Below are 57,671 nucleotides of genomic sequence, written 5' to 3' on the forward strand. Positions count from 1 at the left end.
AATTCAGTCGCTGTCGATTGCGAACTCCTCTTCGCAGAACATCCTGTCGCTCTTCCGCTAAGACCGGTCGGCACAAGGCTTCCAAGTTTCGCGGCCGGGTCATCCCCGGCCGCGAAATGTTTTAACATAAGGTTAACGAAAATCCTTCTAAGTCTCAGATATTTTTACGCTATTTCCAATTCGAATTTAGCTTTCCTTAACCATCTTGCTGTCATCTAGGCCCATCGAAACGGCGAGTTAACCCTAACAGGAATGGTTAACAGGCATGATGCTGATCGCTGTGGGCCGGCCGAAAATCCGGAATGTCCCTTCTTAAAATCTGCCAACAAGGGGCAAGCAAACTATGACGAGCATCAACACCAATAACGCTGCAATGGCAGCCCTCCAGACTCTCCGTGGCATCAACCAGGGTCTCCAGGAAACCCAGGCCCACGTTTCGTCCGGCTATCGCGTCGGCAAGGCTTCCGACAATGCCGCTTACTGGTCGATCGCAACGACCATGCGTTCGGACAACAAGGCTCTCTCGGCTGTCTCCGACGCTCTCGGTCTCGGCGCCGCCAAAGTTGACACCGCTTACTCCGCCATGGACAGCGCCATCGACGTCGTCGGCAACATCAAGGCTAAGCTCGTTGCCGCCACTGAAAACGGCGTCGACAAGGCCAAGGTCCAGGAAGAAATCACCCAGCTGCAGCAGCAGCTCCTGAGCATTGCTCAGTCAGCCTCCTTCTCGGGCGAAAACTGGGTTGCCGGCGCAAACGGCACCAAGAGCGTCGTTTCCACCTTCGTCCGCGACGCCTCCAACGCCGTTTCGGTCAAGACGACCGACTACGTTCTCTCGAACACCTCCACCGGCAACGTCCTGTTCGGCATGAGCGGCGGCTCGGTCGAAACCTCCACCGGTATCCTTGGCACCTCGTCGGGCGCGACCGGCTCGATCTACGCGATGAGCATCACCACCTTCACCTCCGGCCAGATCCAGACGGCTTTGACCAACGTTGAAGCGGCTCTGAAGGCCATGACCAGCGCCGGTGCAGCTCTCGGATCGCTCTCCAAGCGTATCGACAGTCAGGACGACTTCGTCAACGCGCTCAGCGACTCGATCGACTCCGGTGTCGGCCGCCTCGTCGACGCCAACATGGAAGAAGAATCCTCCAAGCTCAGCGCCCTGCAGACCCAGCAGCAGCTGGCGATCCAGTCGCTGTCGATCGCGAACTCCTCTTCGCAGAACATCCTCACGCTGTTCCGCGGCTAACCCGCAGAAACATCGGCCCGTCGGTCTCCGGCAGGCATCTCGGTATAGAGCCGCGCTCCGATGGAGCGCGGCTTTTCTAATTTCCGTTAACCAATGATTAACCATAATGCTGTCTTCTGCGGTCAACGAGACGGAGAGTTAACCAAATTTAAGAACCGGTTAACAGGCATGAGGCTGCTTCCCGTTCCCGGTAGCTTTCCGGAATGTCCCTTTTTTCCACACGCCAAGGGGCAATCATTTCATGACCAGCATTTTGACGAACGTCGCGGCGATGGCCGCTCTTCAGACACTCCGCGGTATCAACGACAGCCTGGAGACTACGCAGAACCACGTATCGTCGGGTTACCGCGTCGAAAAGGCAGCCGATAACGCCGCCTACTGGTCGATCGCAACGACCATGCGTTCGGACAACAAGGCTCTCGGGGCTGTTTCCGACGCTCTCGGCCTCGGCGCCGCCAAAGTCGACACCGCTTACTCTGCCATGGACAGCGCCATCGACGTCATCAGCGAAATCAAGGCGAAAATCGTCGCCGCGACCGAAAAGGGCGTCGACAAGACCAAGGTCCAGGAAGAAATCAGCCAGCTGCAGCAGCAGCTCCTGAGCATCGCGCAATCGGCTTCCTTCTCCGGTGAAAACTGGGTTGCCGGCGCCGACGGCACCAAGAGCGTCGTTTCCACCTTCGTGCGTGATGGCAATGGCAATGTCTCCGTCAAGACGACGGACTACATCCTGAACTCGAGCTCCACAGGCAACGTCCTCTTCGGCATGACCTCGGCCGGCGTGATCGACACGAGTTCCGGCATCATCGGCACATCATATGGTACGATCGGCTCGATCTACTCGATGGACATCAGCACTTTCGGTTCGGCTGAGATCTCCATGGCTCTGACGTCGATCGAGGCCGGCCTGGAGGCGATGACCAAGGCTGCATCGCAGCTCGGCTCGATTTCCACGCGCATCGATCTGCAGGAAAACTTCGTCGGCGCGCTCAGCGACTCGATCGAATCGGGCGTCGGCCGCCTCGTCGATGCCGACATGGAAGAGGAATCGAGCAAGCTGACGGCGCTGCAAACGCAGCAGCAGCTGGCCATCCAGTCGCTGTCGATTGCCAACTCCAGCGCTCAGAACATCCTCACGCTGTTCCGCAGCTAAATCAGGCGCTGAAGCTGGACCCAATCTTGCGCCGTCGTCTGGCAAGAAGTGAAAAGCATCCCGGACCGCGCCCGAAATGGCGCGGTTCTTTCTTTTATATCAATGGTTTGGTCGACATTGCGATCGCTGTTTCAGGCTCAGTGCTGCGCTCTTGCCCAACAGGTTGGTATCGAGTTAACTTCGCCTCGAGTTGATTTGCTTTTGCGACACGCCGGTAGAAACTCTGCCGGAGGCATGACGCCACTTCAGTCGCCGCCGGCAATCCGGCCTGCCCTTTCACCCCGATTCCGAGACCTGTCGATGACCGTTAACATTACCAACGCGGCCGCGGTGAATGCGCTTGCGGTACTGCGCAGCATCAACAAAGAAGCCAACCAGACCCAGCAGCAAGTGTCCTCGGGATATCGTATCGAGACGGCCGCCGACGATGCGTCCTATTGGTCGGTCGCGACCGTCATGCGCTCGGACAGCACCAATCTCGGAACGATCGGAGATGCGCTCGGTCTCGGCGCTGCCAAGGTGGATGCGACCTACACGGCGATGAACTCGGCGATCGATCTCATAGGCGATATTCGCGCCAAGCTGGTTTCGGCAAGAGAGCCCGGTGCCGACAAGGACAAGATCAACGCCGAGATCAGCGAATACAAAGAGCAGTTGCAGACGATCGTTGAATCGACGTCGTTTGCGGGTGAAAACTGGCTGTTGAACGGCGACTCCGCTGCGCCGCCGACATGGCAGGTGATCTCTGGTTTCGTGCGCGCTCCGACCGGCGAATATCAGGCCCAGACCATCGATTTCCCATCGTCGCAGACCATCCTCATCGACAAGAACAATGCGGGCGGCGGCCTGCTGACCAAGGCGGTCGATGCCAATGCGATCAATAACAGTGGCGCGACGTCGCGCAACTACTACCTTTTGAACGCCAACTCGACCACGCCGGCGACGGGTACGGAAATTGCGATCGACAACAACACGACCGGTGAGCAACTCACCGACATGCTTGACGTCACCGACGCGCTTCTCTCCTCGCTGACGACGACGGCCGCGTCCATCGGCGTGATGAAGACGCGCATCGACGATCAGATCGACTATACCGCCAATTTGGCCGATTCGATCGACAAGAGCGTCGGCGCGCTCGTCGACACCGACATGGACGAGGCTTCGATCCGGCAGAAGGCGATCGAAACCCAGAAGCAGATGGCCGTCGAAGCGATCTCGATCCTCAACACGGCCGCAAGCAAGATCCTGATCCTGTTGGAATAGGGGTGGGCGCGATCACGGGTGGCGGCGGCGCCATTCATCCTCGCGCAAGTTTGACTGCCTAGTTTCCGGGATGAAGGCATCGCCCGAATCTGTGCCGGCGCAAGGTCAGCCCCTTGCCCGTTCCGAAGGGGATGCCGGCGCGCAAGGTCACTTTGAGCGGGGGCGGGCATGCCGCATGCCTCCCGAATGCTGGATGGTTTTTTATGAGCATTACGCTTTCTCGGTATTTGAAGGATTTCGGTGAACCGGAATCGTCAGCACCGATCCTCGACATGAACGATTTCGGCGGCGACGATTTCCCCGAAATGCCGAGCGAACCGGCGATCGACGTCGAGGCGGAGCGCCGCGAAGCCTATGCGGACGGTCATGCCGCAGCGACCGTGGAATTGACCGAGAAATACGAACGCGAGGTGCAGACGCTGGCGGAGGTCCATGCGCGTGAACTCGAGGAACTGAAGCTTCGCTACGAAGTCGAGGCGGCGGCGGTCATTGCGTCCCGCATCCGCGATATAGCCGAAGAAGTCGCTCAGCTGGTCAGCGCCGGCGCCGCCCAGGCCATCGCGCCTGTGATGACGGAAGCGCTTGCGGCCAAGGCTGCCGAAAGCCTCGCCGCCCTGCTGCGTGATGCGATCCTCGAAGGCGCGGCTGGAGCGATCGTCGTCAGGGGCCCGACCCGGCTTTTCGATATATTGAAGGCCGAGCTCGGCGAACATGCCGGCGCGGTTCGCCACTTTGAGACCGACGATATCGATCTTGCCGTTGAAATCGGTGATTCCGTCATCGTCACCCGTATGTCCGCCTGGGCGGCCAGCTTGAAGAAAGTTCTGGAATGAGCGAAGGCGAAAACCACCACCACGGCAAGAACGAGATCATCATCGTCAAGAGACATGGCGGCGGTGATCACGATGGCGCCCATGGCGGTGCGTGGAAAATTGCCTATGCCGACTTCATGACGGCGATGATGGCATTCTTCCTGGTCATGTGGCTGGTCAATGCCGCCAACGAGGAGACCAAGGCCTCGGTCGCGACCTATTTCAATCCGATCAAACTTTCCGACGAAAAGCCGACCGAGAAGGGCCTGAAGAAGCCCGTCGACAATGCCGAGGGTGAGGAGAAGCAGGAGAAGTCGAAACAGAAGGAAGAAGATCCGAACGACGGCAAGGCCGCAGCGGATGGTGACGACCAGACATCGACCTCCGGCGACCAAACCAATTATTCCGAGGCCGATTTCTTCGAAAACCCTTATTCGGTTCTCGCCGAGATCGCCCAGGAGGTCGGCCAGCAGGCCAATGTCAGCGCCAAGGGCGATGGCGGTGCCGCCGATTCCGGCCCGGCCACCGGCGCCGATGGCGGCGAGGCCTATCGTGATCCCTTCGATCCGGATTTTTGGACGAAGCAGATCGAGGTCACGACGGCCGGCAAGCCGTTGCCGCCCGGCAAGAGCGACGACCAGGCGGTCGAGAGCGAGACGACCGAGATCGCCAAGCTTGAGGACGCCAAGCCGATACCGCTGACCACCGATCAGAAGGCCGCCCAGGAGACCAAAGAAACCAAGGAAACCAAAGGCGCGGTCGAGGCCAAGGACGGCAAGACGCCGGGTGGCAAGTCGCCCGAAGACAAGAAGGCCGAAGCTCAGAAGGACGCCGATCTTCAGAAGGACGCGGACAAGAGTGCCGCCGAGGCCGAGCAGCAGCAGAAGGAAGCCGAGCAACTGCAGGCGCAGATCGCCCAGCAGATCGGCGGCGTGGCCGGCAAGCTCGCCGAAGGCCTGACCGTGACGGCGTCCGAAGGTGGATTGCTGGTCAGTATCTCCGACCAGGCCGACGATTCGATGTTCAATATCGGTTCTGCGGTTCCGCGCCAGGAAATGGTGCTCGCCATGGAAAAGATCGGCGCGATCCTGAAGGAGAGGGGTGGTGCGGTTGCCGTCCGCGGCCACACGGACGGTCGCCAGTATAAGGGCGCGCAGAACGAGAACTGGCGGCTTTCCATGGACCGCGCCCAGAGCGCCTACTACATGCTCGTGCGCGGCGGGCTCGACGAGAAACGCATCTCCCAGGTCTCCGGCTTTGCCGACCGTCGGCTGAAGCTGCCGTCTGACCCGTTCAACGCCACCAACCGCCGGATCGAGATTTTGGTGCAGGCGGATCAAGGATAGTCGAATGGCGCGTCGGCAGCATCGCTACGTCGGATTTGTGGCTCTCGGCCTGGCGATGCTTTCGCCGGCCGCAGCCAATGCGCAGGATCCGGACGATCTCGCGCCCTACAAAATGCTGCGGTCGCTGCAATTCGTGCAGGATTCCGTCGTTACCGGCGATCATTCGGCCGGCGAGATGCAGCGCTTCATGCTGGGCACGATCGACACGCGGCTGCGCACCGTCGAACCGTCGATCTTCGACGACGACCGCAATGTCGACGCAGCGCTGATCTACACGATGAGCGGCGGCAATCCGCAGACGCTCGAATATCTGATCGCCCACGACGTCAACGGCTATTTCGACAACCGTGTCACCGACGTGCTGCGCAAATATCTGAGCGGCAAGGGCCTCCTCGTCGCCAAGACGCTGCAGGAGACGGCCAGGGAATATCGCGACAAGAAGATCGGCCCCTACCTTGCGCTGATCGGCGGCAACGTGCTGATCGCGACGAAACCGACAGACGCGCTGGATCTCTACGACCAGGCGCGTCTTGCCGCCCCGGGCACGATCGTCGAGGAGGCGGCGTTGCGCCGCTCACTCGCCATTTGCGTCGACAAGGGGATGCTCGACAGGGGAATGGCCTACTCGCAGCGCTATGTCAGACGCTTCCTGCATTCGCCCTATGCCAGCCAGTTCGCCGATCTTTTCGTCACCCTCGTCGTCGGCCACGATCACGACGTGAAGCCGCAGGATGTCATCGACATTCTGTCCTTCATGGACGCACCGCGCCAGCGCGAGGTCTATCTGCGCATCGCCCGCGCCGCCGCGATATCAGGCAAGCCGGAGCTGGCGCGCATGGCGGTCGGACGCGTGCAGTCGCTTGGCGGCGGCACCGACAATGCTTTCGGTCCGCTCGCGGATTTCTATGGCGGCATGGCCGGCCTTCCCACCGAGGATATCGATCAGGCAGCAAAGAATGTCAGCGGCATCGACGGCAACGCGCTGTCGCGGCGGGATCAGGCGCTGCAGGAGGCGGCGCGATCCGTTGCCGAGCAGATCCTGCGCGCTCCCGACCCGGCAAGCTTGACGCAAGCCTCCAATCCTAACACTGATCATCAAGAAATCACTTCTGAAAAGGCTGCGGCGATAGCCATGCAACCGGGGGCGCCAGGCGCGCTTCCCGAGCCTGTTCCGGGAGGTGTGGCATCGACTGGCCAAAGCCAGGATACCGACCCCTCATTCAACGCATTTGTGACGACCAGTCGATCCAAGCTCGACGAGATCGACGGTCTTCTGGCGCAAGAAGGCAACGAACAATGATGGATATAAGCGTCTCGGGCGGAGCCTCCGGTACGGAGACGGCTGCGGTTGCGAAATCCGCGCGACTGGCCGGAAAAGGTGATGCTGAAGGCCAAAAGAGCGGCTTCTTCGACGCGCTTGCCAAGGCCGGCAGCGATGCCGTCAATGACGAGCCCGACGATGCGCAGCCGGATCAGGGCGTGGCTGCCGATGGCGCCGCCGAGAAAGTGGCGCGGACGATCCGCGGCCGCAGCAGTGCAAAGCCGTTGATCGACCTCGGCGACGCCGCGCTGAAGGCACAGGCCGAGGTGCAGCCGGAAACGATTGCCAGTGTTGAAAAAGCCACGACAAAGCCCGCAAAGGCTGAGGTCAAAATGCCGGCCGATCTCGCCTTCGGCAAGCTCGATCCGAAGGACAGTCCCGCAGATGAGGTCGCTCCGGCAGCCAAGGGTGGCAAACACACCAAGGCCGACGCGCTGGAAACCGATACGGACAAGGTCAGCGACGATGATGACGGCGGCATTTCCGATGTTCTGGGTCTGCTGAAGCAGGAGCCTGCCGACGGGACCGTGACTTTGCCGGCGACCACCGCGCATCACGTCTCCGTCAAGGTCGACGAGGCTGGAGCGGGCGACAAGAAACTCGATGCTATCGAAGCCAAGGCGGGCGGCCATGCGTCCGACGCTCTTGCCGCGGTCAGCGGCAATATCGAGAGCGGCAAGGCGGATGACATCAAGGTCCCCGGATCGGAGACTGCCGAAGCCGCCGATGGCAAGACATTCAGGTTGAGCCGCGCCGATGGCCGCGGCGTGTCGATGGATGTCCACATCGGCACGGATCAGGCCGGGCCGAAAGATGGTTCGAAGAAAGCCGATGTCGAAAACGTTTCGGTGCTCGAATCGCGCCGCTATATCGGCCTGATGCAGAATACGAATTCCGCCGCCGTCACCGCTGCTCTCTCCGGCGATTCCGAATGGGCGCGCGCCATGGAGCCGAGCTCGGCGCTCTCTAACGCGGCGGAATGGACGAGCACCGGCAAGGTGGTCAATACGTTGAAGATCCAGATGAACCCACTCGATCTCGGCCTGGTGACGGCGACCATGCGCTTGTCCGGTGACGCTCTGAACGTCGACCTCAAGGTCGAAACCGGAGCGGCCTATCGTCAAATGAAGGAAGATCACGGCAAGATTCTCGAAGCTCTGCGCAGCCAGGGTTACGCGGTCGAAAACGTCACCATCAGCATGGCGCCGGTCGAGCGTCCCGACGCGGGCAATCAGGGCCAGGCCTCCCAGCAGCAGTCGCTCCCTCAGCAGGGGCAGGGCGGCGAGGCGCGCGATCGCCAAAATCAGACGGCACAGCGGACGGACGGAGGCTTCAATGGCGCAGGCGATACCAGTATTGAAGACGCTCGTTCTGGCGGCAGCAGCAGCACTGGCGGCGTTTACCTCTGAGGCGATCGCCTCCACCGGCGCCTGCGAACGCGAGATCCAGTCGGCAGCGGCCAAATACGGCATCCCGGAAGGCATCCTCTATTCAGTTGGGCTGACGGAGACCGGCCGCAAGGGCTCGCTCTATCCCTACGCCATGAACGTCGAAGGCAAAGCGATCTTTCCACCCTCGGAGCAGGACGCAATGCGGCAGTTCGATGTCGCCCGCAGCAGCGGCGCCAAGCTCATCGACATCGGCTGCATGCAGATCAACCATTACTTTCACGGCGAGAATTTCCGCTCCGCCGAGGAGATGTTCGACCCGCATCGCAACGTGGAGTATGCGGCAAAATTCCTCCGCAATCTGCATGACCGTCACGAGACATGGACGATGGCGGTAGCCAGATACCATGCCGGACCCAACAACAATCCGGCGCAGAAGCAATATGTCTGCCGCGTCATCTCCAATCTCGTTGCCACCGGCTATGGCAAGTGGACTCTCAATGCGAGTAACTTTTGCCGAAATTGATTCAACCAAAGATGGAAGAGGCGTATTGTGACGAAACTGTGTCACAATGTGGCGGGAATCCGGCACGAAACCCGTACGCAAGTCATATTTAACCGACTGTTAACTTTTCCACGAAATTTTGGTGTGTATAATTAGGCATACCCACTAGATATAGATCAAATCGCTACCCAGATCTTAATCAATTATTAGTTTCTGCCATTAACTTTAACGAGTTGTCGCCGATTCGTGCGATTCGTACCCATAGATCATCGAAGTGCCACACTGATTCGGAGGCGGACGAATGATCGTAGTGGTTGATGAGCGTGAGCTCGTGAAAGATGGATACACATCTCTGTTCGGTCGTGAGGGCATTCCCTCCACCGGCTTTGATCCAGCGGAATTTGGCGAGTGGGTACAGACCGCTGCCGATTCCGATATAGCTGCAGTCGAGGCCTTTCTGATCGGCCAGGGCCAGCGCAACTTCGAACTGCCCCGGGCGATCCGGGATCGGTCGATGGCGCCGGTGATTGCGGTCAGCGACCAGCACTCGCTCGAAAACACTCTTGCGCTTTTCGATTGCGGCGTCGACGACGTGGTGCGCAAACCGGTGCATCCCCGCGAGATCCTCGCAAGGGCGGCTGCGATCCGGCGCCGGCTGAAGGCGATCACCAATTACACCGAGATCGGCGGGATCCGCGTCTTCTCGGATGGTCGTGACCCCGAGATCAACGGCGAAGTCTTCGCACTTCCCCGGCGCGAGCGCCGCATCCTCGAATATTTGATCGCCAATCGCGGTCGCCGGGTCACCAAGACCCAGATCTTCAACGCCATCTACGGCATCTTCGATGAAGAGGTCGAGGAGAACGTCGTCGAAAGCCACATCTCGAAGCTGCGCAAGAAGCTGCGCAAGAAGCTCGGTGTCGACCCGGTCGATTCCAAGCGCTTCCTTGGTTACTGCATCGATTGGGCCTGATTTCTCGGCCGGGCGGCGGCGCCCGGCTGAACGTCAATATTGGCCTCGCAGCTCGCATGACAGACAGCTTCACGCAAGGCCCGACAAATACTCTCGTGCATAACAGGTAAAACGAGGTTTTCAGATGAGCATTTTCGGCAGCATGAAGACGGCAGTATCGGGGATGAACGCTCAGGCCAACCGCCTCAGCACCGTCGCCGATAACATCGCCAACGTTAACACCACCGGTTACAAGGCTGTGTCGACGAGCTTCTCGTCGCTGGTTCTGCCTTCCTCGGGCGGCAATTACAATTCCGGCGGTGTTCAGACCTCCGTCCGCCAGGCCGTCTCCGACCAGGGCGATATTTCCTACACCACCTCGACCACCGATCTTGCGATCTCGGGCGACGGCTTCTTCATCGTTCAGGGTCCTGACGGCACCCCGGTTCTGACCCGCGCCGGCGACTTCACCAAGGACGACGAAGGCAACCTCGTCAACGCCGCCGGCTTCATGTTGATGGGCTATTCCTACGACTCCGGCGCTCCCGCCGTCGTCGTCAACGGCTTCGATGGCCTTGTTCCCGTCAATGTCAACCAGGATGGTCTGACCGCGATCGCCTCGACATCAGGCGTCTTCAAGGGCAACCTCGATTCCAACGCCAAGGTCGCTCCGGTTGCTCCTGCGACGCTGCCGAGCGACAACTTGGCCACGACGACGACCGACACCAAGAAGGTCTCGATGGTCGCCTATGACCGTCTCGGCAACAAGGTGATGTACGACTTCTACTTCACGAAGACTTCCGTCGTGACACCGCCGCCGGCGACAGGTACGGCCGCCACCTGGCAGGTTTCGATCTACCGCAACGCTGACGCAGCGGTGGGCGGCACGACCTCCTTCCCATACGCCCCGGGTGGTGCCGCTGCCGCTGTCGGCACGGGAACGCTGACCTTCGACCGCGATGGCAAGATGCTCACGGGCGGCGCCGTTAACATCGCCGATACGGTGACTGGCCAGACGATCGCCATGGATTTCTCCGGTTTCACGCAGCTCGGTGCCGACTTCTCCGGCACCGGTACGCCGAACGGTCAGGCAGCGACCCCGGTCAAGGACGTCACGGTTGATGGCGACGGCATCGTCTATGCGAAATACGAAGACGGCAGCACCAAGCCGCTCTATCGCATTCCGCTGGCCAACGTCGCCAGCCCCGACAAGCTGACGCTGATGAGCGGCAACGTCTATAGCGCCAACGGCCAGTCGGGCGTCACCGTCACCGGCTTCCCGCAGACCAACGGTCTCGGCACGATCAAATCAGGCGCTCTCGAAGGTTCGAACGTCGACCTCGCCGGCGAACTCACCGAGATGATCGAATCGCAGCGCAGCTATACCGCCAATTCCAAGGTGTTCCAGACGGGATCCGACATTATGGACGTTCTCGTCAACCTCAAGAGATAAGCAAGGTACCGGGTAAGCCATGTCGCTCACGTCAGCACTTAATACCGCGCAGAACATATTCAACAATACTGGCACTCAGAGCAGTGTCGTATCGAACAATATCTCGAATGCGGGCAACAAAGATTACGTGCGCCGGCAGGCGATGCTCACCACGTCCTTGAATGGCGCGCAGGTCGTCAAGATCGATCGGGCGCAGGAAGAGGCGCTGCTGCGCCAATACCTGAAGACATCCTCGCAGGACAGTGCCCAGCAGGCATTGCTCGGCGGTCTTGAGGACCTCAAGTCGATTGTGGGTGGCAACGACTACGAAACGTCGCCATCCACCTATCTCGGTGTTTTCCAGCAGAAGCTTCAGGCCTTCCGCACGACGCCGGGCAGCACCGTCGCCGCTCAGGGCGCCATCACCGCCGCGCAGGACGTCGCCAACTCGCTGAACAATGCCTCGCAATCCGTTCAGAACGTCCGCGCCACCGCCGACAAGCAGATCGCCACCGACGTCGATAAGCTGAATACGCTTCTCAGCGACTTCGAGAAGGCCAACAATGCGGTGAAGACCGCCACGGCCTCGGGTGCGGATGCATCCGGCGCCCTCGACGAGCGTGAGAAGGCTCTCAAGCAGATTTCGCAGATCGTCGGCGTCAACGCAACGACGCGCGACAATAACGACATGGTGCTGAGCACGTCTGACGGGACGATCCTCTTCGAGACGATCCCGCGCAAGGTGACGTTCAAGTCTCAGGATGTCTATACCGCGACCATCACCGGCAATTCGGTCTATATCGACGGTGTGGCACTTCCGCGCGGCAGCGGATCGACGACGACGGGGCAGGGAAGCCTTCAGTCTCTCCTCCAGGTGCGTGACGAGATCGCTCCGAACTTCCAGAAGCAGCTCGACGAAGTCGCCCGCGGCCTGGTCTCGCTCTTCAAGGAGCAGAATACGGTAGCCGGCCCGGCCTATGTGCCAGGCCTCTTTACCTGGAGCGGCGGCACGGTTGATACCGGCGCCACCGCGGTTGCCGGCATGGCGGCGACCATCACGGTCAGCAGCCGCGTCATCACCTCGCAAGGCGGCGATCCGATGCGCCTGCGCGATGGTGGCGTCAACGTCACCGGCCTCGTCCTGAACGCGTCAGGCGCCAGCGGTTATACGACTGAACTCGATCGTCTCTATACTGCATTGGGCTCCGACATCGATTTCGACCCAGCGGCGGGGACGCCGGTCGGGTTCGACGCCACGACGGGCATCGATTCGAACGTCAGCATCATGGAATTCGCCACGAATTCGCTTGGCTGGCTCGAACAGTACCGCAGCAATGCCACGACGGCGGCGGAAAACACCTCGGCGGCGCTGTCACGCTCCGACGAAGCCTATTCCAACGAGACGGGCGTCAACCTCGACGAGGAGCTGACGTTGCTCCTCGACATAGAGCAGTCCTACAAGGCGGCGACCAAGATCCTGAACGCCGTTGACGAAATGTTGAAGTCATTGCTGGATATTGCGAGTTAAGCCATGAAGAGCTCATTTATTTCAAGTTCGGCCATTCAGAATGCGATGCGGTTGACGATCCGTCAGGCGCAGAACCAGATGACGAAGGCGACGATGGAAGCGACGACGGGAGTCTATGCCGATATCGGCGTCTCGCTCGGCGGCAACGCCGCCAGGAGCGTGGACTTCAGCCGCGAGGTCGACAGGATAGCCTCGATCAAATCAAGCAACTCGCTTGTCACTGCGCGCATGGAATCCTCGCAGCTCGGCCTTTCCAAGATGAAGGACGTCGGCGACGGCCTTGTTTCGAAGCTGACGGCGCTCCAGGGCAGCCACGATCCCGGTAGCATCACCGTCGCCATCCAGTCGGCGACCAGCGCCCTGTCCACCATGATGGACACGGCCAATACCATGGTAAACGGCGAATATCTGTTCTCGGGCATCAACACCGATGTGCAGCCGCTGACAGACAAGACGGCCGCGACGAGTGCCGCCATCGTCACGCAGTTGAATGCATACGCCGCCGCTCTTGTCCCACCGAAGGCGGTCAAGGATCTGACCGGTGCCGAAATGAGCACCTTCATCACCACGACGGTAGAGCCGATGTTCAGTCAGGCAGCCTGGACCGACCCGACGACCGGTTGGTCGCAGGCGTCGAACCAGAACATGACGAGCCGCATCAGCAACTCCGAAGTGATCGAATCCTCGACCAATGCCAATTCCGAGGGCATGCGTTACTTCGCGCTCGCCTCGGTGATGGCCTCGGCACTGTTGGGACAAGGCCTCAGCAGCGATGCGATGAGCACGGTGTCCAAGCAGGCGATCAGCTACACGGCGAAGGCGACCAGTGGCCTGGTCACCCAGGCAAGCCAGCTCGGTCTTTCCCAAGAGCGCGTCAAGAAGTCGAACGACGCTCTCGACGCTCAATCGAACATCATCAAGAACAAGCTCGTCGATCTCCAGGGCGTCGATCCTTACGAGGCGTCGACCCTCGTCAAGACTTTGGAAACGCAGCTTGAAACGGCTTACACGATCGTCTCGAAGATCCAGCAGTTGAGTCTAGTAAACTACCTTTGATGATCAAAGGCGCGCAATAAAGAAGGATGCATGAATGTATCAGTTCTCATATGCCGAAGTCATGCAGGACTCGGTGGCCGACGCGAAAGAGCGGGAATGGCAGGTTCTTGACCGGTCCATAGACCTGCTGGCGGCGGCGCGCGAAAAGGAAAAATACGGCCGGGAAGCCATTGAAGCCCTGTTTTATACACGCCGGGTCTGGATCAGCTTCATCGAGGATCTCAAACATCCCGACAACCAGCTGGAGATCGGGCTCAGGGCCAACCTCATCTCGATCGCGATCTGGATATTGAAGGAATGCGACAGGATCAGAAAACGTCAGTCTAATAACTACCAGGGCATCATCGACGTTACCACCATCATCAGGGATGGACTTAAATGAAAAGCACACTTCGCATTTCTCTGAAAGCCGGAGAAAGAATCTTCATCAACGGCGCCGTCCTGCGCGTCGACCGTAAGGTCGCGCTGGAATTCCTGAATGATGTGACGTTCCTTCTCGAAAACCACGTCCTCCAGCCGGAGGGCGCCACGACGCCGCTGCGTCAGCTCTATTTCATCGCGCAGATGATCCTCATCAACCCTGAGGGCAAGGACCAGTCGACGGCGTTGTTCCGCAAGTCGATCACCATGCTGCTCTCCTGCTTCAAGAACGAGGAAATCCTCGCCGAACTGAAGCGCATCGATGCGCTGGTCTCGACAGGCCGTGCCTTCGACGCACTCAAGGCGATCCGCGGCCTTTACGCCATCGAAGACAATATCCTCAACAACCACGAAATGCCGCCGACGATGGTCGAGCAGATTCGCAGGGAGATTGCACCATGGCGGTAGATGCAACATCGAACGTGGCCAAAACGAGTTCGACGACCACAACGAACACGGCCCAGACGAAGGCGACGCTGAACTACGACAATTTCCTTCAACTGCTCATCGCGCAGATGAAGAACCAGGATCCGACCGATCCGATGGATGCCAGCGAGCAGATGTCGCAGCTGGCAAGCTTCTCGCAGGTCGAGCAGACGATCCAGACCAACACCAAGCTGGACACACTTCTGGCAAGCTCGAGCCTTACTCAGGCCAGCAGCTATGTCGGCAAATACATGGAAAGCGCCGACGGTAAGGTCAAGGGCACCATCGAATCCGTCAAGGTTTATTCCGACGGAATCATTGCGACAACCACGGCTGGCGGGAATATACTCGTGCAGGCGGGAATCACTATTGCCGACAAGGCGCCGACCACGTCGACCGACACCAGCGATACCTGATACCCACGGCGCCGGTGCGCCGCATAGCTCGGGTGATACCAATCAATGGCGGTCCGGCCAGGGCGGGGCCGCTTCAAGGCGATATGAGGTTGCCTTCGGATGAATGAAGCTGATGCATTGGATCTGTTTCAGGCGGCGATCTGGACCGTCCTGATTGCCGCCGGTCCCGCCGTCATCGCGGCGATGGTGGTGGGTCTCGTCATTGCCTTGATCCAGGCGCTGACTCAGGTGCAGGAAGCGACACTGACCTTCGTGCCGAAGATCGTAGCGGTGCTGATCACCGTCGGGGTCACAGCACCCTTCGTCGGCTCGCAGATCTCGATTTTCACCAATCTGGTCTTCTCGCGCATCCAGTCCGGTTTCTAGAGCAATCCAGTAACAGTGCGCAGCGGTTCTACGCTTCCATGAGAAGCTGAACCGCTCTGAGCCACCTTCGCGCAAGCTTCGCCATTTAACTCTCGATCCGAATTGGGCGGACTGCATGTCCGCCTCCTCTCATGAAGAGACGGAATCGTCATGGCGCAACCACCTGCACTCCCCCTTCCAAAAGTCGCCCCCAACCTGCGCGATGTCGGATTTGCCCTCGGCATCATCGGCATTATCTGCATTCTCTTCCTGCCGATCCCGCCGTTCCTGATCGATATGGGACTGGCCTTCTCGATCGCCTTCTCGGTGCTGATCCTGATGGTCGCGCTGTGGATCCAGAAGCCGCTCGATTTTTCGTCTTTCCCGACCATTCTGCTGATCGCAACGATGACCCGGCTGGCGCTGAACATCGCGACGACACGCGTGATCCTTTCGCATGGCCATGAGGGCCACGATGCCGCAGGCGGCGTCATCGCCGGCTTTGCAAGCCTGGTGATGTCCGGCGACTTCGTCATCGGTCTGATCGTCTTCCTGATCCTCATCACCATCAACTTCATCGTCATCACCAAGGGCGCCACGCGTATCGCCGAAGTCGGCGCACGTTTCACCTTGGATGCCATCCCCGGCAAACAGATGTCGATCGACGCCGATCTCTCGGCCGGTATCATCGACGAGAGGGAAGCGCAGCGCCGGCGCAGGGAACTCGAGGAGGAAAGCTCCTTTTTCGGTGCGATGGACGGTGCGTCGAAATTCGTGCGCGGCGATGCCGTCGCCGGCCTGATCATCACCTGCATCAACATTTTCGGCGGCATCATCATCGGCTATTTCCGCCATGGCATGCCGATCGGCGAAGCCGCTGACGTTTTCGTCAAGCTATCCGTCGGCGACGGCCTCGTCGCACAGATGCCGGCTCTCATCGTCTCGCTCGCCGCCGGCCTTCTCGTCTCCCGCGGCGGGACCACCGGCTCCACCGACCAGGCGGTCGTCAACCAGTTGAGCGGTTATCCGCGTGCGCTTTCCGTCTCGGCGGTGCTGATGTTCATCCTGGCTCTGATGCCGGGTCTGCCGTTTATCCCCTTCGTGGTCCTCGGCGGTCTTCTCGCCTTCGGCGCCTGGTTCATCCCGCGTCAAGTCGAGGCAGAGAACATGCTTCGCCGCGAGCAGGAAGAAAAGAAGGTCGTTCAGAATAAGGAGCTGGAAAAGGATTCGGTCAAGGCGGTGCTGCGCACCTCCGAAATCGAGCTCGCACTCGGCAAGATGGTCTCGACGCGCCTGCTCGGCGCCCACCAGGAGCTTGCCTTCCGCGTCGGCAAGATGCGCAAGAAGTTCGCCACGCAATACGGCTTCGTCGTGCCCGAGATCAAGGTGACCGACGATATCGCCATCGCCGAGAAGTCCTACCAGATCCGCATCCACGGCACGACGGTCGCTTCCAACCTGCTGCGCGTCGGCGAAGTCCTCGTCGTTACCGGTGCTGGCCGCCGGCCGAGCATTCCCGGCGACGAAATCCGCGAGCCCGCATTCGGCATGCCTGCCGTCTCCATCCTCGAAAACTTCGCCGACGATCTGAAACGCGAGGGCTTCCAGCCGATCGACAATGTCTCCGTCGTGCTGACCCATATGAGCGAGGTCATCCGCAACAACCTGCCGCAGCTTCTGTCCTACAAGGACGTCAAGGTACTGATCGATCGCCTCGACCCCGAATACAAGAAGCTCGCCGACGAGATCTGCTCGTCGCACATGTCCTATTCCGGCCTGCAGGCGGTATTGAAGCTGCTGCTTGCCGAACGTGTCTCGATCCGTAACCTGCACCTCATTCTCGAGGCGGTGGCCGAGCTCGCCCCGCATGTCAGGAAGACCGAGCAGATCGTCGAGCATGTCCGTATCCGCATGGCCCAGCAGCTCTGCGGGGACCTCGCCGACAACGGCGTGCTGCGCGTGCTGCGGCTGGGCAGCAAATGGGATCTCGCTTTCCACCAGGCGCTGAAGCGCGACGCCAAGGGCGAGGTGATCGAATTCGACATCGATCCGCGCAGCCTGGAGGAGTTCAGCGAGCAGGCCACCAAAGTTATCCGTGAGTTCATGGATCGCGGCCTGCCATTCGCACTTGTCACGTCGCCGGAAACACGCTCCTATGTGCGCATGATCATCGAGAGGCTGTTCGCCACGCTCCCGGTCCTGTCGCATGTCGAACTGGCCAAGGGCATCGAGATAAAGATTTTGGGCTCTATTTCATGATGACAGACCCGCAAGGGACCGTTCTCGCGCTGTTTCTGGTTTTTTGCCGGATCGGTGGCTGTGTGCTGGCTCTTCCGGGTTTTTCCTCGGCGCGCGTGCCCGCACAGCTGCGCGTCTTCATCGCCGGGGCGCTCTCGATCGCCGTCATGCCGTTGCTCTGGGATACCGTCTATCCGGCCGTTCACACCGGTGCCGGAACCTATATCGGCCTGATCTTCAGCGAATCGCTGATCGGCGTGATGTATGGCATGCTGGCGAGGATCTACACGCTCGGCATGCAGTTCGCCGCCTCGATCACCGCCATGATGGTCGGCTACACCCAGCCGGGCTCCGCCGACGTCATCGAAGACACGCCGGAGACCAGCCTGTCGGCCTTTATCACCTTTGCCGGCATGATGATCCTCTTCATCATGGATTTCCATCACATCGTCTTCCGCGCGCTGATCGATTCCTACACGACCATGCCATTCGGCGGCATGATGCAGATGCGCGCGACACTGATCTCCTTTACCGACACGCTGGAGCAGACCACCTACATCATGCTGCGGCTGTCGAGCCCGTTTTTGATCTACGGCCTGATTTTCAACGTCTCGATCGGTTTCATCAACAAGCTGGCGCCGCAGATCCCGGTCTACTTCATCTCCACGCCCTATCTGCTGATGGGCGGGCTCTTCCTGATCTATTTCTCGATTGCGGCGATGGTCAGCCAGTTCGGCCAGTCCTTCGGCTCAGTCTATATCGGGCGATGAGGCTGTCATGGTCGAAAAGAGCCGCTCCCAAAAGCTCAAGCGACTGCTCTCGGTACAGCGGCATATCGAAAGAATGGCCGAGAACGACCTGGCCGAAACCAGCCGCCAGCGTGTCGAGGTCAATGTGGCGATGGACGACGTCATCCTCGCGCTCGGCTCGATGGACCCCGTCCACCATGCCTTCTCGCAGAATTACGCCGACCGATTCGGCAGGCTCAGCATCAAGGACCAGCAGCTGACCGGCATGCAGCAGATCCACGAGATGCGGCTGGCGCGCGAGCGCGCCAAGGGTGACCGCTTTGAAGAGGGCATGAAGGAAGCACTCGAGGCCGAGCGCCGCGAGGCCGATGACAACGCCGTCTACGATGTCATCGATCAGCAATTCGCAACGCCAGCCTCCAGCAAGCTTCAAAAACCATAGTCGTTACGATCTTAAATTCAGAGGATTGTAACGTGGCTATTTCGCCTCCCAGTGATCTGGTCCTGGACGTTGTCAAAGCTGCCGACCCCATGCAGGTTCAGGCGGCCCAGGAAAAGTTGAAGGCAAATCGTGCGGCCTTTGCCGCAACGAGCCTCGCCGAGAATGGCAAGGGCTTCTCCAACACGGTCGACGTTCTCGATCATGTCGGCCAGAAGAGCGGCCTCGCCAACATCCAGAACCGCACCAAGACCGAGGAAGTTCCGGAAAGCTACCGGAAGTTCGAGGCCATGGTCCTGCAGAATTTCGTCAAGTCCATGCTGCCGAGCGAAAGCGAAGAGGTCTACGGCAAGGGCGCGACCGGCGATATCTGGAAAGGCATGATGGCCGAACAGCTCGGCAACACCATGGCCAAGGGTGACGGCATCGGCATTGCCAAGCAGATGTACAGCGAACTTCTGCGCCGGCAGGAAGGCAAGATCGTCAATGCCTCCACAGACGACGATGACCGCAACACCGCGCTCAGCATGATCGACGACTTCCAGCGCAAGACCTTTGGCACGCCGACCGCCGAAGCCAAGACCGATAGAACAGGATGATCTTAGGCCGGTTGGCCAAAATCCGAATCCCGTTCCAATTAACAGTTGGAGCATGCTGTTGTCCGAAAACCGCGTACGTTTTTGGCATCATGCTCTAAGCGAAGCATAACCGAGGGTACCATGGAAATAATTTCGAACGAATACAGGATCAAATCCGTTCTCGGACGCCTCGAAATGATCATCGACAATGAGAACACCCGGATCGGCAACGACCCGCAGTTCGATCTCAAGGTCTCCAATGCCCATAAGAGCCGCTGCCTCTACGAGCTGTCGACGCTTTTCCGCGACACCGATCCGGCCGAGCTTGCCGCTGCCCATCTCGATCAGCTGCACGGCCTGAAGAAGAAGCTGGTCCTGAATGCCCGTCGCGTGGAGGCGCATCTCGAAGCGGTTCGCGCTGTCGCCGACCTGCTGAAGAACGCAGTTCAGGACGCCGACGCCGACGGCACCTATTCCCAGGAACAATTCGCCGCGCGTGGAAACTGATGATCAAGCTCGTCCTCACCGGTGTCTGGGTTTGCGCCATCACCTTGGCCTCGGTCTATTTCTCGGTGTACCTGGCGACCGCGCCGGCGCCCGCAGCAACAGATTCCAAGCAGAGCGCGCTTGAACTGGTGAAGGGCGAAACGATCACGGTGCCGATCATCGGCAACGGTGCGATCACCGGCTATTTCCTCGGCCGCGTTTCGTTCATGATGAACAAGGACATGCTGAAAGGCGTGACGCTGCCGCTGAGCGAGATGACGACGGACGAGCTTTTCAGCCTGCTGGTCGGCAACAAGATGGTCGATATCGCCCACATCAAATCCTTCGATCCGAAGGCTTTCCGCGAAGAGATCAAGAAGGGCATGAACGAGCGCCTCGGTGGCGAATACGTCGCCGACGTGATGCTGGAGCAGCTCGACTATCTTTCCAAGGAAGAGGTCAAGGAAAGCTCCGCCGGTCAGCCGAAGAAGGTGGGCGCACCGGTCAAGATCGTCGAGACCGCACCGGCTGCCGAAGCACCGGCGCCAGCGGCCCACTAAAGCGCGTCGCGATCTTTCAGATTCGCTCCTCGCGCTCTGGGTATTTGTTTTTTACGCATGTCGTTGTCGCAAAACCGCTGCACACTTTTGCGCGACATGCTTTCGACATCATTCGATCATCAACGACAAACGGCGCCCGAGGGCGCCGTTTGTCGTTGGCGAGCGTGGTTAATAAACCACTTATACGAGCATAGAAATTCAAGGAATTTTCCTAAGGGTTGTTTGAAACCGTCCTGTTATATGAGGTGTCACAGCTTGGCATGCGCCGCTTATCCGGGATCGGAGCGACGCGCCCCGGCGGGACGCGACCGGTCCTTTCGAGACCTCCGGTGCGGAAATATGGGCTTGTTTTCCGGGATGTCGGGCGCATGCAGCACCCTCGGCAGGAGGTAGGAATGAATCTGATTGCAAACTTCGCGGTGCTCGCATCGCGGCGGACGATCTTCGATCTGCCGGTCTGCGATCTCGGCTGGGACGACGCCCTCGTTTTCATCAACGAGCTGGCCTCCATTCCCGTCGGCCAGACCGTGGTTTGCTTCGTCAACGCCCACAACATGCTGACGACGCTACGCGACGATGAATATTATCGGATCATGTCGCACAATCTGGTGCTGCCTGACGGTATCGGTCTCAATATCGCATCGCAGATCGCCCATGGCTCGCCGTTTCCTGCCAATCTGAACGGCACCGATTTCGTGCCGGCCTTCCTGACCTTCATGGAGGCTCCGCGCCGCATCGGTCTCATCGGCGGCAAGCGCTCGGTCGTCGAGGCGGCCGCGGAAAACTTCCGCAAGCACGCGCCCTGGCACGAATTCGTCGTCGTTTCAGACGGTTACTTCGACAAGGTCGATTCCACTGAGGTCATCGAGGAGCTCGAGCACCAGAAGCTCGATATCCTGATCGTCGGCATGGGAACGCCGCTGCAGGAGAAATGGGTTCACAACAATATCCGCGCCGATCATGCGCGCCTGGTGCTGACCGTGGGCGCTCTCTTCGACTTCGTCTCCGGCGCCGTCCCGCGTGCGCCGAAGACCGTGCGGATGATGCGCCTGGAATGGGCCTATCGCCTGCTGCAGGAGCCGGCGCGCCTCTGGCGCCGTTACGTCATCGGCATCCCGGTCTTCCTCTTCCATGTCCTGCGCTACCGCTTCCGCCGGCGCGAAAGGATCCTCAGCCATCCGGAAGAGCACGGCAGCGCACTGCAGCCGCGGGCGGACCGCAAGAAGGCGAGCTGACCTAATAGCGCCGCGTGTCTAACAGGACGCGCGGTTTAGCAATTCTTGCCCGCTGCGGTTAACCATTTCTTTGCCATGAATATTTAGAGTCACTTAATCATCTGCATTCGTGCGGATGAACGAACTCGGCCATCATGTGCATGAGATGTGGCGCAAATGTACGATATCAGGGCCAGAAACAGCTTCCAGGATCGCGCAGCCGCAGGGCCGCGCCCCCATGACGATTCCTATGGGGCGCCCCGGTCAAGCCGGCCTGATATCGCGCCGCCCGAGGCCGAATTGCTGCGCGCCATCGGCCGCGCGCTGGAAGAGCAGCGCGCAAGAGCGGCGAGCACCGCACCGCTGGTCGACCGCATCGAAACCATCCTCGGGAACCGCCTCCGGGCCGCCAACGACGTCGGCCATCCGCTTCTTCAGGAGCCGGCGGGCGATGAAGAGCTGAGCGTTCCGGCCGACCAGCCGATGATCTCACCCGAACCGTTGGCCGCGGTCCGTGAAGAACCCGCCGAGCCCCGGCCGGTAGCGCCGCGGCGTCGGGCGAACGGGATCGGTCTTGCGATGATGGTGGGCGCCGCGACGATCATCGGCGCGGGCTTGCCGGCGCTGATGCCAGCTTCGCCGGCCCTCTACCGTGCCGAGGCGACGCTTTCCGTGAAGGCGGATGCCGCAAGCCGCGCTGCCTTCACCCAGGCCGCGGCGAAAGGGCTGCTGTCGGCGCGGATGGTTGCTTCGACGGTCGCCGCCCTGAAACTCGATCATGATCCCGAATTTGCCGGCGCCAGCGCCAATGCGCTTGGCGTCGCGCTCGATCTGCTCTCGGCGACCGGTGCTGCTGCCGATTCGGCCTCCCGCGCCGAGGCCACTCTGAAACATGCGGTCGAGATACTGCCCGATGCCGCCGCCGGCACGATCCTCGTCAGGGTGACGACCGGCGACAGCGGCAAATCCATGCGCATAGCCGCAAGGCTTGCCGAAGCGGTTTCCGCAGCAGGCGGAGCCGGCGGCAACGTCGAGACCGATACCGCCTTGCGTAAAACCTATGACGAAGTGAAAGCGGAGCTTGCCGCCTTCACCGCGAAGAGCGGCGAGGGCAATGTCAAGGTAGCGATCGATCTTCGCCGCCAGATCGACCGGCTCGATGCCGATCTGAAAGAGGCAGACCAGAATATCCTTGCCGCCAAGGCGCAGGCCGACCGGCTCAAGGCCGCAAAACTTGCCGAAGTGCTCGACGGTTCGTTCCCCTCCGATATGCTTTCGCCGGCGCTACAGGACTGGCGCGACAAATATGCCGTCGCCAAAACGACGCTTGCGCAGCTTTCGGCCGAGCTTGGCCCGCGCCATCCGCGCCTCTTGCAGCAGCAGGCCGAAACGGACGGTCTCAAGGAGAATATGGGCAAGGAGCTTACCCGTCTTGCCCAGACAGCCAACCTCACTGCTAAGGCCGCCGTCAATGCGCGCAAGGGCCTGAACGATCGCCGCAACACGCTGATCGCCCAGAGCAGGGACACCGGCGTCGATTTGTCACGCCTGACCGAACTCAGCGAAAAGGCGAATGCCGCGCGCTCGCGGCTCGAAGACGCGACGTCCGCGGCGGTGGAAACGGCCGCCGACGGTCGTATCGTTCTCCTGAAGCCGGCGTTGGCAACGGCAGTATCGGGAAGCGATGGTCTGATCGGCCGCGCGCTGACCGGTGCCGCGGCGGGCGTAGCGATAAGCCTTGTTGCGGCTTTCCTGCTCCGGCTGCGGAGGCCCGTCGCCGATTCCGCAAGCGAGAAAATGCCCGTATCCCGGCCGCAGGCCCCGCTGCCCTCGATGCCTGTGCCGGCCCCCGCGCCTGTCGACGAAATGGAGCTGCTGCGCTCCGAAATCTCCGGCCTGCGCGACCGGCTTCGTGTTCATGCGCTTGAAGCGCGCCAGCCGCTGCGCTGAACGAACATTTCCTTGCAAGCTTGCTATTGCATTGCCGCTTTCCGACAGGATAGGGCGTTAGCGGGCAATTGACGCTCGCCGAGTATCCATAGATTGCGTGAAACAGGGCGGAGAGACGCGTGACGACAGTAATCGACGGCAAGAACGTAGCTGCATCGGTCATTCAGACGGTCAAGAGTGCGACGGCGGCGCTGGAAAAGAGCAGCGGCGTCACCACCGGCCTTGCGGTCGTCATCGTCGGCGACGACCCGGCAAGCCACGCCTATGTCGGCTCCAAGGGCCGCATGGCCAAGGAGTGCGGCTTCAAGTCCGTTCAGCACACGCTGCCGGCGGAAACGAAGCAGGAGGATCTGGCAGCTCTCGTCGCCACCCTCAACGCCGATCCGTCGATCCACGGCATTCTGGTGCAGCTGCCCTTGCCGAAGCCGCTCGACAGCGAGGCGATCATCCAGTCGATCCTGCCGGAAAAGGATGTCGACGGCCTGAGCGTCGTCAATGCCGGCAAGCTCGCCACCGGCGACCTGAAAACCGGACTTGTCTCCTGCACCCCGGCCGGCGCCATGGTCTTCGTCCGCCGCACCCATGGCGAGGATCTCTCCGGCCTCAACGCCGTCGTCATCGGCCGCTCGAACCTGTTCGGCAAGCCGATGGCGCAATTGCTGCTCAATGCCAATGCGACGGTGACGATCGCTCATTCCAGGACGAAGAACCTTGCTGAAGTTTGCCGCAACGCCGATATCCTGGTGGCCGCCGTCGGCCGGCCGGAGATGGTCAGGGCCGATTGGGTGAAGCCAGGTGCGACGGTCATCGACGTCGGCATCAATCGGGTGGCAGCCCCCGAAAGAGGCGAGGGCAAGACCCGGCTCGTCGGCGACGTCGCCTTCGAGGAGGTCTCGGCGGTCGCCAGCACCATCACTCCGGTTCCCGGCGGCGTCGGGCCGATGACCATCGCCATGCTGATGGCCAACACCGTGATCGCCGCTCATCGCGCTGCGGGGCGGACGCCGCCCCAGTTTTGATTACGGCCGCGGGGCAGGACCGGTCGAGGCCCTGACGATCAGCTCGGTCTTCCAGAGCTCCTGGTCGGGGAAGGGGCCGGCATGCTTCACCGTGCCGATCAGCCGCTGCGCGATGCGAACGCCCGCCGCCCGCAATGAAGAGCGGGTCGTCGTCAGCGGCACGGAAAAGCTTTCCGGTTTCAGCAGCGGCAGCACGTCGTCATGGGCGATCAGTGAGATATCCTCACCGAGCCGCAATCCGGCCTGGTTGACCGCGCGGATCGCGCCAAGCGCCAGCACCGTGCTGGAGCAGAGGATGGCCGTCGGCCGCTCCGGCAATTGCAGGAAATGTTCCATCGACAGCAGGCCTTGTTCGTCCGTCATCAGCGCGTGGCTCATGCAACCCTCCTCGAGCGCGAGCCCGCGCTCGGCAAGGGCTGATATGACGCCGTTCTTCCTGCGGATGGCGAAATCGAGATGCATCGGTCCGTTCATCAGCGCAAAGCGCGTATGTCCGAGCTGCAGCAAGAGCCGCGTCGCGTCGTAGAAGGCGCCTTCATTGTCGATGTCGAGATAGGGATAGTCCGGCTCCGAACCGAAGGATCGGCCGTGTACGACATAAGGCATGGAGAGCGATTTCAGCATGGCGAGCCGCGGATCGTGGCCGCGCATATAGGCGACGAACAGGGCATCGACATTGCCGCTGATCGCAAGGCGGCGCAGCGCCGCTACCTCGTCATCCGGGTCGGCTGGCATGATGACGAAGTGGAAATCGTGGCGCACGGCCTCTTCGCCGAGCCCTGCCAGGAATTCACCGAAATGCACGTCGGACTGGTGGCCGGGCGCCGTCGGCATGACCAGGCCGATCGAGCCTGCCTTGCCGGTCGCAAGCCGCTGCGCCGCCTTGTTCGGCCTGTATCCGGTTTCCTTGACAGCCTGAAGCACGCGCTCCCGGGTCGCCTCATTGACCTCGGGATAGCCGTTGAGCGCCCGGCTCACCGTCGTCTGAGACAGCCCCAGCAATTCCGATAGCTGTTTGAGATTCACCTGCTATGCTTCCTCCCAGCCCCGCCCGTCAGCCGTCTTGAAAATGCATGCCGCCTCCCAGGCATCCAAAGCGCTTTCAATTATGTATCATCTGGCGCGCTTGACTCAAGAAAAATCGCTCCATATTTCCCGATAGGCGCTGTTACGCCGCGATATGCCCCGATATCTGGCGTATTCACAGCGGGTTTTCGCGAATTAACTTGACTCCATTCCACCGAAAGTGGAATGAGTTGGGTGTCAAAGCGCTTTGAAATTTCTTTTATTGAGGGAATTCGGTGCTGTTGGGATTGTGATGGGAGGTTGATCACATGAAAAAGTCATTTTTGATGGGCGTTGCCGTGGCAGCGCTTTTTGCCGGTGCTGCGTCCGCGGCCGATTTGAAATTTGCCCCGGGACAGGATTCCAAGTTCAACTGGAAGAGCTATGACGAGTTCAAGGCTGCGCATGCCGATCTGAAGGGTCAGCCGCTGACGATCTTCGGGCCGTGGCGTGGCGAGGACGAGGCGTTCTTCATGAGCGTGCTTGCCTATTTCACCGAAGCCACCGGCATCGATGCCAAATACTCCTCTTCCGAAAACTACGAACAGCAGATCGTTATCGACACGCAGGCGGGCTCGCCGCCGAACATTGCCGTTCTGCCGCAGCCCGGCCTCCTGGCCGATCTCGCCAGCAAGGGCTTCCTGACGCCGCTCGGCGATGACAACTCCAAGTGGATCAAGGACAATTACGGCGCCGGCGACAGCTGGGTCGGTTACGGCACCTACAAGGGCAAGGACGGCAAGGAGGCCTTCTACGCCTTCCCCTACAAGGCCGACGTAAAATCGCTGGTCTGGTATGTTCCGGAGAACTTCGAGGAAGCCGGTTACAAGATCCCGACGACCATGGAAGAGCTGCATGCCCTGACCGACCAGATCGTCAAGGACGGCGGCGTTCCCTGGTGCATCGGTCTCGGTTCCGGCGGCGCCACCGGCTGGCCGGCGACCGACTGGGTCGAGGACATCATGCTGCGCATGCAGCCGCCGGAAGCCTACGACAAGTGGACGACCAACGAGCTGAAGTTCACCGATCCGGCCGTCGTTGCCGCGATCGACGAGTTCGGCAAGTTCGCCAAGAACGCGAAATACGTCGATGGCGGCGTCGCAGCCGTGGCCTCGACCGATTTCCGCGACAGCCCGAAGGGCCTCTTCGCAGTTCCGCCGAAGTGCTACATGCACCATCAGGCCTCGTTCATCCCGTCCTTCTTCCCTGAAGGCACGAAGCTCGGCCAGGATGCCGACTTCTTCTACATGCCGACCTTTGCTTCGCATCCTGAACTCGGCAAGCCGGTTCTGGGCGCCGGCACGCTCGTCTCGATCGCCAAGGACTCGAAGGCTGCTCGCGCCTTCATCGACTTCCTGAAGACCCCGATCGCCCATGAGGTCTGGATGGCGCAGTCGAGCTTCCTGACACCGTATAAGGGCGTCAGCACCGAGGCCTATGCCAACCCGCAGATGAAGAAGGAAGGCGATATCCTGACCTCCGCCACCACCTTCCGCTTCGACGGTTCCGACCTGATGCCGGGCAAGATCGGCGCCGGCGCCTTCTGGACGGGCATGGTCGATTTCGTCGGCGGCAAGTCCGCTGAAGAGGCCGCTGGCGAAATCCAGAGCGCCTGGGACGGCATCAAGTAATCCTTCAAAATGATGCCGCCGGCTTGCCGGCGGCATGGCTTGCATGACTGGCCGGGCTCGCAAAGAGCCCGGCCATCGCAGGATATATTGTGATCAGGCAATCAAAGAGATTGACGGTGACCGGGGTCGACCCGTCAGAATTAAAAACCGGTCGGAATAAGATCAGGGGAAGCAGGGGAGGGACGAAATGCTGTCGCAGATAGTGTCCGCTTTGGGTGTCGTGGTCGCCGCCGTGATCGTGTGCTCGGCCTATTTCTATTTTTCGAACAAGATCCTGGATATGGCTCTGCCTGTGAAGGACGGCGACATCCGCGCCGCATCGCGGAACCTCAACCGCCGCGCATTGATCCGGCCATGGTTGTTCATCGGCCCGGCGCTGTTCCTGCTCATCGTCTACCTCGTCTATCCCGTCGTTGCGACCTTCATCCTCTCCTTCTACGACCGCGCCGGTCTGCAGTTCGTCGGCCTCGCCAACTACAAATGGGCGCTCGGCGACCGCGAATTCCGCCAGGCGATCTTCAACAACATCCTCTGGCTCGCCGTGGTGCCTGCTGCCTGCACCTTCTTCGGCCTCGTCATCGCCGTGATGACCGATCGCATCTGGTGGGGCAATATCGCCAAGAGCATCGTCTTCATGCCGATGGCGATCTCCTTCGTCGGCGCCTCGGTCATCTGGAAATTCATTTATGAATATCGCGGCGGCAACGACGTCCAGATCGGCCTGCTGAACGCCATCGTCCAGACCTTCGGCGGCACGCCGGAGGTGTGGATCTCCATTCCCTTCTGGAACAACTTTTTCTTGATGATCATTCTGATCTGGATCCAGACCGGTTTCGCCATGGTCATCCTGTCGGCGGCTCTTCGCGGCATTCCGGAAGAGACGATCGAAGCGGCCGTCATCGACGGCGCCAATGGCTGGCAGATCTTCTGGCGCATCATGGTGCCGCAGATCTGGGGCTCCATCGCAGTCGTCTGGACGACGATCACCATCCTCGTCCTCAAGGTCTTCGACATCGTGCTGACCATGACCAACGGCCAGTGGCAGACGATGGTGCTGGCGAACCTGATGTTCGACTGGATGTTCCGCGGCGGCGGCGATTCCGGCCGAAGCGCGGTCATTGCCATCATCATCATGCTCGCCGTCACGCCGATCATGGTCTGGAACGTGCGCCGCGCCAATCGCGAATTGAAGGGGCACTGAGATGACCGCTATCGGAAGCTATTTCAAGATCGGTCCCGCCCGTCTCTTCGTTCACGCAGCCGTTCTGCTGATTGTCATCATCTGGCTCATCCCGACGCTCGGCATCTTCGTCAGCGCGCTGCGCGACAAGGACCAGATCGTCGTCTCCGGCTGGTGGACGGCCTTCGTCGGCTCGACGCAGACCGTTGCCGTTCGCTTGGGCACACCGGACCAGCAGCAGCAGGAAGGTGCCGCCTATGTCATTGCAGGCAATGTGCTGGAAGGCCAGACCGGCCGCGAGGTGAAGGCCTTCGGCAACCGCGTGCAGCAGCCGGCCGCCTTTAAAGCCGGAGAGACCGCCGATCTCGGCGACGGTGAAACCCTCCAGATCAACAGCGACGGCAGTTATCGCTATGTGAAGAACGCCGCCTTTTCGCCCGACCAACGCCCGCGGCGCATCTATGCATCCGTCTCGGCGCCGCCGGAATTCACGATGCAGAACTACAACACGGTTCTAAGAGGCGAGGGCATTGGCCAATCCTTCATCAACTCGCTGACCGTGACGATCCCGGCGACGATCATCCCGATCCTGATTGCCGCTTTCGCCGCTTATGCGCTGAGCTGGATGGAGTTTCCCGGCCGAGCGCTGCTGATTGCGCTCGTCGTCGGCCTCATCGTCGTGCCGCTGCAGATGTCGCTGATCCCGCTGCTGCGTCTCTACAACGAGATCGGCAACATGCTCGGCCAGCCGTCGAAGACCTATCCCGGCATCTGGCTGGCTCATACCGCTTTCGGCATGCCGCTCGCCATCTATCTCTTGCGGGCCTATATCGCCGGCCTGCCGAAGGAAATCATCGAATCCGCCCGTGTCGACGGCGCGAGCGATTTCGAGATCTTCGTCCGCATCGTATTGCCTCTCTCCTTCCCGGCACTCGCCTCCTTCGCCATCTTCCAGTTCCTATGGGTGTGGAACGACCTGCTCGTCGCCATGGTCTTCCTCGGCACCGACAAGGACCACATCGTGCTGACCGGCAGCCTGAACGCGCTGCTCGGCTCACGCGGCGGCAATTGGGAGATTTTGACGGCGTCAGCCTTCGTCACCATCATCGTGCCGCTGCTCGTCTTCTTCGGGCTGCAGCGTTACCTGGTGCGCGGTCTGCTGGCGGGTTCGGTCAAGGGAGGCTGACCATTCCCGACCGTGACTTCAAACAGGATATTCCATGAACGTGGCTTCCCAATCGATCTCGACCCCTGACAAGGACTGGTGGCGCGGCGCGGTGATCTATCAGATCTATCCGCGCTCCTACCAGGATTCGAACGGCGACGGCATCGGCGACCTGAAGGGCATCACCGCCCGCCTGCCGCATGTGGCAAGCCTTGGCGTCGATGCGATCTGGATCTCGCCTTTCTTCACCTCGCCGATGCGTGATTTCGGTTATGACGTTTCCGACTACGAGAATGTCGATTCGATCTTCGGCACGCTGGTGGATTTCGACACGATGATCGCCGAGGCCCATCGCCTCGGCATCCGCGTGATGATCGACCTCGTCATCTCCCACAGCTCGGATCAGCATCCCTGGTTCGTGCAAAGCCGCTCCAGCAAGACCAACGCCAAGGCCGACTGGTATGTCTGGGCCGATGCCAAGCCGGACGGCACGCCGCCGAACAACTGGCTGTCGATCTTCGGCGGCTCGGCATGGGCGTGGGATCCGACGCGCATGCAATATTACCTGCACAATTTCCTGACTTCGCAGCCGGACATGAACCTGCATAACCCTGAGGTGCAGGACCGTCTGCTCGATGTCGTACGCTTCTGGCTCAATCGCGGCGTCGACGGCTTCCGCCTCGACACCATCAATTTCTATTTCCATGACACGCAGCTGCGCGACAATCCGGCGCTTGCGCCCGAACGCCGCAACGCCTCGACGGCGCCGGCCGTCAATCCCTATAATTTTCAGGAGCATCTCTACGACAAGAACCGGCCCGAAAACCTTGCCTTCCTGAAGCGCTTCCGCGCCGTTCTCGAGGAATTCCCCGCAATCGCCGCCGTCGGAGAAGTCGGCGACAGCCAGCGCGGCCTCGAAATCGTCGGTGAATACACCTCCGGCAACGACAAGATGCATATGTGCTACGCCTTCGAGTTCCTGGCGCCCGATCCGCTGACGCCGGAGCGGGTCGAGGAGGTGATGCAGGATTTCGAAGCCGCCGCACCGGATGGCTGGGCCTGCTGGGCCTTCTCCAATCACGACGTCATGCGCCATGTCAGCCGCTGGGGCGGGCTGGTCGCCGATCACGACGCCTTCGCCAAGCTCTATGCCTCGTTGCTGATGACGATGCGCGGCTCCGTCTGCCTCTATCAGGGCGAGGAACTGGCGCTGACCGAGGCCGATCTCGCCTATCAGGATCTGCAGGACCCCTATGGCATCCAGTTCTGGCCGGAATTCAAGGGCCGCGACGGCTGCCGCACGCCGATGGTCTGGGACAGCCAGGTCGCCCAGGGCGGCTTCTCGACGGTCAAGCCCTGGTTGCCAGTGCCGGTCGAGCATATCCTGCGTGCCGTCAGCGTCCAACTGGGCGACGAGGCTTCGGTGCTGGAGCACTACCGCCGCTTCATCGCCTTCCGCAAGCTGCACCCGGCTTTTGCCAAGGGCGAGATCGAATTCGAGGAAACACAGGGCGATACGCTGGTCTTCACCCGTGAATACGGCAATGAGAAGCTGCTTTGCATCTTCAATATGAGCCCGGGCGAGGCCAGCGTCATTCTGCCTGCGGGAGAATGGCAGGCATTGACGGGCCACGGCTTTACCAGCAACAACTATGGCGACAAGATCGATATTCCGGCCTGGGGGGCGTATTTCGCCCGTCTCGCCTAAAGAACGCAGGGGAGAGAGAAATGACTGGACTGACGCTGAAGGATATCCGCAAATCCTACGGTTCCGTGGATGTTCTCCACGGTATCGACCTCGATATCAAGCAGGGAGAATTCATCGTCTTCGTCGGTCCGTCCGGCTGTGGCAAGTCCACGCTTCTGCGCATGATCGCCGGTCTCGAGGCGATCACCGGCGGTGAGATGTATATCGATGGCCATCTCGTCAATGACGTGCCGCCCTCCAAGCGCGGCATCGCCATGGTCTTCCAGTCCTATGCGCTCTACCCGCATATGACCGTCTTCGATAACATGGCGTTCGGCATGAAGATCGCTGGCGAAAGCAAGCAGGAAATCGATCGCCGCGTCAAGGCGGCGGCCGAGAGCCTGCAGCTGACCCAATATCTCGGTCGCCTGCCGAAGGCGCTTTCCGGCGGCCAGCGCCAGCGCGTGGCAATCGGCCGCGCCATCTGCCGCGATCCGAAGGTCTTCCTGTTCGACGAGCCGCTGTCCAACCTCGATGCCGCGCTGCGCGTCGCGACCCGCATCGAGATCGCCCGTCTGAACGAACAGATGGCCGATACGACGATGATCTACGTCACCCATGATCAGGTCGAGGCGATGACGCTCGCCGATCGCATCGTCGTTCTCTCCGCCGGCAATATCGAGCAGGTCGGCGCGCCGCTGGACCTCTACGAACGCCCGGCAAACCTCTTCGTTGCGAAATTCATCGGATCGCCGGCGATGAACATCATCCCCGCGACGATATTAGGCACCGGAAGCCAAACGACGGTGACGCTGACCGGCGGCATGTCGGTGACCCTTGATGTGGCGACCGACGCGTCGGAAATGGGCAAGCAGGCAAGCTTCGGCGTTCGTCCGGAGGATCTCGGGGTTGCCGACGGCGCCGACTACCTTTTCGAAGGTGAAGTGTCGATCGTCGAAGCGCTCGGCGAAGTGACGCTGCTTTATATCGAGGGCCTGGTTCCCGGCGAGCCGATCGTCGTCAAGTTGCCCGGCATCTACGATGTGAAGAAGGGCCAGAGGATGCGGTTTGCCGCCGACAGGCAGAAGTTGCATCTCTTTGACGCAACCGGTCATACCTACCGGAAATGAGGCGGCCATTTTTGGGGTGATTACCCCAGGAATTGTGCAGGACGGGCCGAATTCTCACTTTCTGTTAAAGATCGGCTGCTACCTTTTCCTCGTCAATTTATGAGGGGGATAAGCACGTGGCCGCTTCCAATCCGTCACAGCCAAAATCTCATTTCCTGAGCAAGGAAGAATCCTTCATGTACGATCGCGAGGCGCGGTTCAAAATGGAGGACACGATGAATGCCGCGCGCATCGAATATACGGAGAAGGGCGTCATGCACGCGGCTTCGCGCCGCTGCGACATTGTCCGGATCTCGATGAGCAGCGCGACACTCGCGATCCTGACTCAGTTCAGCCTGCCGAAGCAGTTCTATCTTGATATTCCGGATGCCCGCATCACCAAGGTCGGCTGCCTGCTGATGAAGGTCAACGTCAACAATACGATCGACGTGCGCTTCCTGCGCCTGCTGACGCAGAAGGAGCTGAACAAGATCTTCGTCTACAGCACCCATCCGGCCCACCGCGACTACGTTCTCGATATCCGGGCCTGAGGGACCATCCGACTGAAATCAAAAACCCACGGGGTGCTGCGCGCGCCCCGTGGGTTTTTGTCTGTCTCCAGTGACCACGCTCAGTGGTGGAAGAGCACGCTCGCACCCTGGTCCGAAGGTCCGACGGCGCGGCGGAACGGTGCGAAGAGCTCGCGGCCCATGCCGAATTCATTGTCGGAGAGATCGACGGTCACCGGCTCGCGCTCGGCCAAATCGGCCGCATCGACGAGCAGCTCGAGCGTGCCCTTGATCGCGTCCAGGCGAATGATGTCGCCCTCGCGGATGCGGGCGATCGGACCGCCATCGACCGCTTCCGGGGTGACGTGGATCGCCGCCGGCACCTTGCCGGATGCGCCCGACATGCGACCGTCGGTCAGCAGCGCCACGCGGAAGCCCCGGTCCTGCAGCACGCCGAGCGGCGGCGTTAGCTTGTGCAATTCCGGCATGCCGTTCGCCTTTGGACCCTGGAAGCGCACGACAGCGATGAAATCGCGGTTGAGCTTGCCTTCCTTGAAGGCATCCTGCAGCTCCTGCTGGCTGTGGAAAATGATCGCCGGCGCCTCGATGATGTGACGCTCCGGCTTGACGGCCGATATCTTGATGACCGCCTTGCCGAGATTGCCACGCAGCATCTTCAACCCGCCATTCGCTTGGAACGGCGTCTCGATGCTGGAGAGCACTTTGGGATCGACGCTTTTTTCCGGCGACGGTTCGCGTACGACGGCGCCCTTTTCGCCGAGACGGGCATCGACCGTATAGGCATCAAGACCCTGGCCGAAGACGGTGCGCACGTCGTCATGCACCAGGCCGTGTTTCAACAGTTCCTTGATCAGGAAACCCATGCCGCCGGCCGCCTGGAAATGGTTCACGTCGGCAAGTCCGTTCGGATAGACGCGGGCAAGCAGCGGGACGATTTCCGAAAGCTCGGCAATGTCCTGCCAGGTGAGCTGGATGCCGGCTGCCCGCGCCATGGCGACGAGGTGCAGCGTATGATTGGTCGAGCCGCCGGTAGCATGCAGGCCGACGACGCCGTTGACGACCGAGCGTTCGTCGATCATCTCGCCCGCCGGCGTGAATTCGTTGCCGAGCGCGGTGATCGCCAGCGCGCGCTTGGCAGCTTCGCGCGTCAGCGCTTCGCGCAGCGGCGTGCCGGGATTGATGAAGGAGGAGCCCGGCATGTGGAAGCCCATGATCTCCATCAGCATCTGGTTGGAATTGGCGGTGCCGTAGAAGGTGCAGGTGCCGGGACCGTGATAGGATTTCGATTCCGCTTCCAGCAGTTCGGCGCGTCCGACCTTGCCCTCGGCGAAGAGCTGGCGGACGCGCGACTTCTCGTCGTTCGGCAGGCCTGTGGTCATCGGACCGGCCGGAACGAAGATCGACGGCAGGTGCCCGAAGGAGAGTGCTGCGATCACGAGGCCGGGCACGATCTTGTCACAGACGCCGAGGAAGAGGGCGGCATCGAACATGTTGTGCGACAGGCCGACGCCCGCCGACATGGCGATCAGGTCGCGCGAGAAGAGCGAGAGCTCCATGCCCGGCTGTCCCTGGGTGACGCCATCGCACATCGCCGGCACGCCGCCGGCCACCTGCGCCACGCCGCCTGCCTGGGCGGCTGCCTCACGGATGATCGCCGGATAGGTCTCGAACGGCTGGTGGGCCGAGAGCATGTCGTTATAAGCGGTGATGATGCCGAGATTGGGGATGCGGTCGCCGGCAAGCGCATCCTTGTCGGCGGGGGAACAGACCGCGAAGCCGTGGGCGAGGTTGGCGCAGCCAAGCACCGAGCGCTGCACGCCCTGCGAGGCGGCCGCGCGCAGGCGTTCGAGATAGCGTTCGCGGGTGGGCTTCGAGCGTTCGACGATGCGATCGGTGATCGCAGAGATGCGTGCATGAGCGGACATGGAAAATCCCTGCCTTGTTCGTTGTCTCTATGTGTTTCGGCGGCTCCGGCCTAGATCTGAATTTCAGATCTGCGGCGGATCAGGGAGCCCAGTAGATCTCGACCGGGGAAGTGGCCCGGCGCAGAATGGCGCGGATCGGCATTTCTGCCTCTTCACCGCTGCCTTCCGCCTTGGCGAGAACGTCTTTTTTGCCTTCGCCCTCGATATGGAGAACCAGGAGTGCGGCATCCTCAAGACTGGAGAAGGTGAAGGTCAGGCGCGGCTCGCCGGCCCCTTCCGCTTCCATGGTGATGATGCCGCGCGGCGTCGATGCGTCGAGCGCCTTGGCAAGATTGCTGCCGCCGGGAAAGAACGAGGCGGTGTGGCCGTCGCCACCCATGCCGAGGATGACGATGTCGAAGGGGATGCCGATCTCGGCGCTTTTTGCCGTCGCAAGTCTTGCAGCTTCCTCGACGGAAGGTGCCGGCTGGTAAAGCGGCACGAAGCGCGCCGCCTTTGCCTTGTTTTGAAGAAGATTGGCGTCGACCAGCAGATGGTTCGAGCGCGGATTGTCGGCCGGCACGAAGCGTTCGTCGACAAGCGTGATAGTCACTTTTTCCCAGGCAATGTCGCGTGTCGAAAGCGCCTGGAAGAAGGCCTTCGGTGTGGAGCCGCCGGAAACGGCGATGGACGCCGTTCCGCGGGCGGCGATCGCTGCCGAAAGCGTATCGGCGACCTTATCGGCGAGGCTGCCGGCGAGGTCTGCGGCGCTGGCGAAGGAATGCAGGGTCGATGCCATCGATTTCGTCCTAGATTTCGTCATGCCAGGTGCGGCCGTCACGCTCGATCAGCGCGATGGCCTGGCTCGGTCCCCAGGTGCCGGCCGTATAGCCCTGCACCTGCTGGCCGGTCGTTTCCCAACCCTTTAGGATCGGATCCACCCATTTCCACGCGGCTTCGACTTCGTCGCGGCGCATGAACAATGTCTGGTTGGAACGGATCACGTCCATCAGCAGGCGCTCGTAGGCGTCCGGATTGCGGACGTTGAAGGCCTGGGCGAAGCTCATGTCGAGCGAGACGTTGCGCAGGCGCATGCCGCCCGGACCCGGATCCTTGATCATCAGCGACTGCTTGACGCCCTCATCCGGCTGCAGGCGGATGATCAACTGGTTGGCGACGATGCGCCCGGCCGCCTGGTCGAAGATCGCGTGCGGGATCGGCTTGAAGGTGATGACGATCTCGGACATGCGCCCGGTCAGGCGCTTGCCGGTTCTTATATAGAAGGGGACGCCCGCCCAGCGCCAATTGTTGATCTCGGCCTTGATGGCGACGAAGGTCTCGGTGTTCGAGACACCGCCTTCGAGCTCTTCGAGGTAGCCCTTGACCGGGCCGGTACCCGATGCGCCGGCGCGATACTGGCCGCGGACCGTCGCCTGCTCGACGTTGGAGGCATTGAGCGGCTTCAGCGCGCGCAGCACCTTCAACTTCTCGTCACGCACGGCTTCCGAATCCATTGACGAGGGCACTTCCATCGCCGTCAGGCAGAGCAGCTGCAGGATGTGGTTCTGCACCATATCGCGCAGTGCGCCCGCCGTGTCGTAATAGCCGGCGCGGCCTTCGAGGCCGACCGATTCAGCCACGGTGATCTGCACGTGGTCGATATAGTTGGCGTTCCACAGCGGCTCATAGAGCGCGTTGGCGAAGCGCAGCGCCATCAGGTTCTGCACCGTCTCCTTGCCAAGATAATGGTCGATGCGGAAGATCTGCTCTTCCTTGAAGGCGCGGCCGATCGTGTCGTTGAGCTGCAGCGCCGAGGCGAGGTCGCGGCCGATCGGCTTCTCGACGACGATGCGGGTCGACTTGGTGATCAACTTGTGGTCGTGGATCTTCTGCGAAATGTCGCCGAAGATGCCGGGCGCGACCGCCAGATAGAAGGAGCGCACACGCTCCTTGCCCTCATCGAGCAGTTTCTTCAGCTGATCCCAGCCGCTGTCGGTGCGGGCATCGACCGAGACGTAGTAAAGCCGGGCACAGAACTTCTCCACCTCAGCCTCGTCATATTCACCCTTCTTCAGGTGTTCCTTCAGCGCATCGCGGGCAAAATTGCGGTATTCCTCATGGGTCAACGGGCTACGCGAGGCGCCGATCACGCGAGTCGGTTCGCTGAACTGGCCTTCGATCTGGCGATGATAAAGGGCGGGCAGCAATTTGCGTTCGGCAAGGTCGCCGCTGCCGCCGAAAACGACGTAATCAAAAGGCTCAACGGGAATGATTTGGCTGCTCATGAGCTTGTCTCTCAATCAGGCTTGGTTGACGGCTCTTTTAATCTAATCGATTTAAAAAAGCCAGTGTGCAGTGCAATGAATCTCTCAGGCACCGGTTTTAGAGCGAATTTCCGGAAGATGAAATCCGCAATAGGACTAAAACTTGTCGCGAAGTGCAAACCACGACAAGGCGAGGAAAAGCAACGGCGCCCGCATGCGGGGACCACCGGGAAAGGCTGGAATATCAAGCGATGTGAAGAGGTCGAGATCGCGAGATTTTCCAAGCACCGTTTCCGCGTAGAGCTTGCCACAGTAGTTTGACAGCATGACGCCATGGCCGGAATAACCGCCGATCGAGATGACGCCGGGCATGACCTCGCGCACGAAGGGCTGGCGCGGCAGGGTGATGCCGACGCTGCCGCCCCAGGCATGGGTGATCTCGATGTCCTTCAGGTCCGGGTAGATCTCGGCAATCTGCCGGCGGATGTGCAGCGAAATGTCCCGCGGATTGTCCGAGGTATAGGCCTCGCGTCCGCCGAACAGCAGGCGGCCGTCGCCGAATTTGCGGAAGTAGCGCACGACGAAGCGCGAATCGGCCACGGCCTCGCCCCCGGGCAGCACATCGGGATGCCCGTCGAGCGGCGCCGTGGCGCCGATGAAGGAGCGGATCGGCATGACATGGCTCGCCGTCACCGGCTCGAGGCCGTCGATATGGCCGTCGCAGGCGATCAGCGCGCGCTCAGCGGTGATCGTTCCCCTTTCCGTTTCGATCGTCACCTTGCCGCCGCTTTGGCGGATCGCCGTTGCCGTGGTCATCTCGAAGATTTCAGCACCGGCATTGGCGGCGACCCGCGCCAGCCCGACCAGCAGCTTCAGCGGATGGATATGGCCGGTGCCGACATCGCGCACGCCGCAATGGAAACGCTTCGAGCCGAGCCTCTCTTGCGTTTCCTCCTCGTCCATGAAGCTGAGATGCGGATAGCCGTAGCGCAAGGCGGCGATTTCGGCATTCTCGTAATAGTCGCGTTTGTAGCTTGCCTTGTGTGCGACATTGAGCTGGCCGGGCACATAGTCGATCTCGATCTGGTGCTCGCGGGCGAAATCGAGCAGATGGTGCTTGGCCGTCTCGGCAAGGTCGAACAACGCCTTCGAGCGTTCGTAGCCGATCTTCTCCTCGAGTTCTTCCGGCCACCATCGCTGACCGGTACCCAGTTGGCCGCCATTGCGCCCGGACGCTCCGTCGCCGAAGCGGCAGGCCTCGATCAGGACCACCGAAACGCCTGACTTGGCAAGATTATAGGCGGCCTGCAGGCCGGTATAACCGCCGCCGACAATTACGACGTCGCATGTTCTCGATCCGTCGAGAGCGGGATAGGTGGGCCGCTCCCCGACGGTTGCCTGATACCAGGACAGCCCGGGCGCGATCGGGCTCTGCCACGTCTCCTGCGATGCCATGATGCTTCCCTCACACGTTGAGCAGAAGGAATTCCCGCTCCCAGGGGCTGATCACCTGCATGAAGGTCTCGAACTCGCCGCGCTTGACGCCGGCATAAAGGCCTATGAACTGCTTGCCGAAGATCTCCTCGAAGGCGGGTTCGTCCTCGAGTAGCGCCACCGCTTCCAGCAGGCCGCGCGGCAGGTCGATCGATCCCTCATTGGCCGAATCCTCGGTCGGCGCCGTCGGCTCGATCTCCTTCATGATGCCGAGCAGGCCGGAGGCGAGCGAGGCGGCGAGCGCGAGATAGGGATTGGCGTCCGAGCTCGGCAGCCGGTTTTCCACGCGCCGCGCCTGCGGATCGGAGACCGGGACACGGAAGGCCGTCGTCCGGTTGTCGTAACCCCAGGCATTGTTGACCGGGCAGGACATATCGGGCTGCAGGCGCCGGTAGGAATTCACATAGGGCGCCAGCATCGCCATCGCGCTCGGCACGAATTTCTGCATGCCGCCGATGAAGTGGAAGAATTCCTTCGAAGCCGATCCATCGGCATTGGAGAAGATGTTCTTGCCGGTCTCGATATCGACCACCGACTGGTGGATATGCATCGCCGAGCCCGGCTGGCCCTGCATCGGCTTGGCCATGAAGGTCGCGTAGATGTCGTGTTTCAGCGCCGCCTCACGGATCGTCCGCTTGAACAGGAACACCTGGTCGGCAAGCTCGATCGGATTGCCGTGGCGCAGGTTGATTTCGAGCTGCGCCGGTCCCTCTTCGTGGATCAGCGTATCAATCTCCAGCCCCTGCTTCTCCGAGAAATGATAAACGTCGTCGATCAGTTCGTCGAACTCGTTGATGCCGGCAATCGAATAGCCCTGGCCGCCGAGGATCGAGCGGCCGGACCGGCCTTTCGGCGGGTGGAGCGGATAGTCGGGATCGTCGTTCTTGGCGACGAGGTAGAATTCGATCTCGGGCGCCACGATCGGTTTCCAGCCGCGCTCATGATAGAGGCTCATGATCCGCTTCAGCACGTTGCGCGGCGTATAGGGCACTTCCCCGCCGTCCGAATCGACGATATCGCAGATCACCTGCGCCGTCGGGTCGGTCTCCCAGGGCACGACGGAAAGCGTCGAAAGGTCGGGCATCAGCTTCAGATCGCTGTCGCGCGGCTCATAGCGGAAGCTCTCCGTCTCATCGGGATATTCGCCCGAAATCGTGTGCCGGTAGATCGCCGAAGGCAGCGCCAGCGAGGTGTTGGAGGTGAATTTCGAGCTCGGCATCATCTTGCCGCGCGCAACGCCGGCAAGGTCCGGCGTGATGCATTCGATGTCTTCGATGCCCCTGTCCCTCAGCCACCGCGCTGCTTCCTTCCAGTTCGCAACGCCGCGCAGGGATCCGGGCTCCGGGGGAGTTTTCTTCGAGGCGGGTACGTTTCTGGCAGGCTTCAGCGTCGTCTTTTTTGGGGACATGACACACCGGTTTGCGTTGATCGTGGCGCCATCATAACCAGACTTTGCCAATTGGCGAGGGGTTGAGAATGTTGACTTTCGCCCTTTGATGGAAAAAGAAGACGCGGGTTTGATCGGGGAAACGGGTTTGCAGCGCAAAAGCGACGTTATCGTCATCGGCGCCGGAGCGGCGGGCATGATGGCCGCCATCCGTGCCGGAAAACGCGGCCGCTCGGTCGTCATCCTCGACCATGCCAGGGCGCCTGGCGAGAAGATCCGCATATCAGGCGGCGGCCGCTGCAATTTCACCAATATCCATGCCGGACCGAAGAATTTCCTCTCCGCGAACCCGCATTTCTGCAAGTCGGCGCTTGCCCGTTTCACGCCCGCCGATTTCATCGCCATGGTCGACGGTCACGGCATCGCCTGGCACGAAAAGACGCTCGGCCAGCTTTTCTGCGACGATAGCGCCAAAGACATCATCCGCATGCTGCTGGTTGAGATGCGCATGGCCGGTGCAGTGCTGCATCTTGGCACCGAGATATCAGACGTCGAAAAGACCGAATCCGGCTTCCGGGTATCGACGAGCGAAGGTCACTGTGAAGCGTCGTCGCTTATCGTCGCCACCGGCGGCAAGTCGATCCCGAAGATGGGCGCCACCGGCTTTGCCTATCGCCTCGCCGAACAGTTCGGCTTGGCCGTGCTCGAAACCCGACCCGGCCTCGTGCCGCTGACGCTCGATCCCGGCCTGCTGGAAAGCATCGCCCCGCTCGCCGGCATTGCCGCCCCGGCCGAAATCCGCCAGGGCAGAACCGCCTTCCGCGAAGCGCTGCTCTTCACCCATCGCGGGCTGAGCGGCCCCGCTGTCCTGCAGATCTCTTCCTTTTGGCGTGAGGGCGACGAGGTCGTGGTCTCGATCGAACCGGATATCGACATTGCGGCCCATCTGAAGACCGCAAAACAGATCAATGGCCGTCAGTCGCCGCAGACGGCACTCGGCGATATCCTGCCGAAGCGGCTGGCACAGTTTCTCGTCGAGCGCGAAAAGATCTCCGGCAACATGGCCGACCTGCCCGACAAGGTGCTGCTGCGTCTTGCCGCCGGCGTCCAGAACTGGGCGGTCAAACCGTCCGGCTCGGAAGGCTACCGCACCGCCGAAGTGACGCTCGGCGGCATCGACACGGCAGCGCTCGATTCCCGCAGCATGGAAGCAAAAGCCGTGCCCGGCCTTTATTTCATCGGCGAATGCGTCGACGTCACCGGCTGGCTCGGCGGCTATAATTTCCAGTGGGCCTGGGCTTCCGGTTTTGCCGCCGGCGAATGGGCCTAGAAAAGCCGATTCAAGACTTCTTAATAGAGGTGCGCCATCCTGTCTCAATTGGCGGTTTGTGAGGTCGTTCCTAAATTAAGCTTTACCGGCAAGCCGTTTTGTTGGATTGTTGTTGTGTCAGAGAGAAGTGAGGTTTCGCCATGAACAGAAACGCACGACGCGCCCGCGCCATCGCAATTGCCGAGGCAAAGCCGAACGCTCGAATGGTCGCCCTGCGCTATCTGATGCTTGCAGCCGGCGCCACTGCCGCCTGCCTCGCGCTGCTGCTCTCGCACTTCATCTGATCCTTTCAGCAGACCTGGAACCAACGTTGCGACATGCCAATTGTCGCACCGCGGCATCGCGGGCCATAATTTGTAACTATTTCACTGCCTTGGCTTAACCCGCCATAACCGCTTATCCGAAAATTAATATCTAATCTGACACAATTGCTCGCGAATATTTGGGCATCTCCAAGTTGTTTGGACGTGAACTGGCAATGACTGCCGCCTGGCCTCCGGGTTCCCCAATGTAAAATAAGAACAGCTCGATGTGCACCCGGCTGGCGCCATGTGGCCGCCTGCGGGAGGAGTGGTGTATGAAAGGCCCGGAACGCCATGTTGATTGACAAGATTCTTTCCCGCTTCAGGATCAAGACCAAGGTTCTGATCTTCGTTCTGCCTTTCGTCGTCACCATTTCGGCGGTGGGCCTGACCGGCCTCTACGCTTCGGGACTTCTGCAGGGCCGCATGGAAATATCCAACAGCGTGCTGCAGTCGCTGAGCGGCTTCAAAGATCTCTATGGCTCGATGGACGATTTCCTGCGCGTCACCAGCCCTGAGGCGCGCGACAAATTGATCTCGGATCTGAAGACCCAGCAAGGCGTGCTCGACCAGACGCTGAGCCAGGTCGGTGACGAGGCCGCCGGTCGCGACAGCCTTGCGGAAGCATCGCGCCGCACCAAGGAAATTTCGGGCGTCGTCGACAAGCTGTGGGCCCTGCACGAGCAGGAACGGGCATTGCATGAGCAGATCGACGCGGCCCAGAAGAGCGTGATCAGCACTCGCTTCACCGTGTCCTACCAGGCCGAGCAGTTGCAGAGCACCGTCCAGAGCGACGAGAGCGCCGCCACCAGCACCCTTCGCACGGCCGACCGCCTGCTGAAGGGCGGGGATTTCCTCGGCACCGTCGCCAGCGGCTTCAGCAAGCCGCAGACACCGCAGGACAAGATCGCCTTCATCAACGAACAGATGCCGGAGATCATCAAATCGCAGCGTCTGATCGCCATCTCGGTTCCAAGCAATCAGAAGAATGTCATCGACGCGCTGGCTGCGACCATCGACGGCATCAAGGCGATCGTCCAGACGCCCAATCCGACCGACGAGACCGCCACCGAACTCGGCCGTCTCATTTCGCGCTTCCGCCAGACCTCGACCTATACGCAGCTGACCGCAACGCAGAAGATGCGTGACGCGACCCAGGAATTCGCCGCGCTCGACGGCCGGATTGCCCAGGCCAACTCGGTCCTGCAGGATACCAGGCGTCTCGAAAATTCGGTCTATTCGCTTCAGATCGTTCTTTCCGACTTTCTCGCCGATTCCAGCAAGGAAAATCTCGTGCGCCTGCAGCAGCAGGCCGGCACGCTCGGCAAGGACATGCAGGTGCTGGTCACCAGCGCCAAGGGCATGGGCTTTGCCGAAGGCATATCCGGCGCGATCCAGCCGGCGCTCGACGTCATTTCCGGCGGCGGCTCGAAGATCGTCGACACGATCGGCCAGCGTGTCACGGCCTATGCCGCGGCCCGCCAGGAACTCGACCAGATCTGGAAAAAGCTGACCGATTTCGCCGAGCTGCAGAAGCAGACGGCCGGCACCGAGCGCACCCAGGCAAACAGCATCTCCGTCATGACCACCGGTCTCGGCATCCTCCTGTCGATCCTCGGCGGCATTGCCCTGGTGCTGACGCTGCAGCGCCCGATCAGCCATATCACCGGCGCCATGCGCCGCATCGCCGAAGGGGCGCTGGATACCAGCATCTCCGGCGAGCAGCGCCACGATGAAATCGGCGACATGGCCCGCGCGCTCGGCATCTTCAAGGAAAATGCCATCTCGAAAATTCGCATCGAGGAGCAGAGCGACGAGGAACGCGCCGCCGCCGAACACGAACGCCAGCGCAACGACGCCGAAAAGCGCGAGATGGATCGTCAGATCGAATTCGCGGTCAATGCGCTTGCCGCCGGCCTCGAACGCATGTCGCAGGGCGATATCTCGACGACGATCGAAACGCCCTTCATCGGCCGTCTCGAACAGCTGCGCCAGGATTTCAACGGTTCGATGATGCGCCTGCAGGCGACGATGAGCCAGATCCGCGACAATGTCGAACTGATCCAGGGCAACGGCAACCAGATGGCCCAGTCAGCCGAGGACCTCTCCAAGCGTACCGAACAACAGGCTGCCTCGCTCGAAGAGACCGCGGCCGCCGTCGATCAGATCACCGTCACGGTCCGCTCGTCGGCCGAACGCGCCAAGGATGCCGACCAGATCGTCCGCCAGGCCAAGCGCAGTGCCGACGATTCCGCCGTCGTCGTCAGCAATGCGATCGACGCGATGAGCCGCATCGAAGGTGCCTCGCGCCAGATCGAGCAGATTATCGGCGTCATCGACGAGATCGCCTTCCAGACCAACCTCCTGGCGCTCAACGCCGGCATCGAGGCGGCGCGCGCCGGTGAAGCCGGCAAGGGCTTCGCGGTGGTCGCGATGGAAGTCCGCGAATTGGCCCAGCGCTCCGCCGCCGCGGCGCAGGAGATCAAGGGGCTGATCAACAAGTCGACCAACGAGGTCAATTCCGGCTCGCAATTCGTGCAGGAGACCGGCACGGTGCTCGCCAAGATCAGCGCCCAGATCGTCACGATCAGCCAGCATGTCGAGATGATCGCCCGCGCCAGCCACGACCAGTCCAACGCGCTGCAGAGCGTCAACGCGACGGTCAACCAGATGGACCAGATGACGCAGCAGAACGCCGCCATGGTGGAGGAGACGACTGCCGCCAGCCGCGAACTGGCCGACGAGGCCGGTTCGCTGCGCAGGCTCATCCAGCAGTTCAAGATCGACGGCGAAGCCACCGGCGCGCCGGTCTACCGCGCCGCCTGATCATCGACCGACCTGTCTTTATTCGAACGGCCCCGGACTTTCCGGGGCCGTTTCTATTTATTCCGCAGAAATCGCGATCTGGTCGGATTGCGAGCGGCCGGGCGGCCATCACGCAGAGATGATCCGTCTGAAAACGAGACCGATGAATACCTCCGACAACCCTGATTTACGGAGAATCTTCTTTAACGCTTTTAGTCTAATTTAACCGTGGTCTATCTCCCGGGGGTCTCGATGCTGCGCCTTTTCTCTACGTCGATCGTACGCCAGATCGTTGCGATCACGCTGTTTCTGCTGGCGATCAGCACGGCCGCCATCGTCGGCGTGACCTATTACAATCTGAGCCACCATGTCATGGATGGGGCTGTCTCCGACGCCAGGGATGCCACCCGCGCCATGGCCGTCCTCTACGGCGCGGCCGATCAGGCTGCAAAGATCGAGCTGAAGGACAATCAGCTCTCCACTGTCACGGAAGACGCCATTCCCGCCCTTGCCGACCATTCGCTGGTCGACCGCACGGCGCAATCGATCGCCGGCGTTGCGACCATCTTTCAAAAGCAGGGCAGCGACTACGTCCGCATCTCCACCAACGTCAAGAAGGAAAACGGCGACCGGGCCGTCGGCACCAAGCTGGTAGCCGAGCACCCCGCCCAGCCAGTTCTCGCCAGGGGCGAGGCTTATTACGGTCCGGCGGAGCTTTTCGGCCGCAAGTTCATGACCGGTTATTTCCCCATCAAGAACGCCTCCAACGCCAATGTCGGCATTCTCTTCATCGGCATTCCGATGGAGCTCTATTACCAGCGCATGTATGAGCTGCAGATGCTGGTTCTCGGCGTCGGCGCCATCGTCATGCTCATCGTCGGCGTTCTCGCCTTCTATGCGATCCGCCTGTCGGTGAAGCCGTTGCAGGCGCTGACGACCAGCGTCCACTCGATTTCCGCGGGCGATCTCGAAGGGGCGATCCCTTGTGTCGAAAAGAGGAACGAGTTCGGCGACATCGGCCGGGCCTTGGCGCTTTTCCGCGACAGTGCCCGCGCAAGACGCGACCTGGAAACCCAGGCTGGCGAACAGCGCGAATTGAGCGATGCCGAGCGCGCCAGGAACGACGCCGACAAGCGCTCGCTCGACGGCCAGATCGACTTTGCCGTCAACCAGCTTGCCGCCGGCCTCGGGCGCCTGTCGCAGGGCGATGTCTCGCAGACGATCGGCACGCCCTTCGTTGGCCGGCTGGAGCAGCTGCGCGTCGATTTCAACGCTTCCCTCTTGCGGCTCCAGGATACGCTGTCCGGTATCCGTGACAGCGCCGCGACGATCCAGCGCAACAGCGGCGCCGTCTCTGCCTCTGCCGGCGAGCTTTCGAAACGCACCGAGGCGCAGGCGGCGAACCTCGAGGAGACCGCGGCCGCGGTGGAAGAGATCACAGTGACGGTTCGTTCTTCCGCCGAGCGTGCCCGTGAAGCCAACAATGTCGTGGCTGCGACCAAGAAGACGGCTGACAGTTCCGGCGCCGTCGTCGGCGATGCCGTTGCCGCCATGGATCGCATCGAGCAGGCTTCGCAGCGTATCGAGCAGATCATCGAGGTGATCGACGACATCGCCTTCCAGACCAATCTTCTGGCGCTGAATGCCGGCATCGAGGCGGCGCGGGCCGGCGAGGCGGGCAAGGGTTTTGCCGTCGTCGCCCAGGAAGTCCGCGAACTCGCCCAGCGCTCGGCCGATGCGGCGCGCGAGATCAAGTCGCTCATCGAGACATCGAGCCGCGAAGTGACGTCAGGGTCCGAACTGGTCCAGAAGACCGGCAGTGTCCTTGCCTCGATCAGCCAGGAGATCATCGCGATCAGCGGCCATGTCGAAACCATCGCCACCGCCAGCCGCGATCAGTCGGCCGCGCTGCAGGAGGTCAACGGTTCGGTCAACGCCATGGACCAGATGACCCAGAAGAACGCGGCGATGGTTGCCGAGACGACGCAGGCAAGCCGCCTGCTTGCCGGCGAGGCCGATACGCTGATGGCGCTGATCGAGCGGTTCCGCATCGTCGCAGAATCCGCGCCGTCTCATCTCGGAACAAGAAGAGTTGCCTGAACCGCGCAACCGCAGCCGCTGCGGGATTGCGCTGCGCCCTTGCGGCGCCTTCCTAGATTGAGGTCGAGCGACGTCAGCCAGGCGATAAAGCCAATGAGGCTATTGTTTCCGAACTCGGCATAGAATCTGTCCTCTTCCGCCTTGCCACCGCTTCGCTGGGGATAGTGCCGATAGCCGATGGTGCCTGCGATGGTGATCATGTCGATCATGACAATGTCCTTTCCTATGTAAGACATCACCTGATCTAGGCGTCGAATTTCTCTTTATAAACGGGAAAAATCCCGCTATGTTTTTCATCGATGAAAAACGCGAGTTGGGATTCCTATCAGCTTTTCCTGCAGGTGGCCCGGCTCGGCGGGCTGACGGGGGCAAGCACTGCAAGCGGGCTCAGTCCTGCGACCGTCGGCCGGCGCATGCTCGATCTCGAGCAGGAAATCGGCCGCGCATTGTTTTCGCGCAGCCAGACCGGATATCGTCTGACACAGGATGGCCAGGCGCTGCTCGATCACCTGCAGGAAATGGAGGCCGCCGCCCGCAAGGTGGCGGCGTGGCGGCAATCCGGCGAGGGCGCCACGACCGTCAGGGTCGCCGCCGGCACCTGGCTGGCCTGGCTGCTGACCGAGAATTTCGCCGCCATCCGCATGCCGGGCGATGCCTTCGCCATTTCGCTCACCATTGGCGAGGCGCGGGCAAGCCTTGCCTATCGCGAGAGCGACATCGGTATTCGCGCCTTCGAGCCTGAAGAGGCCAATCTTGCCGCACGTCTGCTCGGGGAGGTGGCCTATGCCGTCTATATCAGGCGCAACACCGCCGAGACCGACGAGCGCTGGATTGCCGTTGCTGAGGAAGAGGCGATATCGACCTATCTGCGGTGGCCGCACGCCCATGCCGCGACGGCGATCGTTGCCACCGTCAATCGGCCGCGTTCGCTGCCGGACCTGGTGCGCGCCGGCGCCGGCAAGACCGTGCTTCCCTGTTTCGTCGGCGATCTCCATCCCGAGTTGCAGCGGCAAGGCGGCGAGTTGCCGGAACTGAGCCACCGGCAATGGATCGTCATGAATGCCGAGGACCGCCACCGCCCGGAGATCCGGACGGTCGCCGACCGCATGACCAAGCTGATCAAAAGTTATACCGATCTCTTCGCCGGAAAACGGCCGAGCCGCGGCTGAAGCGCCGCGGCCGGCGTTCGTCAATGACGGTTGGTGACGACGACCGGAATCAGCAGGTCGCCCCAGTGGCCGTCGCCGCCGTGATGACGGGCCGAGCGCACCAGTTCGACCGAGACGCCGGCCTCGACGGCTTTCATGACCGATTGGTTCAGCCGATGCAGGTCGTTGGCGAGCATGCGGATCGTCGTCTGCTGATCCTCGCTCATGCTGCTTGCCTGCTCTTCGGCCCGTTCTCTGACGCGTGTGATGGATGCCATGATCTTCTCCTCCTTTTCGATTTATTCCGCAGCCGGCTTGAACTGCGCATGTTCGGTCGAGCCGTGCATCGCCGTGGTCGAAGACCGACCGCCGGTGATGGCGAGCGACACGGCGTCGAAATAGCCGGTGCCGACCTCGCGTTGATGTTTTGTGGCGGTATAGCCATTGACCTCAGCGGCGAATTCCGCCTGCTGCAGCTCGGAATAGGCCGACATCTGCCGCTGCCGGTAGCCGCGCGCCAGTTCGTACATGCCGTAGTTCAGCTGGTGGAAGCCGGCGAGCGTGATGAACTGGAACTTGTAGCCCATCGCTCCGAGTTCGCGCTGAAACCTTGCGATCGTCGCTTCGTCGAGGTTCTTCTTCCAGTTGAACGAAGGCGAGCAATTATAGGCGAGCAGCTTGCCGGGATGGACCTTGTACACGCCTTCGGCAAAACGCCGCGCCTGCTCGAGGTCCGGCTTCGAGGTCTCGCACCAGATGAGATCGCAGTGCGGCGCATAGGCGACGGCGCGTGCGATGCAGGGCTCGATGCCGTTTCGCACCTGATAGAAACCTTCGACCGTGCGCCCGGCATCATAGTCGACGAAGGGCTGGTCGCGCTCGTCGATGTCTGATGTGAGAAGTTTTGCCGCCTCCGCGTCGGTGCGGGCGATGACCAGTGTCGCAACGCCCATGACGTCGGCGGCAAGCCGTGCGGCGTCGAGATTGCGGATATGGGCGGCCGTCGGGATCAGCACTTTGCCGCCGAGATGGCCGCATTTCTTCTCCGAGGCGAGCTGGTCCTCGAAGTGAACGCCAGCAGCGCCGGCCTCGATGTAGGCCTTCATGATTTCGAAAGCGTTGAGCGGTCCGCCGAAGCCTGCTTCCGCGTCGGCAACGATCGGCGCGAACCAGGTTTCGACGGAAAGCCCCTGGGCTTCCGCGGTCTCGATCTGATCGGCGCGCTGCAGCGTGCGATTGATGCGTTTGGCCAGTTCCGGACCGGCATTGGCCGGATAAAGGGACTGGTCGGGATACATCGCCGATGCGGTATTGGCATCGGCCGCCACCTGCCAGCCGGAGAGATAGATCGCCTTCAGCCCGGCGCGCACCATCTGCATGGCCTGGTTGCCGGAAAGTGCGCCGAGCGCATTGACGAAATCCTCCTGATGCAGAAGCCGCCACAACCGGTCCGCCCCCATTTCGGCCAGCGTATGGCTGAGCGCCACCGAGCCTCTGAGCCGCCGCACGTCATCGGCCGAGTAGGGTCTTTCGATGCCGTCGAAACGATCAACTGAGGCGTTTGGGACAAGCTTGTAAAAATCCGTCATGCTGCTCTCCTAACTAAACTCCGCCACCGGGTGGCTGCATGACAAGATTGACAATATGAAGCGCTGTGACCAGAAAAACCTTTGATTTCCTAGCGGGAAAGAGGTTAAGATGAGGAGGATTGACACAGTGGCGCTGTGAATTTGTAAAATTTTGTAAACATGAGCGCTCCTTCCTGTCAAAGGGTGTGACATGGCGGAACGGAAGATATTCGCAGGCCCGAAAGTCAGGCGCATCCGCAATGCGCTGGCGCTGACGCAGACCGCCATGGCCGAGGCGCTTGAAATATCGCCGTCCTATCTGAACCTGATCGAGCGCAACCAGCGGCCGTTGACGGTGCAGCTCCTTCTCAAGCTCGCTAGCGTCTACAGGGTCGATCTGGAGGAGTTGCGCGGACAGACCGGCGGCAGTCTCGGCCAGCTCAAGGAGGTCTTTGCCGATCCGCTGCTGTCGGGCGAACTGCCGGGTGATCAGGAATTGGTGGAGGTGGCCGAGGCCGCACCCAATGCCGCAAGCGGCATGATCAAGCTCTACCGCGCCTATCGCGAGCAGGCGGCAAGGCTCTCCGATCTGACGGCGCTGATGGCCGCCGAAGGGCATGCGCCGGTCGCCGCCGGCCGCTTGCCGCTGGACGAGGTGCGCGAGATGTTGGAGCGCCGGTCCGGCTATTTCGGACAGATCGAGACGGCGGCGGAAGCCTTTGCCGCCACGCTGCCCTGGGGCGTCGATCTTGCCGCCGGGCTGAAGGATTGGCTGCGCTCCGAGCGCGGCATCGCGGTGCGTGTCTTGCCCGTCCACGTCATGCCGGATCTGCGCCGCCGTTTCGATCGCCATTCGATGCGGCTTTTCATCTCGGAGCGCCTGTCACAGGCCGACCGTGCGCATGAGATATCAATCGAGGCCGCGACTCTCGCTTTGCTGCCGGCAATCGATGCCGAACTCGCCGATCTCTCGCTCTCCTCCGCCGAGGCGCGCCGCATCGCTCGCTTCGAGCTTGCCCGTATCGCCGCGCTGGCGCTTGCAATGCCCTACGAGGCCTTTCTTTCGGCGGCGAAAGCGACGCGCTACGATATCGATATTCTGCGTGCGCGCTTCGGCGTCTCTTTCGGCCAGGCGGCTGCGCGCCTTGCCATGCTGCAGCGCCCGGGCGCGGCCGCCATTCCCTTCTTCCTGATCGAGATCGATGCCGCCGGCCACCGGCTGCGCAGGGCAGGCGCCCAGGGTTTTCCGCAGGCCCGTTTCGGCGGTGGCTGTCCGAAGCTCAATATCCATGCCGCCTTCCTCCAGCCGGGCCAGATCCTCGCCGAAACGGTCGTCATGCCTGACGGCGCTTCCTTCCTGACGGTCGCCCGCACCCTGGAGGGACCGAGCGTCGAATTCGGCGAAAGGGTCAGACGCACCGCGATCCTGATCGGCTGCGATGCCGCCCTTGGCGAGGGCGTGGTCTATGGGCAGGCGATGGCGCTCGAGCCGGTCGCAGTCGGTCCAGCCTGTCGCCTTTGCGAGCGGCGTGGATGCCTTTCCCGGGCCGAGCCGCCGGTGACGAGACCGCTCGGGCTCGACGAGATGGTGGCAGGCCTCAGCGCCTTCGACTTCCAGTGATTGTGAAATCATTGAGCGCGCAGGATTTTGCGCTTGTGGGCTTAGAAATTCCTTCTTAGTCTGCGTCGAAAACCAGAGGGAAAAGATGCCCCGGGTGCGGAATCTTTGAAAAAAACAGGAGAAGTCATGAGGTCAACCATCCTATGCGTGACAGCCGCCGCCGTTACCGCACTCCTTGCTGCCGCGCCGGCCTATGCGCAGGAGCGCGTGGTCAACGTTTACAACTGGTCGGATTATATCGACGACTCCATCCTGACCGACTTCACCAAGGAAACCGGCATCAAGGTCGTCTACGACACCTTCGATTCCAACGAGACCGTGGAAACCAAGCTGCTTGCCGGCGGCACGGGTTATGACGTCGTCGTTCCCACTGCCGACTTCCTGCAGCGCCAGATCCAGGCCGGCGTCTTCCAGAAGCTCGACAAGTCGAAACTGCCGAACATTTCCAACATGTGGGATGTGATCCAGCAGCGCACCGCCGAATATGACGCCGGTAACGAACACGCGGTCGATTACATGTGGGGCACGGACGGCATCGGCTACAACGTCAAGAAGGTCGCTGAAATCCTCGGTCCCGATGTCAAGCCCGGCCTTGAAGTGATCTTCGATCCGAAGGTCGCCGAAAAGTTCAAGGATTGCGGCATTTACGTTCTCGACACGCCGAAGGACGTCATCTCCACGGCGTTCCGTTATCTCGGCCTCGACCCGAACTCCACAAAGGCTGAGGATTTCAAGAAGGCCGAAGAGCTGCTGACGGCCGTTCGCCCCAATATCCGCAAGTTCCACTCGTCCGAATATATCAACGCGCTTGCCAACGGCGACATCTGCATCGCCTTCGGCTATTCCGGCGACATGCTGCAGGCTCGCGACCGTGCGGCCGAAGCCAAGAATGGCGTCGAAGTCAATTATTCGATCCCCTCGCAGGGCGCCCAGATGTGGTTCGACATGATGGCGATCCCCGCCGATGCGCCCCATGTCGCGGAAGCCCACGAGTTCCTGAACTACATGATGAGGCCTGAGGTCATCGCCAAGGCCAGCGACCACACCTTCTATGCCAACGGCAACAAGGCTTCGCAGCAGTTCGTCAGCAAGGAGATTCTGGAAGACCCGGCGATCTATCCGACCGAAGAGGTGATGAAGAACCTCTTCACGGTCAAGCCGTGGGATCCGAAAACGCAGCGTCTGGGGACGCGCCTCTGGACGAAGGTCGTCACCGGCCAGTAATTCAGCCTTGGGCCCGGACGGAAACGTCCGGGCCTTTCAATTACCGGCCGGGGTGGAGGCCGGCAGAACCTTATATTTCGGGGAATAATATGAAGTCTCTCGGCAATATCCGCCGCGCTTTTGCGCCTTGGACCGATCCGTCTGCAAAACCCTTCATTGCTTTCAAGAATGTCACCAAGCGCTTTGGCGATTTTACCGCCGTCGACGATCTGTCGCTGAACATCTACCACCGCGAGTTCTTCGCGCTACTCGGCGCGTCGGGTTGCGGCAAGTCGACGCTCCTGCGCATGCTTGCCGGTTTCGAACAGCCGACCTCGGGCGAAATCGTGCTCGACGGCACCGACATGGCCGGCACGCCGCCCTACAGGCGCCCGGTCAACATGATGTTCCAGTCCTATGCGCTTTTCCCGCACATGACGGTCGAGAAGAATATTGCCTTCGGCCTGAGGCAGGACGGCATGTCGAAGGACGAGATGACTGACCGCGTCTCGCAGATGCTGAAGCTGGTCAAGCTGGAGCAGTTCGCTTCCCGAAAGCCGAACCAGCTTTCCGGCGGCCAGCGCCAGCGCGTGGCGCTGGCTCGCTCGCTTGCCAAGCGCCCGAAGGTGCTTCTGCTCGACGAACCGCTCGGCGCGCTCGACAAGAAGCTGCGCGAGGAAACCCAGTTCGAGCTGATGGACCTGCAGCAGAACCTCGGCCTCACCTTCGTCGTCGTCACCCACGACCAGGAAGAGGCGATGACCATGGCCGACCGCATCGCCGTCATGAGCCACGGCAAGGTCGTGCAGGTGGCGACGCCGGCGGAGATCTACGAGGCGCCGAATTCCCGCTTCGTCGCGGATTTCATCGGCGACGTGAACATCTTCGACGGCAAGGTCGCCTCATCGGGCAACGGCACCATCGAGATATCAATCGACAGCGGCTTCAGCGTGCGCGTTGCCGCCGCCGAGACACCCTCGGCCGGCAGCGCCGTCGGCTTCGCCATCCGGCCGGAAAAGATGCGGGTCGGGCGCACGCCTCCTGCCAACGCTTCGGTCAACGCCGCCAGGGGCGAACTCTGGGACATCGCCTATCTCGGCGACATGACCGTCTTCCATGTGAAATTGCAGAGCGGCAATATCGTCAAGGCCTCGTCCCTCAATGCGCAGCGCTCCGTCGACGACCCCTTCACCTACGACCAGGAAGTCTGGGTCTCTTTCGATGAGAACGCCGGCATTCTGCTGAAGGATTGACATCATGGGCAAGCTCACCTCCGGCCTCTACAATCGCCTCGTCATCGCCATCCCCTACACTTGGCTGCTGCTCTTCTTTCTGGCGCCCTTCTTCATCGTCTTCCGCATCTCACTGTCAACGACGGCGATCGCCATGCCGCCTTACGAGCCCGTCTTCTCACTTGCCGACGGTTGGGCCGGGCTCTGGAGCAAGATCGGAGAGCTCTCTTTCGACAATTACAGCTACCTCACCGAGGACTCGCTCTATTTCAATGCCTATGTCTCGAGCGTGGTGATTGCCGGGATCTCCACTTTCCTCACACTGCTGATCGCCTATCCGATCGCCTATGGCATGGCGCAAGCGCCGCGCAGCATCCGTCCGACGCTGGTGATGCTGGTCATCCTGCCGTTCTGGACGAGCTTCCTGATTCGCGTTTATTCCTGGATCGCGATCCTGAAGCCGGAAGGGCTTCTCAACCAGCTTCTCCTGTCGCTGCACATCATCGACAGCCCGCTGATCATCCTCAACACCAATACCGCCGTCTATATCGGCATCGTCTATTCCTATCTGCCTTTCATGGTGCTCCCGCTTTATTCGGCTCTGGAGAAGATGGACGGTACGCTGATCGAGGCGGCGCAGGATCTTGGTTGCACGCCGATCAAGGCCTTCTGGCGCGTCACCTTTCCGCTGTCGATCCCCGGCGTGGTGGCCGGCTGCATGCTGGTCTTCATTCCCGCCGTCGGTGAATTCGTCATTCCCGACCTGCTCGGTGGTTCGCAGACGCTGATGATCGGCAAGACGCTCTGGAACGAATTCAACGCCAACCGCGATTGGCCGGTCTCCTCGGCGGTCGCAACGATCCTGCTGATGATCCTGGTGATCCCGATCGTCTTCTTCCAGAACGCCCAGGCCAAGGCCGAAGAGCGGGGGAAATAACTCATGCTGAAATGGACCCGTTTCAACATCATCTCCGTCACGCTCGGCTTTGCCTTTCTCTACCTGCCGATCGTGCTCCTGGTGATCTTCTCCTTCAACGAATCGAAGCTCGTCACCGTCTGGGGCGGCTTCTCCACCAAGTGGTATGTCTCGCTGCTCTCGAACCAGGGCCTGCTTGACGCCGCCTGGGTGACGATCCGTGTCGGCCTGCTGTCGGCGACGGTCGCAACCATCCTCGGCACGATGGCGGCGCTGACGCTGGTGCGCTACACCCGCTTTCGTGGCCGCATGCTGTTTTCGGGCATGATTTACGCGCCGCTCGTCATGCCCGACGTCATCACCGGCCTGTCGCTGTTGCTGCTCTTCGTCGCGATCGGTTTCGACCGCGGCTTCTGGACGATCACGCTCGCGCATACGACGCTGACCATGTGCTTCGTCGCCGTCGTCGTGCAGTCGCGCCTGTTGAGCTTCGATCAATCGATTGAGGAAGCGGCGCAGGATCTCGGCGCGCCGCCGGTGCGGACTTTCTTCGAGATCACCCTGCCGATCATCGCGCCGGCTGTGCTCTCCGGCTGGATCCTTGCCTTCACCCTGTCGCTCGACGACCTGGTGATCGCCAGTTTCACGTCGGGGCCGGGCGCCACCACGCTGCCGATGAGGATCTACAGCCAGGTGCGCCTCGGCGTGACGCCTGAGATCAATGCGGTGTGCACGATCCTGATCGCGATCGTGACCGTTGGTGTCATCTGCGCCTCGGTCGTCACCAAGCGCCGTGAAATCCAGCGCCAGCGGGACGAGCGCGCGGCAGCCGCCGGCGCGTGAGGTCTAAAGCGCGAGCTCCTCGCGCTTTATTGCGCCTGAGGCGTATTGCCGAAAAGCGGAACCGGCGAGATCACCGGGTTCGGCCATGAGCCGCCGATGAAGAACGGCAGAAGCGGCAGCTCCGCCGCCTTGGCAGGATCGGTTGCATCAAGCGATCCGGAAAGCGCCAGCCCGTTCGACTGATAGGTGATGACGCCGGAAAGCGTCAGCGTCTGTGTGGCGCCGGCGATGCGGGCGTCGTGCATTTCGGCGGAACCGTTGGCAAAATCGGCCTGAAGGTTGAGCTGGTTGAAGGCGAAGGCGCCGCCTGCCGCCGCGCTCAGCGGAAAGAACGGTTTTTCGGCCGCCTGCGTCCGGAGTGCTGCGGCATCGATGCCGGGGATCGTACCTTCTCCCGTCCAGAAGTGCAGCTTGCCGGTGACGTCGGCAATGCCGGTCGTCCAGATCGCCTTCGGCGACTGCAGGTCGAGATCGAGCGATCCGGTTGCAAGCGGCAACGGACCTTTCAGCTGCAGGCGCTCGGCAAGGGCTGCGAAATTGGCATTGCGGATCGACAGCTGCAGCTTGCCGCCGCCGTCGAAGTCGCGCTGCGTCGCTTCCAGATGCGCGGTCATTTCACCGCCTTCGAACTGGCTGTCGCCAATATCGAATTTGGCCTCGCCACCGGCAACGATCATGCTGGCGCCGACATCGGAAAGCTCGAAGAGACCCATCTGTGCGCGCCGTGCCGAAAGCCTGACGTCGACATCGAGCGCCCGCAGCGGTCCGCTTATGCCGGCGGAGATTTCCTCCCCCTCGCCGGCGGCGAGCCTGAGCGCAAAGGCGTCGAGGAACGGCTTGAGGTTCATCTGGTCGAAGGCGAGCGTGCCGCCGATCTTCGGTCGTTTGCCGGGTTGGGTGAAAAGGTCCATCACCCCGGTGGCGCTCGCTTCGTTCAACGAAAGACTGAGATTGTTGAAACGCAGGCCGTTGCCCGACGACATGATGTCGGATTCCAGCGAAGCGCTCTTCAGCGTTGCGATGCCGGGGATCGATTTGCCCGACCATGTCAGAAGTGCGGGCAAATCGGGAATGCTGGCGGTGATATTGCCGGAAAGGGCCGAAAGATTGGCGATACTGGCAATGCCCTGGAAGTGCGCGGTCAAAAGGTTTGATGTGAGCGACGTTCGTGTCTCGGCATTCCTGCCGGCAAAGGCGAGCAGTGGCTGGCGCGAGGCGAAATCGACCTTCAGGTCTTCGCCGTTGATACGGGCGATGACCACCGCCGAGATCGCGCCGGATAGTCTCGGCCAGGCGATATCGGCGGTGACGCTGTCGAAGTGATAGGTCGTGGCGGACTTGATGTCGGTGACCACAAGCGTGCCGTCCTCGACGGTCACCGCGCCGATCTCGGCATCGAGATCGGGATCGAGCACCTCAGCTCCGTTTTCGTAACGCACGCCGCTGATCGCGCGTGCGAGCAGGCCGGCATAACTCCAGTCGATCAGCCCTTTCTCGTCGCGCGTCAGCGCCAGCTTGGGGCGCACCAGGTGGAATTCATGGAAGCTCGTCCGGCCTCTCAACGCATCGATGAGGCTAAAATCGGCCGACAGGCTTTCAATGCTGCCGAGCAGCTTGTCGCCGCTTTCGCGCGGCTGGCGGATGGTGATCTGGTTCAGCGTGATGCGCGGCGTCGGCCAGAATTCGAGAACCGGACTACCCTTGATCTCGGCATGGTAGCCGGTCCATTTCGACAGCGCGTCCTCGATACCGGAGCGCACGAAGCCGGTCGAGATGAGATAGGGTGCGGCAACCCTGAGCGCCACGAAAAGCGCCAGCGCGATCAGCAGGAACACCGTCGACAGGCGGGCGAAGGCCGGAAGCCAGCGCGAAACGGGTCCGATCTTCCTGCGCCACCTGCGATGTCTTGACGTGCTCATGATCTCCGCCGGCAAATTCAGCCGGTCATCCCGTTATGCGCTGATTTCGCCGGATATAGGAAATGCCAGGCATATGCAAATCTCTTAGAGCGCCGCACGTCTTTTCAGACGCGCAAAGGACGCTGTAAACTTTGAATTGACGGCATCGGATCGCGCCGGTTCCGTACTTTATAACGCAATGCAGCATGATATAAGGGCGGTATTGGGGAGGAGGATTGAATGCAAGATAACAGACCGCTTTGGGTGCCCTCGGAGGATGCCGTTGCAAAAAGCCCGATCCATGCCTTCATGGAGCGCTGCAATGCCGATTTCGGGCTTTCTCTTTCAGGCTTTGAGGATCTGCATGCATGGTCGGTGGCCGAGCGGGAGAATTTCTGGTCGACCGTCTGGGATTTCTGCGGCGTCAAGGGAGTGCGCGGC

The 57,671-nt window shown here is 61.1% G+C and carries 52 protein-coding genes (1 of these 52 only partly in view); 42 read left to right on the forward strand and 10 right to left on the reverse strand.

Features of this window, described 5'->3' with window-relative positions; translation table 11 throughout:
• Nucleotides 1–343 precede the first annotated feature (343 nt).
• The 25 genes from FY112_RS32360 to folD all read left to right on the forward strand — a co-directional run bounded on the left by FY112_RS32360 (nucleotide 344) and on the right by folD (nucleotide 24,848).
• Nucleotides 344–1,252: a flagellin gene (locus tag FY112_RS32360; RefSeq protein WP_151520220.1), complete on the forward strand. Its 909-nt coding sequence runs from the start codon at nucleotides 344–346 to the stop codon at nucleotides 1,250–1,252.
• 241 nt (nucleotides 1,253–1,493) lie between these two features.
• A complete protein-coding gene (locus tag FY112_RS32365) occupies nucleotides 1,494–2,405 on the forward strand; it encodes a flagellin (protein WP_026158527.1) in 912 nt (303 codons plus the stop codon).
• A 300-nt stretch (nucleotides 2,406–2,705) separates the two neighbouring features.
• Nucleotides 2,706–3,668, forward strand: coding sequence for a flagellin (locus tag FY112_RS32370; RefSeq protein ID WP_151520221.1), 963 nt, complete (start codon nucleotides 2,706–2,708; stop codon nucleotides 3,666–3,668).
• 203 nt (nucleotides 3,669–3,871) lie between these two features.
• A complete protein-coding gene (locus FY112_RS32375) occupies nucleotides 3,872–4,501 on the forward strand; it encodes a hypothetical protein (protein ID WP_029874051.1) in 630 nt (209 codons plus the stop codon).
• Nucleotides 4,498–5,826: a MotB family protein gene (locus FY112_RS32380; RefSeq protein WP_151520222.1), complete on the forward strand. Its 1,329-nt coding sequence runs from the start codon at nucleotides 4,498–4,500 to the stop codon at nucleotides 5,824–5,826. The genes FY112_RS32375 and FY112_RS32380 overlap by 4 nt, the downstream gene beginning before the upstream one ends.
• A gap of 4 nt (nucleotides 5,827–5,830) precedes the next feature.
• Nucleotides 5,831–7,126 (forward strand): chemotaxis protein MotC, encoded by a 1,296-nt coding sequence (gene motC, locus FY112_RS32385; RefSeq protein ID WP_094086725.1) that lies wholly within the window; start codon nucleotides 5,831–5,833, stop codon nucleotides 7,124–7,126.
• A complete protein-coding gene (locus FY112_RS32390; RefSeq protein WP_131707987.1) occupies nucleotides 7,123–8,556 on the forward strand; it encodes a flagellar hook-length control protein FliK in 1,434 nt (477 codons plus the stop codon). Before motC ends, FY112_RS32390 begins: the two co-directional genes overlap by 4 nt.
• Nucleotides 8,504–9,061 carry a lytic transglycosylase domain-containing protein gene (locus tag FY112_RS32395; protein WP_017959005.1) on the forward strand — a complete coding sequence of 186 codons (558 nt, stop codon included), beginning with the start codon at nucleotides 8,504–8,506 and terminating at the stop codon, nucleotides 9,059–9,061. The genes FY112_RS32390 and FY112_RS32395 overlap by 53 nt, the downstream gene beginning before the upstream one ends.
• A gap of 280 nt (nucleotides 9,062–9,341) precedes the next feature.
• Nucleotides 9,342–10,013 carry a winged helix-turn-helix domain-containing protein gene (locus FY112_RS32400; protein WP_003545558.1) on the forward strand — a complete coding sequence of 224 codons (672 nt, stop codon included), beginning with the start codon at nucleotides 9,342–9,344 and terminating at the stop codon, nucleotides 10,011–10,013.
• Between the two features lie 124 nt (nucleotides 10,014–10,137).
• Nucleotides 10,138–11,445: a flagellar hook protein FlgE gene (locus FY112_RS32405; RefSeq protein ID WP_017959006.1), complete on the forward strand. Its 1,308-nt coding sequence runs from the start codon at nucleotides 10,138–10,140 to the stop codon at nucleotides 11,443–11,445.
• Between the two features lie 19 nt (nucleotides 11,446–11,464).
• Nucleotides 11,465–12,952, forward strand: coding sequence for a flagellar hook-associated protein FlgK (gene flgK / locus FY112_RS32410; protein ID WP_017959007.1), 1,488 nt, complete (start codon nucleotides 11,465–11,467; stop codon nucleotides 12,950–12,952).
• A gap of 3 nt (nucleotides 12,953–12,955) precedes the next feature.
• Complete coding sequence (locus tag FY112_RS32415) at nucleotides 12,956–14,008, forward strand: flagellar hook-associated family protein (RefSeq protein ID WP_017959008.1); 1,053 nt, start codon at nucleotides 12,956–12,958, stop codon at nucleotides 14,006–14,008.
• 34 nt (nucleotides 14,009–14,042) lie between these two features.
• Nucleotides 14,043–14,390 (forward strand): flagellar biosynthesis regulator FlaF, encoded by a 348-nt coding sequence (gene flaF / locus FY112_RS32420; protein ID WP_003556569.1) that lies wholly within the window; start codon nucleotides 14,043–14,045, stop codon nucleotides 14,388–14,390.
• Complete coding sequence (flbT, locus tag FY112_RS32425; protein ID WP_017959009.1) at nucleotides 14,387–14,836, forward strand: flagellar biosynthesis repressor FlbT; 450 nt, start codon at nucleotides 14,387–14,389, stop codon at nucleotides 14,834–14,836. The genes flaF and flbT overlap by 4 nt, the downstream gene beginning before the upstream one ends.
• Entirely contained in the window at nucleotides 14,827–15,270 is a 444-nt protein-coding gene (flgD, locus tag FY112_RS32430; protein WP_017959010.1) for a flagellar hook assembly protein FlgD, read from the forward strand. The genes flbT and flgD overlap by 10 nt, the downstream gene beginning before the upstream one ends.
• A gap of 99 nt (nucleotides 15,271–15,369) precedes the next feature.
• On the forward strand, nucleotides 15,370–15,636 hold the full coding sequence (gene fliQ / locus FY112_RS32435; RefSeq protein WP_009992823.1) for a flagellar biosynthesis protein FliQ: 267 nt from the start codon (nucleotides 15,370–15,372) through the stop codon (nucleotides 15,634–15,636).
• A 150-nt stretch (nucleotides 15,637–15,786) separates the two neighbouring features.
• A complete protein-coding gene (gene flhA / locus FY112_RS32440) occupies nucleotides 15,787–17,874 on the forward strand; it encodes a flagellar biosynthesis protein FlhA (RefSeq protein ID WP_017959011.1) in 2,088 nt (695 codons plus the stop codon).
• Nucleotides 17,871–18,623, forward strand: a complete 753-nt coding sequence (locus tag FY112_RS32445; RefSeq protein WP_151520223.1) for a flagellar biosynthetic protein FliR — start codon at nucleotides 17,871–17,873, stop codon at nucleotides 18,621–18,623. Before flhA ends, FY112_RS32445 begins: the two co-directional genes overlap by 4 nt.
• 7 nt (nucleotides 18,624–18,630) lie before the next feature.
• Entirely contained in the window at nucleotides 18,631–19,044 is a 414-nt protein-coding gene (locus FY112_RS32450) for a hypothetical protein (protein WP_151520224.1), read from the forward strand.
• Nucleotides 19,045–19,076: 32 nt separating this feature from the next.
• Entirely contained in the window at nucleotides 19,077–19,640 is a 564-nt protein-coding gene (locus FY112_RS32455; RefSeq protein WP_017959014.1) for a rod-binding protein, read from the forward strand.
• Nucleotides 19,641–19,760: 120 nt separating this feature from the next.
• The gene (locus FY112_RS32460; RefSeq protein WP_017959015.1) at nucleotides 19,761–20,126 is read left to right on the forward strand and encodes a hypothetical protein; all 366 of its coding nucleotides are present in this window, start codon (nucleotides 19,761–19,763) and stop codon (nucleotides 20,124–20,126) included.
• Entirely contained in the window at nucleotides 20,126–20,665 is a 540-nt protein-coding gene (locus tag FY112_RS32465) for a hypothetical protein (protein ID WP_027666408.1), read from the forward strand. Before FY112_RS32460 ends, FY112_RS32465 begins: the two co-directional genes overlap by 1 nt.
• 395 nt (nucleotides 20,666–21,060) lie before the next feature.
• A complete protein-coding gene (locus FY112_RS32470) occupies nucleotides 21,061–21,900 on the forward strand; it encodes a WecB/TagA/CpsF family glycosyltransferase (RefSeq protein WP_026158528.1) in 840 nt (279 codons plus the stop codon).
• Nucleotides 21,901–22,056: 156 nt separating this feature from the next.
• Nucleotides 22,057–23,829: a succinoglycan biosynthesis protein exop gene (locus FY112_RS32475; protein ID WP_151520225.1), complete on the forward strand. Its 1,773-nt coding sequence runs from the start codon at nucleotides 22,057–22,059 to the stop codon at nucleotides 23,827–23,829.
• Between the two features lie 119 nt (nucleotides 23,830–23,948).
• Nucleotides 23,949–24,848, forward strand: coding sequence for a bifunctional methylenetetrahydrofolate dehydrogenase/methenyltetrahydrofolate cyclohydrolase FolD (gene folD / locus FY112_RS32480; RefSeq protein ID WP_151520226.1), 900 nt, complete (start codon nucleotides 23,949–23,951; stop codon nucleotides 24,846–24,848).
• On the opposite strand, the gene FY112_RS32485 is transcribed toward folD, so the two are convergent.
• Nucleotides 24,849–25,874, reverse strand: coding sequence for a substrate-binding domain-containing protein (locus FY112_RS32485; RefSeq protein ID WP_151520227.1), 1,026 nt, complete (start codon nucleotides 25,872–25,874; stop codon nucleotides 24,849–24,851).
• Nucleotides 25,875–26,182: 308 nt separating this feature from the next.
• Here FY112_RS32485 and FY112_RS32490 point away from each other — a divergent pair, with 308 nt between their 5' ends.
• The 6 genes from FY112_RS32490 to FY112_RS32515 all read left to right on the forward strand — a co-directional run bounded on the left by FY112_RS32490 (nucleotide 26,183) and on the right by FY112_RS32515 (nucleotide 33,236).
• The gene (locus FY112_RS32490) at nucleotides 26,183–27,544 is read left to right on the forward strand and encodes an ABC transporter substrate-binding protein (RefSeq protein WP_017959020.1); all 1,362 of its coding nucleotides are present in this window, start codon (nucleotides 26,183–26,185) and stop codon (nucleotides 27,542–27,544) included.
• A gap of 187 nt (nucleotides 27,545–27,731) precedes the next feature.
• A complete protein-coding gene (locus FY112_RS32495; RefSeq protein ID WP_131642114.1) occupies nucleotides 27,732–28,745 on the forward strand; it encodes a sugar ABC transporter permease in 1,014 nt (337 codons plus the stop codon).
• A 1-nt stretch (nucleotide 28,746) separates the two neighbouring features.
• Nucleotides 28,747–29,910 carry a carbohydrate ABC transporter permease gene (locus FY112_RS32500; RefSeq protein WP_132613000.1) on the forward strand — a complete coding sequence of 388 codons (1,164 nt, stop codon included), beginning with the start codon at nucleotides 28,747–28,749 and terminating at the stop codon, nucleotides 29,908–29,910.
• Nucleotides 29,911–29,944: 34 nt separating this feature from the next.
• Nucleotides 29,945–31,597 (forward strand): alpha-glucosidase, encoded by a 1,653-nt coding sequence (locus tag FY112_RS32505; RefSeq protein WP_151520228.1) that lies wholly within the window; start codon nucleotides 29,945–29,947, stop codon nucleotides 31,595–31,597.
• A 20-nt stretch (nucleotides 31,598–31,617) separates the two neighbouring features.
• The gene (gene ugpC / locus FY112_RS32510; RefSeq protein WP_151520229.1) at nucleotides 31,618–32,706 is read left to right on the forward strand and encodes a sn-glycerol-3-phosphate ABC transporter ATP-binding protein UgpC; all 1,089 of its coding nucleotides are present in this window, start codon (nucleotides 31,618–31,620) and stop codon (nucleotides 32,704–32,706) included.
• Between the two features lie 176 nt (nucleotides 32,707–32,882).
• The gene (locus FY112_RS32515; protein WP_032991295.1) at nucleotides 32,883–33,236 is read left to right on the forward strand and encodes a hypothetical protein; all 354 of its coding nucleotides are present in this window, start codon (nucleotides 32,883–32,885) and stop codon (nucleotides 33,234–33,236) included.
• 80 nt (nucleotides 33,237–33,316) lie between these two features.
• On the opposite strand, the gene edd is transcribed toward FY112_RS32515, so the two are convergent.
• The 5 genes from edd to FY112_RS32540 form a co-directional block, all read right to left on the reverse strand.
• Nucleotides 33,317–35,140, reverse strand: coding sequence for a phosphogluconate dehydratase (gene edd / locus FY112_RS32520; RefSeq protein WP_151520230.1), 1,824 nt, complete (start codon nucleotides 35,138–35,140; stop codon nucleotides 33,317–33,319).
• Between the two features lie 79 nt (nucleotides 35,141–35,219).
• Entirely contained in the window at nucleotides 35,220–35,918 is a 699-nt protein-coding gene (pgl, locus tag FY112_RS32525; RefSeq protein ID WP_151520231.1) for a 6-phosphogluconolactonase, read from the reverse strand.
• A gap of 10 nt (nucleotides 35,919–35,928) precedes the next feature.
• The gene (gene zwf, locus FY112_RS32530) at nucleotides 35,929–37,404 is read right to left on the reverse strand and encodes a glucose-6-phosphate dehydrogenase (RefSeq protein ID WP_017959028.1); all 1,476 of its coding nucleotides are present in this window, start codon (nucleotides 37,402–37,404) and stop codon (nucleotides 35,929–35,931) included.
• A 135-nt stretch (nucleotides 37,405–37,539) separates the two neighbouring features.
• Nucleotides 37,540–38,838: an FAD-binding oxidoreductase gene (locus tag FY112_RS32535; RefSeq protein WP_151520232.1), complete on the reverse strand. Its 1,299-nt coding sequence runs from the start codon at nucleotides 38,836–38,838 to the stop codon at nucleotides 37,540–37,542.
• 10 nt (nucleotides 38,839–38,848) lie between these two features.
• On the reverse strand, nucleotides 38,849–40,285 hold the full coding sequence (locus FY112_RS32540) for a glutamine synthetase family protein (RefSeq protein ID WP_017959030.1): 1,437 nt from the start codon (nucleotides 40,283–40,285) through the stop codon (nucleotides 38,849–38,851).
• An 88-nt stretch (nucleotides 40,286–40,373) separates the two neighbouring features.
• Here FY112_RS32540 and FY112_RS32545 point away from each other — a divergent pair, with 88 nt between their 5' ends.
• The 4 genes from FY112_RS32545 to FY112_RS32555 all read left to right on the forward strand — a co-directional run bounded on the left by FY112_RS32545 (nucleotide 40,374) and on the right by FY112_RS32555 (nucleotide 46,801).
• Nucleotides 40,374–41,594, forward strand: coding sequence for an NAD(P)/FAD-dependent oxidoreductase (locus FY112_RS32545; RefSeq protein ID WP_151520233.1), 1,221 nt, complete (start codon nucleotides 40,374–40,376; stop codon nucleotides 41,592–41,594).
• Between the two features lie 140 nt (nucleotides 41,595–41,734).
• Entirely contained in the window at nucleotides 41,735–41,878 is a 144-nt protein-coding gene (locus FY112_RS37075) for a hypothetical protein (RefSeq protein WP_165503813.1), read from the forward strand.
• Nucleotides 41,879–42,190: 312 nt separating this feature from the next.
• Nucleotides 42,191–44,722, forward strand: coding sequence for a HAMP domain-containing methyl-accepting chemotaxis protein (locus tag FY112_RS32550; protein ID WP_151520234.1), 2,532 nt, complete (start codon nucleotides 42,191–42,193; stop codon nucleotides 44,720–44,722).
• A gap of 231 nt (nucleotides 44,723–44,953) precedes the next feature.
• Complete coding sequence (locus FY112_RS32555) at nucleotides 44,954–46,801, forward strand: methyl-accepting chemotaxis protein (RefSeq protein WP_151520235.1); 1,848 nt, start codon at nucleotides 44,954–44,956, stop codon at nucleotides 46,799–46,801.
• On the opposite strand, the gene FY112_RS32560 is transcribed toward FY112_RS32555, so the two are convergent.
• Entirely contained in the window at nucleotides 46,774–47,010 is a 237-nt protein-coding gene (locus FY112_RS32560; protein ID WP_151520236.1) for a hypothetical protein, read from the reverse strand. The genes FY112_RS32555 and FY112_RS32560 overlap by 28 nt on opposite strands.
• A 90-nt stretch (nucleotides 47,011–47,100) precedes the next feature.
• Here FY112_RS32560 and FY112_RS32565 point away from each other — a divergent pair, with 90 nt between their 5' ends.
• Nucleotides 47,101–47,970 carry a LysR family transcriptional regulator gene (locus FY112_RS32565; RefSeq protein ID WP_151520237.1) on the forward strand — a complete coding sequence of 290 codons (870 nt, stop codon included), beginning with the start codon at nucleotides 47,101–47,103 and terminating at the stop codon, nucleotides 47,968–47,970.
• A gap of 20 nt (nucleotides 47,971–47,990) precedes the next feature.
• Here the strand turns inward: FY112_RS32565 and FY112_RS32570 are convergent, their stop codons facing one another.
• Both FY112_RS32570 and aceA read right to left on the reverse strand, forming a co-directional pair.
• Nucleotides 47,991–48,227 carry a hypothetical protein gene (locus tag FY112_RS32570; RefSeq protein WP_003545603.1) on the reverse strand — a complete coding sequence of 79 codons (237 nt, stop codon included), beginning with the start codon at nucleotides 48,225–48,227 and terminating at the stop codon, nucleotides 47,991–47,993.
• A gap of 21 nt (nucleotides 48,228–48,248) precedes the next feature.
• Entirely contained in the window at nucleotides 48,249–49,538 is a 1,290-nt protein-coding gene (gene aceA, locus FY112_RS32575; protein WP_151520238.1) for an isocitrate lyase, read from the reverse strand.
• Between the two features lie 190 nt (nucleotides 49,539–49,728).
• Between aceA and FY112_RS32580 the strand changes: the two genes are divergently transcribed.
• The 5 genes from FY112_RS32580 (at nucleotide 49,729) to FY112_RS32600 (ending at nucleotide 55,332) form a co-directional block, all read left to right on the forward strand.
• Nucleotides 49,729–51,138 carry an XRE family transcriptional regulator gene (locus FY112_RS32580; RefSeq protein ID WP_151520239.1) on the forward strand — a complete coding sequence of 470 codons (1,410 nt, stop codon included), beginning with the start codon at nucleotides 49,729–49,731 and terminating at the stop codon, nucleotides 51,136–51,138.
• Nucleotides 51,139–51,264: 126 nt separating this feature from the next.
• On the forward strand, nucleotides 51,265–52,362 hold the full coding sequence (locus FY112_RS32585; RefSeq protein ID WP_131708007.1) for a polyamine ABC transporter substrate-binding protein: 1,098 nt from the start codon (nucleotides 51,265–51,267) through the stop codon (nucleotides 52,360–52,362).
• An 89-nt stretch (nucleotides 52,363–52,451) separates the two neighbouring features.
• Nucleotides 52,452–53,594 carry an ABC transporter ATP-binding protein gene (locus FY112_RS32590; protein ID WP_151520240.1) on the forward strand — a complete coding sequence of 381 codons (1,143 nt, stop codon included), beginning with the start codon at nucleotides 52,452–52,454 and terminating at the stop codon, nucleotides 53,592–53,594.
• Nucleotides 53,595–53,598: 4 nt separating this feature from the next.
• Nucleotides 53,599–54,510 carry an ABC transporter permease subunit gene (locus FY112_RS32595; RefSeq protein WP_003545610.1) on the forward strand — a complete coding sequence of 304 codons (912 nt, stop codon included), beginning with the start codon at nucleotides 53,599–53,601 and terminating at the stop codon, nucleotides 54,508–54,510.
• A gap of 3 nt (nucleotides 54,511–54,513) precedes the next feature.
• The gene (locus FY112_RS32600) at nucleotides 54,514–55,332 is read left to right on the forward strand and encodes an ABC transporter permease subunit (protein ID WP_020048525.1); all 819 of its coding nucleotides are present in this window, start codon (nucleotides 54,514–54,516) and stop codon (nucleotides 55,330–55,332) included.
• A gap of 26 nt (nucleotides 55,333–55,358) precedes the next feature.
• Here the strand turns inward: FY112_RS32600 and FY112_RS32605 are convergent, their stop codons facing one another.
• On the reverse strand, nucleotides 55,359–57,251 hold the full coding sequence (locus FY112_RS32605; RefSeq protein ID WP_151520241.1) for an AsmA-like C-terminal region-containing protein: 1,893 nt from the start codon (nucleotides 57,249–57,251) through the stop codon (nucleotides 55,359–55,361).
• A 219-nt stretch (nucleotides 57,252–57,470) separates the two neighbouring features.
• On the opposite strand from FY112_RS32605, the gene FY112_RS32610 reads away from it, so the two are divergent.
• Nucleotides 57,471–57,671: the 5' end (the start) of an acetoacetate--CoA ligase gene (locus tag FY112_RS32610; RefSeq protein ID WP_151520242.1), read on the forward strand. It continues 1,752 nt past the right edge of the window; the window shows 201 of its 1,953 coding nt (coding positions 1–201); it begins with the start codon at nucleotides 57,471–57,473; its stop codon lies off the right edge, out of view.

The organism is Rhizobium sp. PEPV16, from assembly GCF_008919455.1.
GTDB lineage: Bacteria > Pseudomonadota > Alphaproteobacteria > Rhizobiales > Rhizobiaceae > Rhizobium > Rhizobium leguminosarum_Q.

Coding starts and splice junctions, on each gene's coding strand:
- FY112_RS32360 (WP_151520220.1), top strand. CDS start 344: ATGACGAGCATCAACACCAATAACGCTGCAATGGCAGCCCTCCAGACT.
- FY112_RS32365 (WP_026158527.1), top strand. CDS start 1,494: ATGACCAGCATTTTGACGAACGTCGCGGCGATGGCCGCTCTTCAGACA.
- FY112_RS32370 (WP_151520221.1), top strand. CDS start 2,706: ATGACCGTTAACATTACCAACGCGGCCGCGGTGAATGCGCTTGCGGTA.
- FY112_RS32375 (WP_029874051.1), top strand. CDS start 3,872: ATGAGCATTACGCTTTCTCGGTATTTGAAGGATTTCGGTGAACCGGAA.
- FY112_RS32380 (WP_151520222.1), top strand. CDS start 4,498: ATGAGCGAAGGCGAAAACCACCACCACGGCAAGAACGAGATCATCATC.
- motC (WP_094086725.1), top strand. CDS start 5,831: ATGGCGCGTCGGCAGCATCGCTACGTCGGATTTGTGGCTCTCGGCCTG.
- FY112_RS32390 (WP_131707987.1), top strand. CDS start 7,123: ATGATGGATATAAGCGTCTCGGGCGGAGCCTCCGGTACGGAGACGGCT.
- FY112_RS32400 (WP_003545558.1), top strand. CDS start 9,342: ATGATCGTAGTGGTTGATGAGCGTGAGCTCGTGAAAGATGGATACACA.
- FY112_RS32405 (WP_017959006.1), top strand. CDS start 10,138: ATGAGCATTTTCGGCAGCATGAAGACGGCAGTATCGGGGATGAACGCT.
- flgK (WP_017959007.1), top strand. CDS start 11,465: ATGTCGCTCACGTCAGCACTTAATACCGCGCAGAACATATTCAACAAT.
- FY112_RS32415 (WP_017959008.1), top strand. CDS start 12,956: ATGAAGAGCTCATTTATTTCAAGTTCGGCCATTCAGAATGCGATGCGG.
- flaF (WP_003556569.1), top strand. CDS start 14,043: ATGTATCAGTTCTCATATGCCGAAGTCATGCAGGACTCGGTGGCCGAC.
- flbT (WP_017959009.1), top strand. CDS start 14,387: ATGAAAAGCACACTTCGCATTTCTCTGAAAGCCGGAGAAAGAATCTTC.
- flgD (WP_017959010.1), top strand. CDS start 14,827: ATGGCGGTAGATGCAACATCGAACGTGGCCAAAACGAGTTCGACGACC.
- fliQ (WP_009992823.1), top strand. CDS start 15,370: ATGAATGAAGCTGATGCATTGGATCTGTTTCAGGCGGCGATCTGGACC.
- flhA (WP_017959011.1), top strand. CDS start 15,787: ATGGCGCAACCACCTGCACTCCCCCTTCCAAAAGTCGCCCCCAACCTG.
- FY112_RS32445 (WP_151520223.1), top strand. CDS start 17,871: ATGATGACAGACCCGCAAGGGACCGTTCTCGCGCTGTTTCTGGTTTTT.
- FY112_RS32450 (WP_151520224.1), top strand. CDS start 18,631: ATGGTCGAAAAGAGCCGCTCCCAAAAGCTCAAGCGACTGCTCTCGGTA.
- FY112_RS32460 (WP_017959015.1), top strand. CDS start 19,761: ATGGAAATAATTTCGAACGAATACAGGATCAAATCCGTTCTCGGACGC.
- FY112_RS32465 (WP_027666408.1), top strand. CDS start 20,126: ATGATCAAGCTCGTCCTCACCGGTGTCTGGGTTTGCGCCATCACCTTG.
- FY112_RS32470 (WP_026158528.1), top strand. CDS start 21,061: ATGAATCTGATTGCAAACTTCGCGGTGCTCGCATCGCGGCGGACGATC.
- FY112_RS32475 (WP_151520225.1), top strand. CDS start 22,057: ATGTACGATATCAGGGCCAGAAACAGCTTCCAGGATCGCGCAGCCGCA.
- FY112_RS32490 (WP_017959020.1), top strand. CDS start 26,183: ATGAAAAAGTCATTTTTGATGGGCGTTGCCGTGGCAGCGCTTTTTGCC.
- FY112_RS32495 (WP_131642114.1), top strand. CDS start 27,732: ATGCTGTCGCAGATAGTGTCCGCTTTGGGTGTCGTGGTCGCCGCCGTG.
- FY112_RS32500 (WP_132613000.1), top strand. CDS start 28,747: ATGACCGCTATCGGAAGCTATTTCAAGATCGGTCCCGCCCGTCTCTTC.
- FY112_RS32505 (WP_151520228.1), top strand. CDS start 29,945: ATGAACGTGGCTTCCCAATCGATCTCGACCCCTGACAAGGACTGGTGG.
- ugpC (WP_151520229.1), top strand. CDS start 31,618: ATGACTGGACTGACGCTGAAGGATATCCGCAAATCCTACGGTTCCGTG.
- FY112_RS32515 (WP_032991295.1), top strand. CDS start 32,883: ATGTACGATCGCGAGGCGCGGTTCAAAATGGAGGACACGATGAATGCC.
- edd (WP_151520230.1), bottom strand. CDS start 35,140: ATGTCCGCTCATGCACGCATCTCTGCGATCACCGATCGCATCGTCGAA.
- pgl (WP_151520231.1), bottom strand. CDS start 35,918: ATGGCATCGACCCTGCATTCCTTCGCCAGCGCCGCAGACCTCGCCGGC.
- zwf (WP_017959028.1), bottom strand. CDS start 37,404: ATGAGCAGCCAAATCATTCCCGTTGAGCCTTTTGATTACGTCGTTTTC.
- FY112_RS32535 (WP_151520232.1), bottom strand. CDS start 38,838: ATGGCATCGCAGGAGACGTGGCAGAGCCCGATCGCGCCCGGGCTGTCC.
- FY112_RS32540 (WP_017959030.1), bottom strand. CDS start 40,285: ATGTCCCCAAAAAAGACGACGCTGAAGCCTGCCAGAAACGTACCCGCC.
- FY112_RS32545 (WP_151520233.1), top strand. CDS start 40,374: ATGGAAAAAGAAGACGCGGGTTTGATCGGGGAAACGGGTTTGCAGCGC.
- FY112_RS37075 (WP_165503813.1), top strand. CDS start 41,735: ATGAACAGAAACGCACGACGCGCCCGCGCCATCGCAATTGCCGAGGCA.
- FY112_RS32550 (WP_151520234.1), top strand. CDS start 42,191: ATGTTGATTGACAAGATTCTTTCCCGCTTCAGGATCAAGACCAAGGTT.
- FY112_RS32555 (WP_151520235.1), top strand. CDS start 44,954: ATGCTGCGCCTTTTCTCTACGTCGATCGTACGCCAGATCGTTGCGATC.
- FY112_RS32560 (WP_151520236.1), bottom strand. CDS start 47,010: ATGATCGACATGATCACCATCGCAGGCACCATCGGCTATCGGCACTAT.
- FY112_RS32565 (WP_151520237.1), top strand. CDS start 47,101: ATGAAAAACGCGAGTTGGGATTCCTATCAGCTTTTCCTGCAGGTGGCC.
- FY112_RS32570 (WP_003545603.1), bottom strand. CDS start 48,227: ATGGCATCCATCACACGCGTCAGAGAACGGGCCGAAGAGCAGGCAAGC.
- aceA (WP_151520238.1), bottom strand. CDS start 49,538: ATGACGGATTTTTACAAGCTTGTCCCAAACGCCTCAGTTGATCGTTTC.
- FY112_RS32580 (WP_151520239.1), top strand. CDS start 49,729: ATGGCGGAACGGAAGATATTCGCAGGCCCGAAAGTCAGGCGCATCCGC.
- FY112_RS32585 (WP_131708007.1), top strand. CDS start 51,265: ATGAGGTCAACCATCCTATGCGTGACAGCCGCCGCCGTTACCGCACTC.
- FY112_RS32590 (WP_151520240.1), top strand. CDS start 52,452: ATGAAGTCTCTCGGCAATATCCGCCGCGCTTTTGCGCCTTGGACCGAT.
- FY112_RS32595 (WP_003545610.1), top strand. CDS start 53,599: ATGGGCAAGCTCACCTCCGGCCTCTACAATCGCCTCGTCATCGCCATC.
- FY112_RS32600 (WP_020048525.1), top strand. CDS start 54,514: ATGCTGAAATGGACCCGTTTCAACATCATCTCCGTCACGCTCGGCTTT.
- FY112_RS32605 (WP_151520241.1), bottom strand. CDS start 57,251: ATGAGCACGTCAAGACATCGCAGGTGGCGCAGGAAGATCGGACCCGTT.